This window comes from Neptunicella marina (genome assembly GCF_014270035.1).
GTDB lineage: Bacteria > Pseudomonadota > Gammaproteobacteria > Enterobacterales > Alteromonadaceae > Neptunicella > Neptunicella marina.
In genome coordinates this window covers 57,672-115,342 of the sequence record NZ_JACNEP010000001.1, presented here as the reverse complement: position 1 = coordinate 115,342, position 57,671 = coordinate 57,672, and the positions used below count along the sequence as shown (strand labels likewise).

General features: G+C 43.5%; 52 protein-coding genes (2 of these 52 cut by a window edge). 29 read left to right on the top strand and 23 right to left on the bottom strand.

Annotated features, from left to right (window positions below; genetic code table 11):
* The 6 genes from H8B19_RS00540 to H8B19_RS00515 form a co-directional block, all read right to left on the bottom strand.
* Positions 1–841, bottom strand: partial view of a DUF58 domain-containing protein gene (locus H8B19_RS00540; RefSeq protein WP_186504830.1) — the 5' portion only. It extends 125 nt beyond the left edge of the window; 841 of the gene's 966 nt are visible here — the first part of the coding sequence; the start codon lies at positions 839–841; the stop codon falls past the left edge of the window.
* A gap of 5 nt (positions 842–846) precedes the next feature.
* The gene (locus H8B19_RS00535; RefSeq protein ID WP_186504829.1) at positions 847–1,770 is read right to left on the bottom strand and encodes an AAA family ATPase; all 924 of its coding nucleotides are present in this window, start codon (positions 1,768–1,770) and stop codon (positions 847–849) included.
* A 131-nt stretch (positions 1,771–1,901) separates the two neighbouring features.
* On the bottom strand, positions 1,902–4,355 hold the full coding sequence (locus H8B19_RS00530) for an EAL domain-containing protein (protein ID WP_186504828.1): 2,454 nt from the start codon (positions 4,353–4,355) through the stop codon (positions 1,902–1,904).
* A gap of 195 nt (positions 4,356–4,550) precedes the next feature.
* Positions 4,551–7,118: a sensor histidine kinase gene (locus tag H8B19_RS00525; protein WP_186504827.1), complete on the bottom strand. Its 2,568-nt coding sequence runs from the start codon at positions 7,116–7,118 to the stop codon at positions 4,551–4,553.
* A 120-nt stretch (positions 7,119–7,238) separates the two neighbouring features.
* A complete protein-coding gene (locus H8B19_RS00520) occupies positions 7,239–7,640 on the bottom strand; it encodes an H-NS histone family protein (RefSeq protein WP_186504826.1) in 402 nt (133 codons plus the stop codon).
* Positions 7,641–7,758: 118 nt separating this feature from the next.
* Positions 7,759–9,402, bottom strand: coding sequence for an electron transfer flavoprotein-ubiquinone oxidoreductase (locus H8B19_RS00515; protein WP_186504825.1), 1,644 nt, complete (start codon positions 9,400–9,402; stop codon positions 7,759–7,761).
* A gap of 196 nt (positions 9,403–9,598) precedes the next feature.
* On the opposite strand from H8B19_RS00515, the gene H8B19_RS00510 reads away from it, so the two are divergent.
* Together H8B19_RS00510 and H8B19_RS00505 are read left to right on the top strand one after the other, a co-directional pair.
* The gene (locus tag H8B19_RS00510; RefSeq protein WP_186504824.1) at positions 9,599–10,351 is read left to right on the top strand and encodes an electron transfer flavoprotein subunit beta/FixA family protein; all 753 of its coding nucleotides are present in this window, start codon (positions 9,599–9,601) and stop codon (positions 10,349–10,351) included.
* Positions 10,348–11,277, top strand: coding sequence for an electron transfer flavoprotein subunit alpha/FixB family protein (locus H8B19_RS00505; RefSeq protein WP_186504823.1), 930 nt, complete (start codon positions 10,348–10,350; stop codon positions 11,275–11,277). The genes H8B19_RS00510 and H8B19_RS00505 overlap by 4 nt, the downstream gene beginning before the upstream one ends.
* An 89-nt stretch (positions 11,278–11,366) precedes the next feature.
* Here the strand turns inward: H8B19_RS00505 and H8B19_RS00500 are convergent, their stop codons facing one another.
* The 5 genes from H8B19_RS00500 to H8B19_RS00480 form a co-directional block, all read right to left on the bottom strand.
* Entirely contained in the window at positions 11,367–14,045 is a 2,679-nt protein-coding gene (locus H8B19_RS00500; protein WP_186504822.1) for a trypsin-like peptidase domain-containing protein, read from the bottom strand.
* A gap of 74 nt (positions 14,046–14,119) precedes the next feature.
* Positions 14,120–15,439 carry a DEAD/DEAH box helicase gene (locus tag H8B19_RS00495; RefSeq protein ID WP_186504821.1) on the bottom strand — a complete coding sequence of 440 codons (1,320 nt, stop codon included), beginning with the start codon at positions 15,437–15,439 and terminating at the stop codon, positions 14,120–14,122.
* Between the two features lie 161 nt (positions 15,440–15,600).
* A complete protein-coding gene (gene fldA, locus H8B19_RS00490; RefSeq protein ID WP_186504820.1) occupies positions 15,601–16,125 on the bottom strand; it encodes a flavodoxin FldA in 525 nt (174 codons plus the stop codon).
* Positions 16,126–16,174: 49 nt separating this feature from the next.
* Positions 16,175–16,384 (bottom strand): DUF2788 domain-containing protein, encoded by a 210-nt coding sequence (locus tag H8B19_RS00485; protein ID WP_186504819.1) that lies wholly within the window; start codon positions 16,382–16,384, stop codon positions 16,175–16,177.
* A gap of 68 nt (positions 16,385–16,452) precedes the next feature.
* On the bottom strand, positions 16,453–17,217 hold the full coding sequence (locus H8B19_RS00480) for an alpha/beta fold hydrolase (protein WP_186504818.1): 765 nt from the start codon (positions 17,215–17,217) through the stop codon (positions 16,453–16,455).
* Between the two features lie 168 nt (positions 17,218–17,385).
* Here H8B19_RS00480 and pgm point away from each other — a divergent pair, with 168 nt between their 5' ends.
* From pgm to H8B19_RS00455, 5 genes are all read left to right on the top strand, one after another.
* A complete protein-coding gene (gene pgm / locus H8B19_RS00475) occupies positions 17,386–19,029 on the top strand; it encodes a phosphoglucomutase (alpha-D-glucose-1,6-bisphosphate-dependent) (RefSeq protein WP_186504817.1) in 1,644 nt (547 codons plus the stop codon).
* A 126-nt stretch (positions 19,030–19,155) separates the two neighbouring features.
* Entirely contained in the window at positions 19,156–20,469 is a 1,314-nt protein-coding gene (locus H8B19_RS00470) for a putative bifunctional diguanylate cyclase/phosphodiesterase (RefSeq protein ID WP_186505170.1), read from the top strand.
* Positions 20,470–20,543: 74 nt separating this feature from the next.
* Entirely contained in the window at positions 20,544–21,569 is a 1,026-nt protein-coding gene (gene astE, locus H8B19_RS00465; protein WP_422121139.1) for a succinylglutamate desuccinylase, read from the top strand.
* Positions 21,570–21,574: 5 nt separating this feature from the next.
* The gene (locus tag H8B19_RS00460) at positions 21,575–22,012 is read left to right on the top strand and encodes an HIT domain-containing protein (protein ID WP_186504815.1); all 438 of its coding nucleotides are present in this window, start codon (positions 21,575–21,577) and stop codon (positions 22,010–22,012) included.
* Complete coding sequence (locus H8B19_RS00455; protein WP_186504814.1) at positions 22,009–22,329, top strand: heavy metal-binding domain-containing protein; 321 nt, start codon at positions 22,009–22,011, stop codon at positions 22,327–22,329. Before H8B19_RS00460 ends, H8B19_RS00455 begins: the two co-directional genes overlap by 4 nt.
* A 35-nt stretch (positions 22,330–22,364) precedes the next feature.
* Here H8B19_RS00455 and H8B19_RS18915 read toward each other — a convergent pair whose 3' ends face one another.
* Genes H8B19_RS18915 through H8B19_RS00435 form a run of 4 tightly spaced genes read right to left on the bottom strand, consistent with a single transcriptional unit; the run spans position 22,365 to position 24,519 of the window.
* Complete coding sequence (locus tag H8B19_RS18915; RefSeq protein WP_186504813.1) at positions 22,365–22,532, bottom strand: DUF2897 family protein; 168 nt, start codon at positions 22,530–22,532, stop codon at positions 22,365–22,367.
* 20 nt (positions 22,533–22,552) lie between these two features.
* Positions 22,553–23,686, bottom strand: a complete 1,134-nt coding sequence (gene dapE, locus H8B19_RS00445) for a succinyl-diaminopimelate desuccinylase (RefSeq protein ID WP_186504812.1) — start codon at positions 23,684–23,686, stop codon at positions 22,553–22,555.
* Positions 23,683–24,027: an ArsC family reductase gene (locus H8B19_RS00440; RefSeq protein WP_186504811.1), complete on the bottom strand. Its 345-nt coding sequence runs from the start codon at positions 24,025–24,027 to the stop codon at positions 23,683–23,685. The genes dapE and H8B19_RS00440 overlap by 4 nt, the downstream gene beginning before the upstream one ends.
* Before the next feature lie 27 nt (positions 24,028–24,054).
* The gene (locus tag H8B19_RS00435) at positions 24,055–24,519 is read right to left on the bottom strand and encodes a PTS sugar transporter subunit IIA (protein WP_186504810.1); all 465 of its coding nucleotides are present in this window, start codon (positions 24,517–24,519) and stop codon (positions 24,055–24,057) included.
* A gap of 425 nt (positions 24,520–24,944) precedes the next feature.
* Between H8B19_RS00435 and H8B19_RS00430 the strand changes: the two genes are divergently transcribed.
* The 6 genes from H8B19_RS00430 to H8B19_RS18910 all read left to right on the top strand — a co-directional run bounded on the left by H8B19_RS00430 (position 24,945) and on the right by H8B19_RS18910 (position 30,868).
* Positions 24,945–26,012 (top strand): patatin-like phospholipase family protein, encoded by a 1,068-nt coding sequence (locus H8B19_RS00430; RefSeq protein WP_186504809.1) that lies wholly within the window; start codon positions 24,945–24,947, stop codon positions 26,010–26,012.
* Positions 26,013–26,261: 249 nt separating this feature from the next.
* The gene (locus H8B19_RS00425; protein WP_241737428.1) at positions 26,262–26,852 is read left to right on the top strand and encodes a methylamine utilization protein; all 591 of its coding nucleotides are present in this window, start codon (positions 26,262–26,264) and stop codon (positions 26,850–26,852) included.
* Entirely contained in the window at positions 26,849–29,164 is a 2,316-nt protein-coding gene (locus tag H8B19_RS00420) for a putative bifunctional diguanylate cyclase/phosphodiesterase (RefSeq protein ID WP_186504807.1), read from the top strand. The genes H8B19_RS00425 and H8B19_RS00420 overlap by 4 nt, the downstream gene beginning before the upstream one ends.
* Positions 29,151–29,987: a DUF3034 family protein gene (locus H8B19_RS00415; protein WP_186504806.1), complete on the top strand. Its 837-nt coding sequence runs from the start codon at positions 29,151–29,153 to the stop codon at positions 29,985–29,987. Before H8B19_RS00420 ends, H8B19_RS00415 begins: the two co-directional genes overlap by 14 nt.
* The gene (locus H8B19_RS00410) at positions 29,984–30,412 is read left to right on the top strand and encodes a group I truncated hemoglobin (RefSeq protein ID WP_422121138.1); all 429 of its coding nucleotides are present in this window, start codon (positions 29,984–29,986) and stop codon (positions 30,410–30,412) included. The genes H8B19_RS00415 and H8B19_RS00410 overlap by 4 nt, the downstream gene beginning before the upstream one ends.
* 21 nt (positions 30,413–30,433) lie before the next feature.
* Positions 30,434–30,868, top strand: a complete 435-nt coding sequence (locus tag H8B19_RS18910) for a DUF192 domain-containing protein (protein WP_186504805.1) — start codon at positions 30,434–30,436, stop codon at positions 30,866–30,868.
* 61 nt (positions 30,869–30,929) lie between these two features.
* Here the strand turns inward: H8B19_RS18910 and H8B19_RS00400 are convergent, their stop codons facing one another.
* From H8B19_RS00400 to sppA, 4 genes are all read right to left on the bottom strand, one after another.
* Entirely contained in the window at positions 30,930–32,066 is a 1,137-nt protein-coding gene (locus H8B19_RS00400) for a M14 family metallopeptidase (RefSeq protein WP_186504804.1), read from the bottom strand.
* Between the two features lie 154 nt (positions 32,067–32,220).
* Positions 32,221–33,408, bottom strand: a complete 1,188-nt coding sequence (locus H8B19_RS00395; RefSeq protein WP_338401474.1) for a multidrug effflux MFS transporter — start codon at positions 33,406–33,408, stop codon at positions 32,221–32,223.
* A gap of 113 nt (positions 33,409–33,521) precedes the next feature.
* Entirely contained in the window at positions 33,522–34,529 is a 1,008-nt protein-coding gene (gene ansA / locus H8B19_RS00390; protein WP_186504802.1) for an asparaginase, read from the bottom strand.
* A gap of 131 nt (positions 34,530–34,660) precedes the next feature.
* Complete coding sequence (gene sppA / locus H8B19_RS00385) at positions 34,661–36,514, bottom strand: signal peptide peptidase SppA (RefSeq protein ID WP_186504801.1); 1,854 nt, start codon at positions 36,512–36,514, stop codon at positions 34,661–34,663.
* A 152-nt stretch (positions 36,515–36,666) separates the two neighbouring features.
* Here sppA and H8B19_RS00380 point away from each other — a divergent pair, with 152 nt between their 5' ends.
* The 5 genes from H8B19_RS00380 to H8B19_RS00360 all read left to right on the top strand — a co-directional run bounded on the left by H8B19_RS00380 (position 36,667) and on the right by H8B19_RS00360 (position 44,883).
* Positions 36,667–38,733 (top strand): NADPH-dependent 2,4-dienoyl-CoA reductase, encoded by a 2,067-nt coding sequence (locus H8B19_RS00380; protein WP_186504800.1) that lies wholly within the window; start codon positions 36,667–36,669, stop codon positions 38,731–38,733.
* 207 nt (positions 38,734–38,940) lie between these two features.
* A complete protein-coding gene (locus H8B19_RS00375; protein ID WP_186504799.1) occupies positions 38,941–40,161 on the top strand; it encodes a GGDEF domain-containing protein in 1,221 nt (406 codons plus the stop codon).
* A gap of 21 nt (positions 40,162–40,182) precedes the next feature.
* The gene (locus tag H8B19_RS00370; protein ID WP_186504798.1) at positions 40,183–40,551 is read left to right on the top strand and encodes a hypothetical protein; all 369 of its coding nucleotides are present in this window, start codon (positions 40,183–40,185) and stop codon (positions 40,549–40,551) included.
* Between the two features lie 102 nt (positions 40,552–40,653).
* Positions 40,654–41,760, top strand: coding sequence for an efflux RND transporter periplasmic adaptor subunit (locus H8B19_RS00365; protein ID WP_186504797.1), 1,107 nt, complete (start codon positions 40,654–40,656; stop codon positions 41,758–41,760).
* Between the two features lie 9 nt (positions 41,761–41,769).
* Positions 41,770–44,883, top strand: a complete 3,114-nt coding sequence (locus H8B19_RS00360; protein WP_186504796.1) for an efflux RND transporter permease subunit — start codon at positions 41,770–41,772, stop codon at positions 44,881–44,883.
* On the opposite strand, the gene H8B19_RS00355 is transcribed toward H8B19_RS00360, so the two are convergent.
* The gene (locus H8B19_RS00355; RefSeq protein ID WP_186504795.1) at positions 44,870–45,079 is read right to left on the bottom strand and encodes a hypothetical protein; all 210 of its coding nucleotides are present in this window, start codon (positions 45,077–45,079) and stop codon (positions 44,870–44,872) included. The genes H8B19_RS00360 and H8B19_RS00355 overlap by 14 nt on opposite strands.
* 99 nt (positions 45,080–45,178) lie before the next feature.
* On the opposite strand from H8B19_RS00355, the gene H8B19_RS00350 reads away from it, so the two are divergent.
* Positions 45,179–45,811, top strand: coding sequence for an HvfX family Cu-binding RiPP maturation protein (locus H8B19_RS00350; protein WP_186504794.1), 633 nt, complete (start codon positions 45,179–45,181; stop codon positions 45,809–45,811).
* Positions 45,812–46,218: 407 nt separating this feature from the next.
* Positions 46,219–46,770, top strand: coding sequence for an NAD(P)H nitroreductase (locus H8B19_RS00345; protein ID WP_186504793.1), 552 nt, complete (start codon positions 46,219–46,221; stop codon positions 46,768–46,770).
* Positions 46,771–46,852: 82 nt separating this feature from the next.
* Here the strand turns inward: H8B19_RS00345 and asnS are convergent, their stop codons facing one another.
* On the bottom strand, positions 46,853–48,250 hold the full coding sequence (gene asnS, locus H8B19_RS00340) for an asparagine--tRNA ligase (protein WP_186504792.1): 1,398 nt from the start codon (positions 48,248–48,250) through the stop codon (positions 46,853–46,855).
* Between the two features lie 136 nt (positions 48,251–48,386).
* Between asnS and H8B19_RS00335 the strand changes: the two genes are divergently transcribed.
* Entirely contained in the window at positions 48,387–48,803 is a 417-nt protein-coding gene (locus tag H8B19_RS00335; RefSeq protein ID WP_186504791.1) for a hypothetical protein, read from the top strand.
* Here the strand turns inward: H8B19_RS00335 and bioA are convergent.
* Positions 48,800–50,062, bottom strand: a complete 1,263-nt coding sequence (bioA, locus tag H8B19_RS00330; protein WP_422121137.1) for an adenosylmethionine--8-amino-7-oxononanoate transaminase — start codon at positions 50,060–50,062, stop codon at positions 48,800–48,802. The genes H8B19_RS00335 and bioA overlap by 4 nt on opposite strands.
* Positions 50,063–50,187: 125 nt before the next feature.
* Here bioA and bioB point away from each other — a divergent pair, with 125 nt between their 5' ends.
* From bioB to bioD, 4 genes are read left to right on the top strand one after another with little or no spacing between them, the layout of a single operon-like run.
* On the top strand, positions 50,188–51,237 hold the full coding sequence (gene bioB, locus H8B19_RS00325) for a biotin synthase BioB (RefSeq protein ID WP_186504789.1): 1,050 nt from the start codon (positions 50,188–50,190) through the stop codon (positions 51,235–51,237).
* Between the two features lie 5 nt (positions 51,238–51,242).
* Positions 51,243–52,370, top strand: coding sequence for an aminotransferase class I/II-fold pyridoxal phosphate-dependent enzyme (locus H8B19_RS00320; RefSeq protein ID WP_186504788.1), 1,128 nt, complete (start codon positions 51,243–51,245; stop codon positions 52,368–52,370).
* On the top strand, positions 52,370–53,158 hold the full coding sequence (locus tag H8B19_RS00315; protein WP_186504787.1) for a methyltransferase domain-containing protein: 789 nt from the start codon (positions 52,370–52,372) through the stop codon (positions 53,156–53,158). The genes H8B19_RS00320 and H8B19_RS00315 overlap by 1 nt, the downstream gene beginning before the upstream one ends.
* Positions 53,159–53,196: 38 nt before the next feature.
* Positions 53,197–53,868, top strand: a complete 672-nt coding sequence (bioD, locus tag H8B19_RS00310; protein ID WP_186504786.1) for a dethiobiotin synthase — start codon at positions 53,197–53,199, stop codon at positions 53,866–53,868.
* Between the two features lie 29 nt (positions 53,869–53,897).
* Here the strand turns inward: bioD and pepE are convergent, their stop codons facing one another.
* Positions 53,898–54,593, bottom strand: a complete 696-nt coding sequence (gene pepE, locus H8B19_RS00305) for a dipeptidase PepE (protein WP_186504785.1) — start codon at positions 54,591–54,593, stop codon at positions 53,898–53,900.
* Between the two features lie 165 nt (positions 54,594–54,758).
* Here pepE and htpX point away from each other — a divergent pair, with 165 nt between their 5' ends.
* The 4 genes from htpX to H8B19_RS00285 form a co-directional block, all read left to right on the top strand.
* Complete coding sequence (htpX, locus tag H8B19_RS00300) at positions 54,759–55,631, top strand: protease HtpX (RefSeq protein ID WP_186504784.1); 873 nt, start codon at positions 54,759–54,761, stop codon at positions 55,629–55,631.
* A gap of 105 nt (positions 55,632–55,736) precedes the next feature.
* A complete protein-coding gene (locus H8B19_RS00295; RefSeq protein WP_186504783.1) occupies positions 55,737–56,216 on the top strand; it encodes a low molecular weight protein-tyrosine-phosphatase in 480 nt (159 codons plus the stop codon).
* A 7-nt stretch (positions 56,217–56,223) separates the two neighbouring features.
* On the top strand, positions 56,224–57,186 hold the full coding sequence (locus tag H8B19_RS00290; protein ID WP_186504782.1) for a FecCD family ABC transporter permease: 963 nt from the start codon (positions 56,224–56,226) through the stop codon (positions 57,184–57,186).
* Positions 57,183–57,671 carry the 5' portion of an ATP-binding cassette domain-containing protein gene (locus tag H8B19_RS00285; protein WP_186504781.1) on the top strand. 267 nt of this gene lie beyond the right edge of the window, so only the first 489 of its 756 coding nucleotides appear in the window; the start codon lies at positions 57,183–57,185; its stop codon lies beyond the right edge, outside the window. Before H8B19_RS00290 ends, H8B19_RS00285 begins: the two co-directional genes overlap by 4 nt.

Sequence of the window (57,671 nt, the reverse complement as noted above, 5' to 3'; positions counted from 1 at the left end):
TTAATATTAAAATGATGAAGGTTAATTCACTTAAATGTTTTTCCAGCGCTAAGCCTGTTAATTCATTGGGTACTATGAGCCGGATATTCTGACTGCTATAGCCGGAAAATTGTTTGGTAAGCGTGCCACGTCCCATAGCCATCTGTTTCCAGGCAATATGATGCAAAGGTTCTCCTGTTTGATGTGGGCGCAGTTGGTAATACTCCTCTTTGTCCTGTGTGGGTGCTGACTGGGTTTCGCCCTGCTTGAGTGTGGTCACATCTGCAGCAGGTATGGGGCACTTAACAGGTGCTGGATACACCAACAATGGTTGATCTGAGGCAATCATACTCCAGCAGTGAAAAAGCCCCAGCGGGTAAAAACTTTCGATTTTTATTCTGGGACACTGCGTTTGCCCGCGATATGTAGCCAACATTTTTGCTGCTGTGGTTATATTTGAATTACCAGCATTAACAAAAACAGCTGTTTGGTTGTTTATACTCATTTTGATTTGTCCCAGCGTTGATTCCGCCTTTATCAGCAATGGGATGGTGACAGTTTCTCCCACAAAAACAGGGGAGGCAGATTGTATGCGTAGTGTTAAACCAACAAAGTTCTGATAGCAGCGGAATAAACTAAGAAGAAAAATACCTACCAGAAAATAGCAAAGTAAAAGCATCAGGTTATTTTGAAAGTTGGTTGCCATCACAAACAATAAAATACACAACCCAACGTAGCTGGCGCCAAAGCGACTAGGCAGAATAAATATATGGCGGTGAGATAAGGTGATTTCGTCCTGTCTGGGAATTCGTTTATTTAGCCAGTGGTTGCTAAAAAAACGCCCATTTTTGAATATTTTCAATGCGATTAATCCGAGACAGGATCGACACGTTCAAGCAATAACTGGCTATAAGGAGTGGTTTGCTGACTTAGTAGCTGATTGTGGCGTAAACGGTGTTCAGCGACAGCACCTAATACAGCCTGAACATCTTCCGGGATGACATGGTCACGGCCAGCGATATAAGCCCAGCTTTTACTGCATTTTAAAATAGCTTTAGACGCTCTGGGAGACAAAGGGTGAGGAAAATCAGCAGACTGACGACTTTGTTGCACCAACTTTAATACATAACTGATAATCGCGTCGCTGGCATGTAAATTAGCGGTAGCCTGTTGTGCCTGATTCAATTTTTCAGGTGTAATAATACAATCGAGTGCTGGCTTTTCTCCGTTTATTTGTTCCTTCAGCATTGCTCTTTCAGAAGCCTCGTCCGGATATCCCAGTTCTATTTTCATTAAAAACCGGTCAAGTTGTGATTCGGGCAGCGGATAGGTGCCTGATTGATTTACCGGATTTTGGGTGGCAATTACAAAAAAGGGCGAGGGGAGTTGATGCGTTGTTCCATCAACACTAACCTGGTGCTCTTCCATAGCCTCCAGCAACGCACTTTGGGTTTTGGGGCTGGCTCGATTTATTTCGTCAGCAAGTACCAGATTGTTAAACAGTGGCCCCTGATGAAATTGAAAACGTTGTTTTTGGGGCTCAAATATATTTACCCCAAGTAAGTCAGCCGGAAGTAAATCTGAGGTAAACTGAACCCTGGAAAATTTAAGACCCAGTACTTCAGCCAGCGCATGGGATAAGGTGGTTTTTCCCATGCCAGGTAAGTCTTCTATCAATAAGTGTCCACCGGCCAGCAAACAGGTTAACGCCAGTTTTATTTGATGTCGTTTGCCAATAATTAATGAATCGATATTTTCCAGTGATTGATCTATAAGTGCAGAAAAAGACACAATTTCTCCGGTAACAAGATTCCTTTATTTACGATAACCCGACTCTACCTTGCACAACCTCAAGCTTAAACGTTGGCAGATAATCATAGGTATTAATTTGACTATCTAAACCCAAACCATTGTCCTTGACACTAATAATGTATGCCGCGTTTAAGTAAATTTTTAATAGTAGTCTCATCAACGGGTTTGCTAAAGAAAAATCCCTGAACATGGCTACAACCGAGTTTTTGTAAGCTGTTCAGTTGTTGTTGGGTCTCCACGCCTTCTGCAACCGTTTGTAGCCCCATTTTTTGAGCCAGCGACACACTGGCTTCAACAATCGCTTCATCACGGCTGTCGCTGGTGATGTCGCGAATAAATGCCCTGTCTATTTTAAGCGTATCTACCGGAAATAATTTAAGGTAAGACATAGATGAATAACCCGTGCCAAAATCATCTATGGCAGAACGTACCCCCATGGCGCGCAATGCGTTTAAGATGGTAGTGGTCTTTTTGGGGTTTTTCATCATCAGGTTCTCTGTTATTTCCAGCTCGAGCATATGCGCTGGCATTTGCAACTCCTGTAACGCACGTTGAACCCGGACCAGAAAGTCTTTTTCAGCAAATTGCACGGTTGAAACATTGACTGACATACGAACATGGTCGTATCCCATGCTACGAAATTGCTGATGAAGCGTACAGGCCTGACGCACCACCCATTCGCCCACGGGTACAATTAATCCGGACGATTCAAGTAGTTCAACAAAGTCTGCGGGTGATACCAGACCAAAGTGTGGATGTTGCCAGCGGATTAACGCTTCCACGCCAACGATTTGTTGGCTATGTAAATCTATTTGGGGTTGGTAATAAAGTAAAAATTCATCGTTATCCAATGCGCGTTGCAAGTCTGCTTCAAGTTTTAATATTTCATGGCTACGCGCATTCATATTGGTTTCATAAAAACAATAATGGCCTACACCGAGCGATTTTGTTTGATGTAGCGCGGTATCTGCACAGACAAGTAAATCTTCTATGTCTTTGCTGTCATTGGGATAAATGGCTATTCCAACCCGGAAAGTGATAAAAAATTCATGTTCAAGTGTGTTTAATGGTTGTTTGAATGCATCTTTTAAGCGTTTAACGACCTTGTGTGCTTCTTCTGGTTTGTTCAGATCACTCAGTAAAATGGTAAATTCGTCACCACTCTGGCGTGAAATAAGGTCACTGGGTTTAAGTTGAGCAGACAGTCTGTTGGCAATCTGAATCAGTAAATGATCCCCTTCAGCGTGGCCTAAACTGTCGTTAATGCGCCTGAAGTTGTCAATATTAAGGGAAAATACCGCGCCATATTTATTAAAGTGATTATTTTTATCCAGCATCATTTTAGCGTTACTTAATAAAAAGAAACGATTAGGTAAGCCGGTCAAAGCGTCGTGAGTACTGTGATGCTGAAGTTCATTTTCAAAATATTTACGTTCGCTTATATCTCGAGCGATTAACGAATAATACTGAATCTCGCCATTATTATTGGTATGAGACAACATTACAGCCGAAACGGGCAGGCTTTCTTTATTTGCGGTGATAATCTGGGTTTCACCTGTCCAGACACCAAACTCTTCCACAACCGATTGCATGCTGGCGACCATTGAATGGGCATTTGTCGGAGAAAATAAATCAACCAGATGATTAAGCCTGATTCCTTCATCGTCGGTTAGAATATGTTTGGCAGCTGCATTTATGTAATCAAATTCACATTGTGGAGACATGGTAACAACAATATCGGGTGAGGCCTCTAAAATAGAGGATAACCGCCTGGTCGACTCTTCCGACCGCAAGCGCGCGGTTATATCGCGGCTGGTACAAACAAAATGGTCTGGCTGGCCTTTACTGTTTTTCAATGGGGAAATCACCAGCTCTTCTGTGCTTTGACTTCCATCTTGGTCGGTGCGTTTTAGGTAGCCTTGATAGGTATATCCTTGCTGCAGCAATTTTTTTACATCACTGATATTGTCTTCGCTGTGTTTTTCATACCAGTTAAAAAAACACTGACCAATTAAGTTTGAATTGTGACTTTTGTTGTGGGCTTCAAATGCGTGGTTTACATATTCCACTACAAAATCTGCATCTGTGATAATGACACTATCAGTGGTTTGTTCGATGGCAGCAGTTAACTTTTGAACCATTTCTTCAGATAAACGGTGCTTTTGAGTCCGTTCGCGTTCCTGCAGTTCACGTTCTAACGAAGGCAGTAACCGTCTAAACTGGCCTTTAATAATAAAATCCTGAGCCCCATTCCTGATTGCGTCAACGGCGTGATCTTCACCCATGGAACCCGACACAAATATAAAAGGAATTTCGCGGGTACACTGGCGCACAATTTTTAACGCATCCAGACCCGAAAATGCGGGCATGGTGAAATCTGAGAAAATAATATCCCAGTCTTCATGTAATTTGGTTTTGAGTTGTTCCGGGGTGTCTACGCGCACCCAGTTCAGCGAATAGTCAAAGCGTTCAAGATAGTCGATTAAAATAATCGCATCATCTTCCATATCTTCAATAATCAGTGCTTTGATATGTTTATCGACTTTTTCCTGGCCGGACTTCATTCGTTTAACTCCTTGCAAAACGCGTATCAATCAGATGTTGCTCGCTTACCATCTTGGTAATCAGTGCTTCTGATAACATTGAATTCATGGCTTTTTAAGTTAGACACCTACCAACTAGTGTTACAATTTCAACAGTATAGGAAGCATTTGCGTGCTTTTCTTGTTTACTGGCATTTTTTTGATTGCATCCAGTTGTTATTTGTCAGACGACATATGATTATTCTGTGAAAGTGTAAAATAAAATGTGCTTCCCTGATTAATCTGGCTTTGTGCCCATATTTTCCCCCCATGTTTGCGAATTATACGGTGAACTGTCGCCAGCCCAATTCCGGTTCCGGGGTAGTCTTTGACGGTATGTAAACGCTGAAATGGCTGAAATAAACGCTCTGCGTAATCCATATCAAAACCGACACCATTGTCCCTGACAAAATAAACAGCAGTGTTATCTATGTAGTGGGATAGACCAAAAGCAATAACGGGTTGAGGCTGTTTGGCCGAAAACTTCCAGGCGTTTCCTAACAGATTATTTAGAACTATTCTGATAAGTGCCGGATCTGTCTGACATATCAGGTTTTCTTGCACCGACACCTGTTGTTTGCCTGGAAACTGCATTCGTAACTCATTAACAACGTCTGTCGCAGTCGACGATATGTTCACCTTTTGTCGATTTATAGTGGCACGTGATACTTTGGCCAAATCGATCAAAGACTCAACAAGCTCGGCCATGCGGCCGGCAGCTGAACGGATGCGTTTGAGTCTGTCTATCCCTTTATCATCCAGCCGGGACTGATATTGTTCGAGTAACGTCTGACTAAAACCATCCATAGCCCTTAGTGGTGCGCGTAAATCGTGTGATACTGAGTAACTAAAGGCCTCCAGCTCATTATTTGCAGCTTCAAGTTCTTGTGTATAGCTATGTAGTCGCTTATTTAGCTCTTTAATTTTTTGGTCTTTTTGTTTACGTATACTGATATTTTCGATAGTGCCATCGATGAATTTGATACCTTCACTATCTGTTTTAACCGCAGCACTGATACTGGCTGCAAAATATTGGTTATCCAAACCACATAATTCTACTTCCATGGCTGTTATTTTGTGTTCGTCGTGCAGAGCTTGTTCCAGACGGCGCCAGTCTGATGATGATTTAAACCGGTTAGCAAAGGGCTGTCCGAGTAATTGGGTATTATTGCCGGCAGCAAGGATCTGAATCACTGAGGGGTTAACTTCAGTAAAACTTGAATCAAAAAAACGACAGCGGAACACCCCAATGGGTAAGTTGTCCACCAACGAGTGAAAGCGTTTTTCCGCATCCAGCTTTTGTCTTTCGATTTTTTTTCGGTTGGTTACATCACGTAAAATACTAATGGTCAGTAACTCCTGTTCAACCTGAATCGGACTCAAGCTGATTTCAACAGGAATTTCTCTGCCATTTTTATGTACAGCAAATAACTCCAGTTGGCCGCCCATTTCTCTGACAACAGGTCGGGATGTGTAGCTTTTACGATGTTTGATATGCTGTTTACGTAATCGCAGTGGTAATAGATGTTCAACAGGCAGGTTGTTTAACTCTTCTTTGGAATACCCCAGCGTTTTTTGTGCATGGGAGCTACTTAAAATAATCCGGCCTTTTTGATTTACTATAATTATGGCGTCTGGTGCTGCGTCAAGTAATCCTCTGAACTTGGCTTCACTTCGACGTAAATTTAATTGAATACGACGGTTAGCCATATTTTTACTGGCAATAATAAGTGCAATTAAACTTAAAATAAGTGCGTATAAAATAAAACTAAACAAATTATTGTTAAGTTTTTCTGCAGTTAATCGTGACCAGGTTTTTTGAGGAAGAGCCGAAATTAGAATCCAGGTTTCGGCATGTTTGCCTAAGGGGGAAGATTCACCGTCAATTCTTTGGTAGGTGAAAGTATAGGCAGGTCCCTGAATTTGTCCGGTTGGCGGGCCAAATAACATCTTTTGCCAAACGGTAGGGTAGATAGTAGCGAAATTACTTACTGTGGTCTGGTTGTGTAAAAATCCCCACTCCATTAATTGATCGTCACTTAATAACCAATATCCATCATGATTAAGTAACCAGAATTCACTTTGACCGTTTACTGTCAGCTTACGTAACTTATCGAGTAAGGTGTGTGCCTGATAATTTAAAATTAATAAGCCCTGTAACTGGTTATTGTTGTTAAATATTGGTGTGGAAACTCTTATTACCGGTGAGTAGGGAATTTCAATTTCTTGCTGCTCAATATTTAATGTTAAATCAGAAACGTATATATCGTCATTATTCAACACCAATGTATCGGATACATAATGGCGATGACCTTTGTATTGTAATTGTTCATCCGCAACCACCACGGCAATATTATTATCATTATTGACTCTTATTGCTTCATTACCGTCTTTGTCTATAAAACGAATTTGATCATATATTTTTCTATGTGTACTAAATGTTAGCCAGTCCTGTTGCAGACTTTTTCGATTGGAGTGTGGATTATTAATATACTGGCGGAATAAAGGCTGGTTTTTTAAATATTGTAAATCACTAAGGACACCACTTAACTCGAGGTTAATACTTTTAGTTGCCAGTTTGACTGTGTGAGATTCATCAATAGAAATGATTTGTTTTAATGATTCAACTTCATTGCGATAAAAAATACTAATAGCTAACGCAAGGACAACCAGTGAGGGCAGGACTAACTGAACAAAACTACGCACAAACCCGCGTTGTATGCCCTGTACTCCCGATATACTCATGAAATTCAACTTCCTTTATTGAACAGCGTGCTGTTAAGTATAGGAAGGATTTTGCTGCTGTATAAAAAATTAAGCCATTAATTGTTAAAAAAATTAATGGCTTAGCTATGCAGTAAGGCGTTAAATACTGAAATCTTCCAGAGATTTACCTGCTTTTAAGGCTTTGGTAAATACAACAGGCATTCTTCCTATACCGGTCCATTCTGTTATTTGGCCATCATCACCTTTAATGCGATATTTTACCGGACGCTTTTTCTGAGGTTTTGCTGGTTTGCTGGTTTTACCATTTAATGCTTCAAAGTCTGATAAATCGAGACCCGCATCTTCAATTTGTTGACGTAACTCTTCGATTTTTTGTTTTTTCTGTTGCTGCAATTGTTGTAATTCAGCTTCTTTCTGTTGTCTTTTTTCTATAATGTTTTGTAGCTTTTCTGCTACCAGTTTTAACTCATCCAGAGGTAGTTCCTTCACTGCTCCTTGTAATTTTCTTCCGTGGGTTAATGTTGCTAAAAATTCACTCATTAATCGTAGTCCTGTAAAAGAAAGTTTTAAGCAGGACTCAATAATAGTTTATTTAAATTAAAAAAGAAAAATGTAATTAAAAATAAAAAGTTTATCCTTAAACTTTTTACTGTTCTTTTTACATGTTGGGATAATTGGGGCCACCTGCACCCTCAGGAACTATCCAGTTAATATTTTGTGACGGGTCTTTAATATCGCAGGTTTTACAATGAATACAGTTTTGTGCATTAATCTGTAATTGAGGTTGATTATTTTCTTCCACTATCTCATATACCCCGGCAGGACAATAACGCTGAGCTGGCTCATCGTATAAAGGTAAATTTTGAGACACTGGAATTAAATTGTCTTTTAAACGCAAATGACAGGGCTGATCTTCCTCGTGATTAGTATTGGAAATAAACACGGACGATAATTTATCGAAGCTTAGTTTGCCATCTGGCTTTGGATAATTAATTTTATTGCACTCACTGGCTTTTTTCAGCTGTTTATAATCCACTGAGTTGTCCGTTAAATGGAAAGGACTTTTACCACCAAACCAGTTTTGCTCAATGGTATTAAATGCTCCACCTAAAATACTTCCCCATTTATGCATGGCCGCACCAAAATTACGTGCCCGATACAAATCATCATATAACCAGCTCTGTTTGAAGGTGTCTTCGAACTCGGTTAAATCAGCAGACACTTTTTCATCTTTAATTGCATTGAAAATAGTTTCTGCCGCCAACATGCCGGATTTCATCGCGGTATGATTACCTTTAATCTTGGCAAAATTAAGTGTACCTGCATTGCAGCCAACTAACATTGCCCCTGGCATTGTGGTTTTAACCAGCGAGTTTAAACCGCCTTTAGCAATGGCTCTTGCGCCGTAACTTACACGCGTGCCGCCTTCAAGATACTGAGAAAATACGGGGTGGTGTTTTAATTGTTGAAATTCATCAAACGGACTTAAGTGTGGGTTGGCATAATTTAAATCAACAATTAATCCAACCAGTACCTGATTATTTTCCGCATGATATAAATAGCCACCACCATTGGCGTCAGTTAACGGCCAGCCACCAGTATGAATAACTAAACCGGGTTGATGTTTTTCTGCCGGAATGTCCCAGATTTCTTTAAAGCCGATACCATAGTGCTGAGGTTCGGCGTTTTTATCTAATTGGTATTTTTCGATTAACTGTTTACCTAAATGGCCACGGCAACCTTCTGCAAATATGGTGTATTTAGCTTTTAATTCCATGCCAGGCATAAAACTGTCTTTGGGCTGCCCGTTAGCATCAACGCCCATATCACCGGTTATTATTCCACCAACACTGCCATCTTCATTATATAAAACCTCGGCAGCCGCAAACCCCGGAAATATTTCAACCCCAAGTTGTTCAGCTTGCTCTGCTAACCAGCGACAAACGTTACCCATACTGACGATATAGTTACCTTTGTTATGCATTGACTTAGGTGTCGCGAAGTTTGGTAAGCGGGTTGCTGTGTGCTGATTTTTTAACAGATAAATTTGATCTTGCTGAACTTCTACGTTCAGAGGAGCTTGTTTTTTCTGCCAGTCAGGGAATAGTTCATTTAGGGCGCGGGGTTCAAATACGGCTCCGGATAAAATATGCGCGCCTACTTCAGAACCTTTTTCAACCACACATACCATTAGTTCCTGTTGCGCTTCCTGTGCTTGTTGCATCAGGCGACATGCAGCAGATAACCCGGCTGGACCAGCACCAACGATTACTACATCAAATTCCATTGATTCTCTTTCCATCGGGGTCTCCTCATTGTTTTTGTCAGATAAAGTGTAAAGATTTATTCCCTGAATAGTTAATTTCAGGTTAATTAATTCATTTGTGGATAGGGTAGTGTTGGTTGACGTTTACGTCAACAGGAAGTACATTGCTCCCAACATAAGCAACTGTCATACACTATAACTTAGTCATGACAATTTGATCGTTGAGGAATGTATGAAAATTCTGGTGCCGATTAAGCGTGTAATCGATTATAACGTGAAGGTTAGAGTTAAATCTGACAATACCGATGTGGATTTAACCAATACAAAAATGGCAATGAATCCCTTCTGTGAAATTGCGGTCGAAGAGGCCATTCGCTTGAAAGAGCAGGGAACCGCCACTGAGGTCGTGGTGGTGTCTATCGGTGATAAAGCGTGTCAGGAGCAATTAAGAACCGCTTTAGCATTAGGCGCTGATCGTGCTATTCAGGTTGAGACCGATGCAAAACTGGGTTCACTTCAGGTGGCGAAATTGTTGCAGCAGGTGATGCAAAAAGAGCAACCGGATTTGGTGATTTTAGGCAAACAATCCATTGATTCGGATAATAACCAAACGGGTCAAATGCTTGCCGCATTAAGCAAGTTACCACAGGGAACTTTTGCTTCTAAAGTGGACGTCGCTGATGGAAGCGTTGCCGTTACTCGTGAAATTGATGGTGGTTTGCAGACGGTTAAGCTGTCACTTCCTGCGATTGTGACCACAGATTTGCGTTTAAATGAACCTCGCTACGCTACCTTACCCAATATTATGAAAGCCAAGCGCAAACCGCTCGATATTATTGCTGCGGCCGACCTGGGCATCGCTCTGGAATCGAATGTGAAAACGCTTAAAGTAACGCCTCCTGCACAACGTAGTGCCGGTATCAAAGTTGCCGATGTAGCCGAACTGATCGATAAACTGAAAAACGAAGCAAAGGTGATTGCATGAGCGTACTGATTATTGCAGAGCATGATAACCAGCAACTAAAACCAGAAACCTTAAAGCTGGTTAACGCTGCGAATAAACTTGCTGAAAATATTCAGCTATTGGTTGTGGGACATGATTGCCAGGCTGTTGCAGAGCAAGCTGCCAAAATAAGCGGTGTACACAAGGTTATACTGGTTTCTGATGAAGTATATGCACACCAGTTACCTGAGAATACTGCTGATTTGATAGTTGATATGGTGACCGGAGATATTACTCATATTTTAGCTGCGGCAACGACAACAGGTAAAAATGTGTTGCCTCGTGTTGCAGCTTTGCTGGATGTTGAGCAAATTTCCGACATTATTGACGTTGTTGCAGAAGATACCTTTGTGCGTCCCATTTATGCCGGTAACGCGATTGCCACGGTGCAAACGACAGACAAAGTTAAAGTATTAACGGTACGAACGTCAGCTTTTGATGCTGCAGAAACCGACGGCGCTGCGAACATTGAGACGCTATCCAATGTAAAAGCGAATAATATCAGCGCGTTTGTCAGCGCTGAACTGACAGAATCTGAACGTCCTGAGTTAACCGCCGCGAATGTGGTTATTTCCGGTGGCCGAGGCATGCAAAACGGTGACAATTTTGCATTACTTGAAGGCATTGCTGATAAATTAGGTGCGGCGATTGGTGCATCTCGCGCAGCGGTTGATGCGGGGTTTGTGGCAAATGATATGCAAGTAGGTCAAACAGGTAAAATTGTGGCGCCAGACTTGTACATTGCTGTGGGGATTTCCGGTGCCATCCAGCATTTAGCCGGCATGAAAGACTCTAAAGTGATTGTTGCCATAAATAAAGATGAAGAAGCGCCGATTTTTCAGGTGGCTGATTATGGGCTGGTTGGGGATTTATTTGAGATCTTACCTCAGTTAGAACAGGCACTTTAAAACATAAACTCGCGTCCTTTAGAACAAAAAAACCACCTTTCAAGGTGGTTTTTTTATCGTTGTTAACCGGTTATATAAGTTTACTGGTTTTAGTTACTTTCGCGTTGCCAGCCATTATCTTCAAGTGACCAGTGTTTTATTGGCCAGTAATAAGGGTCCTCGCGTAAACGAAACTCCGCAATTCTGAAGTTGTTATTCATTTCAATAGTCTGTACACGAGTGTAATCACCCGCCTCTTTGTCCTGGGTAATATTCACAATGTCATCAATAGTTTGTACTTTTTTACCGTCTATCGCGTAAATGCAGCTACCGTTGGTAATGCCAGAGCTATGTACCGGACTACCAAAATAAAATACGCTAATTCGCAGGCAGCCTTCCACCGGACCTTCTGGCAGGTTGACTTTATCATCTACTTTATGAATAACAGCCCCTCCCCAGAACACCACATCATGAAAAGCGTTAAAATCTTTAAAACGTGCTTTTGCAGCAACCGTTTGTACCTTGCCATTACGTAAAATACTCAACGTGGCCTCAGGGTGATGTATGGCGTTATATATCTGGTTAATTGCGGAAACACTTTTATCATTCACTTTTAAAATAATATCACCCGGTAACAGGTTGCTGCCGCCTAACGATTCCACACTATAAACGCTGACCACACGGCTGGTATTGTTAACTTTTACCTGCTCAATTCCCAGCTCCAGCGCATCGGCGTAACTGGTGTAACTAAAGTTACTTTCGAGTATATACATACCATCTTTTTGTCGTTTGACTGCATGAACAAAGTCCATTACCAGTGAGGCAGGGATGATGTCATTCATGCTGGAATCGTCGTATTCAAAATGGGTATTTACAGCGACAACCTTTTGTTTTTCAGTCAGATACAAGCCAAAACTATCTGAAAGAGGTGAGTATTCAAAGCTATCGTGGTAGGCCTCGTTATAAATCACAATGGGCCAAAGTGCCGCTGCGTTTATTTGAAAATCCAGCATCGATGATTTACCGATAAAGTGATAGGGCTGGCCAGGCTGAGCCTGTGTATCATCCAGCACCGGCAGAATGTTCTCTTTAAATGTAACACCGGATAAGTCGGTTTTTATCATCGCCAGGTTTAAAAAGGGATGCACTGCAACAACCGTTGCTGGCAAACTAACCCCATTGTTAAAGGTGATATTGACCATTGCCAGCGAACTGTCAATTACGCTTTTATCGGTCAGAATCAACCCTGCTTTTCTATCTACTATGGCACCTTGTCCGCGGCGATTAACATCATTTTGGCTGTTAACCAGTACCGGGCGGAAAACATTGATGTCCACAATCGGAGAAGTAACCACCTTGTCGGAGTCAAAATGGTATTTACCATCGGCATTGGCTTTTTTATGCAGTGTTTTACATTGCCAGTGACGTTCACCGTTTATATTTTTACAACGCTGATTATCAAACCAGTCCGTGTAATCGGTTAATTGTTTATATTGTTGAACGGCAACATCAAATGGATAACGGTATCTAACGCTAAATTTGGCCCCAACAGCAATATTACTAAGCAGTTGTTCCACATCATCCAGATCATTCACTGCCTGATTATTAATTTCTTCAATCAGCGCAAAACGTTTGATGTTCTGGCTACCAAACAGAGGCCCCGCGTCGGCCAGAGTTACGCCTTTTACGGGAATATTAAACAGACGCGCTAAGTTGATGCCAACAGGAATGATACTGGCATTTCCATATTCGATAAACTCACTGGGCGTCAGAGCAAACAGGTCATTAACTTTAATTTCGCGTTGCATTTTATCGCCGTTACGATAAAAACTGACACTGATTGTTTTGTTAACATGACCATTTAACAGGGTTTCAAGTTCGAAAAAAGTTGAAACCGGCACCAAATTAATACTGAGTAAAATATCACCCGGCTCAAACACACCATCGGCAGGCCCCTGAGGCAACACATGCGATACAACTAACTTGCCGGTAGAACCTGGGGCGCGTTTCATTTGCTGGTTTACGGTATCTTCGTCCATTCCCAGCGTACGCAGACGATTAAACGGGGTATGCGAAAATTCAGTTTGCAATGTGCCGCGCGTTACCTTTCGCTGGTGTCTTAGTTTTTCTACAGTGGGAATAATCATCTGCATCGGCAGAAAAAAAGCCGTGTCGGCATCCCGACGGGCACCGGCATTAATTGCGATTGCCTGATTTTCACTGTTTAAAATGGGCGAACCAGATGAGCCACCGCTACTTCCCAGTGCCGCCTGATAATAAAAGGTATTAAAGTCGGTATTGGTATTGCGGTAATCCGGGGCGGGGCGGTCAATTCGTGATAATACCCCTTCAATAATGGATAAATCTTCCCCCCCGTCATTGCCATATAAACGAATAGGTGAACCCACGCTTGCTTCGCTGTTTAATTCAATAGCACTGATGATCAGCCCATCAAGTTCATCGGGATCGTATTTGAATACACCAAAATCATGTACCGGGTCGCGGTAGATTGGAATAAGTTCAATTTGTTTTTTATTGGAAAATTCGGCATATGCGACAACGGGACCGGTTTCGACAATATGTTTATTGCTTAAAATGAGTCCCTGCTCTGCATCAATAACAAAACCCGTCCCCAGGGTGGCGTTATTGTAGCTATCGTCCCAGGCCCGGACCTGATTAACGTGAATATTCACAACGGCATCTATTACTTTTGCTTCATTCGGCTGCGCAATACAAACGACTGAAAACATCGTTAAAGCAAACAGCTGTAATAATTTTGTGATAGGCATAGTGCGCAGGTTTTCCTTAAATATTGTTATTGGTGTAACGGAAATATCAGTGACATACGTTTGATACAGACCGATTAATCATCCATGTTATTTTTAATTTTTTTACGAAGTAGTGGTGCATCGCCGATATCTTTACCGGCTGTGGTATCAATACGTTTTTTGGGGCGAATAACCTGTTTGATTTTATGTTTTGCTGCATTTTTGCTGTTTGTGCTACTTGATGGACGTTTTTTAACCTGTTTAAAACCGCTAAATGTGGCCTCCAGTCCCTGTAGTTCGCTAAACGCAATTTGTTGATCCAAAAAAGAACGAATGGCAACAAAACTTTTCCAGTCTTTTGGTCCCACCAATGATACCGCAGCGCCTTTATTACCAGCACGACCCGTTCTGCCAATACGATGCACATATTCATCGGCCAGCTTAGGTAAATCAAAATTAATTACTAACGAGACATTCAGTAAATCGAGACCGCGTGATGCGACGTCGGTTGTGACCAGAATCTGATGCTGACCACGGGAAAAGGCATTCATAATATTATTACGCTGCGACTGAGTTAAATCACCGCTTAAAGCGATACTATCAAACTGCAACTCTTTCAGTAACGCCGATAACCGTTCACTGTCTTCCCGTGTTGCAGTGAAAATAATTGCCTGATTAAAATCCTGTTTATCTAACAGGGCTTTTAATAATTGTTCCTTGTGGGTGAGGTGATCAGCAAAATAAAACTGCTGAACGATATCTTTGTGTTCTTCGCCCGCGCTGCCAATACTAATGCGTTGTGGGGCTTTTAACATGGTTTTGGTCAGATAGTGTAACTCGGTATTGTCCATGGTGGCGGAAAACATCAGTGTTTGACGTTTACGATGATCTGCCATGGCATTAATAAATTTAAGTTGTTCAGCAAAACCCATATCAAGCATACGATCAGCTTCATCCAGAATCAGCAATTCCAGACCATTTAAAAACAGGGATTTATCCTGCAAATGGTCGGCAACACGACCAGCCGTGCCCACCACAAACTGAGGATTACGGCGCAGCGCCTTGACCTGATCATTAAAATTTTCACCGCCTAAAATCAGCACGGCATTGGTTGACATACCATCTAATAATGCCCTTAGCTGCAAAAATACTTGTTTAGCCAATTCGCGGGTTGGAGCCAAAATTAATACACGGGGATCTTTTTTGCTTAAAGAGCGGGTTTTAAGTACGCGTTGCAAAGCGGGGATTAGGTAAGCCAGTGTTTTACCAGAACCTGTTTTAGATGACGCAATTAAATCTTTGCCCAGCAAAGCATGTGGAATTGCCTGACTTTGAATATCGGTCGCGTTTTGAAATTGTTTGCGAGACAGAAAATGTAAGATGCGATGATCTAGCGGTAAATCGGTAAAAAGCAACGAATAACCCTCAGGATAAATTTTCGCGAGTATAGCAAATGCGGCGCAGAAATAAGCACTTTATTCGTTGTTGCCTGTGACTATTTTGTATCAGAAAATATAACCGGAATTACTCAATAAAAAAGGAAGCAACGGCTTCCTTTTTTACATCGTGGTTTATTTTAGCCCAATTCGGCTAAACACATTTCTTCATGGATTTGCTTACACCACTGTTTCACACGTGACTCTGTCAGTTCTGGCTGGCGATCTTCGTCAATACCTAACCCCACAAAATGGTTTGGGTCAGCTAAACCTTTGGACGCTTCAAAGTCGTAACTTTCGGTGGGCCAGTTTCCAACGATTATCGCACCACGGGCTTCAACGATGTCTCGGATCATGCCCATCGCATCGAGGAAGTATTCGGCGTAATCTTCCTGATCCCCACAACCAAAAATGGCAACCAATTTATCAGTGAAATCAATTTCTTCCAGTTCCGGAAAAAAATCATCCCAGTCGCACTGCGCTTCACCGTAATACCAGGTTGGAATGCCAAATAATAACAGATCAAACTCTGCAATCTGCTCTTTGGTACTTTTGGCGATATCTTTTACATCAATCAGGTTTTTGCCCAGTTCTTTCTGGATCATTTTGGCAACATGCTCTGTGTTACCTGTGTCACTACCAAAAAATAGTCCAACACTTGCCATATGCGTTTTAACCTTTCAACTAGTTTTTACGTTACAATTTTTTGTTGCTTTAGTTTGCCAGTACCAGCTTAATGATCCCTTTAACTAAAAAGCCGAATGCGCCAAACATCAGTACGCCAAAGGTAATGTAGCGGCCTATTTTTGGCACATCGTTCTTTTTCAGAACATCATGAATAGCCATACCCATTAAAGCAAACAATACTACTAAACACAGATCGAGAGAAATGGCATCAATCTGTTCATAATACTGACTTAACACGTTACAGACGCTCTTTGGACGATTAAAAATCGGCGCGGACTATAGCATAAAGCGTGGTCTAATGCACTTTATGACTGGATAAATTTGTCCACGATACGACTGAATTGTTGCGGTTTTTCGGCATGTAGCCAATGCCCGCAATCCTGCATTATTTGCGCTCGTGCATTTGGAAATAGTTTTTCAATCGCACTGCGATATTCTGCGCGAATATAATCAGAGTTTGCGCCTTTAATAAAGAGTACGTCACCGGTAAAAGGCTGATCTGCATCAATCTCAGCGCTAATTCTATCGTAGTCTCGCTGTAATAATGGCAGGTTAAAGCGCCAGGCAAATGTCCCATTGTCCGTATACAAACTTTTTAACAGAAACTGACGAACGCCTAATTCTTTGATATGCGTTTGCATCATCTGGTCAGCCTCGTTGCGGTTGTTAATGTGTTGAAGATTAACCGCATTTAATCCGGCAAATACCTTGGTATGGTGCGAACCGTATTTTACTGGGGCAATATCCGCAATAATTAACTTTTCTATTAAATCTGGCTGGGTAAGGGCAATATTCATTGCGACTTTGCCGCCCATTGAGTGTCCAAGAATTGTCGTACGTTGAATGCCAATGTGATCAAGCGTTTGCATTACTGCACTGGCATAGGTGTCATAACTAAAGTTTTCGGTACGAAAAGACTGACCATGATCCGGTAAATCTATTGAAATTATCTGATATTTATCCTGCAATTCACGGGCGATCATGCCGAGATTTTCAAGACTACCAAATAAGCCATGTATCAATACCAGTGACTGGCCGCTTCCTGTGATTTTATAGTTAAGGAAATTCAATTTTTATCCGTTATTTACAGAGTGCTTGACTTCATTGTGCATATTGGTAATGGTAATCAAATCAGCAAGTTGAATTATATAAACGCAGTTTACACCAATCTGTATGCAGGATCTCATATCCTGGATCAGATAAGAGAATAAAATGACACATCACCCGGAGAGGATAACTTGAGTATTCACCCTTTGGCCGGAAAGCCAGCCCCGCAGCAGCAATTAGTTAATGTACCTGCGTTAATTAGTCGGTATTACACTTTCAGGCCAGATGTGTCAGACGTGTCACAACAGGTGGCGTTTGGGACGTCCGGGCATCGGGGGAGTTCTTTAAACAGCAGTTTTACCGATACACATATCGCGGCTATATGTCAGGCACTGGTTGAATACCGTGAACAGCAAAACATTACCGGTCCTTTGTTTATCGGCAAAGATACTCACGCCTTGTCAGAAGCTGCTTTTAGTACCGCTGTGGAAGTATTAAGTGCCAATGACATTAAACTGGTTGTACAAACGGATAACGGTTATACCCCAACGCCGGTTATTTCACATCGCATTCTTCAACACAATGCCACTCAAAGTGATAAAGCCGATGGTATAGTGATTACGCCATCACATAATCCACCTGAAGACGGTGGTTTTAAATATAATGCGGTGCACGGTGGGCCAGCTGAAACCGACATTACCAGTGTTATTCAGCAGCGTGCTAATCAGATTATTGCCAATGGTAATAAGGAGGTAAAACGTCAGCCTTTTGCCGACGCATTGCAACAGGTCACACAAGAAGATTTTTCAGAGGCTTATATTGCAGACCTTGCTAATGTGGTCGATATGCAGGCAATCGCCAATGCTAAGCTGAAACTGGCTACCGATCCTCTCGGTGGTGCAGGTATGGCTTATTGGGCCAAAATCGCCGAAAAATACGGGTTAAATATTGAGGTGGTGAATGAAAAAGTCGATCCCACGTTTTCCTTTATGCGCCTGGATAAAGACGGAAAAATCCGCATGGATTGCTCATCTCCCTACGCGATGGCAGGTTTAATCGATTTAAAGGATGGCTATGATTTGGCCTTTGGCAATGATCCGGACTTTGATCGCCATGGTATTGTCGATCCGCACCTTGGTTTAATGAACCCCAATCATTATTTAGCGGTGGCGATTGATTATTTATACCGCCATCGCCCTAATTGGTCCGACAAACTGAAGATAGGCAAAACGCTGGTTTCCAGCAGCTTAATTGATCGGGTTGCTAACGGATTAAACCGTGAACTGGCCGAAATGCCTGTTGGGTTCAAATGGTTTGTGGATGGTATGTTAAACGGTACCATTGGCTTTGCTGGTGAAGAAAGTGCAGGGGGGATTTATTTGCGCCGTGACGGTAATTGCTGGGCCACAGATAAAGACGGCATCATTTTATGCCTGCTAGCTGCTGAAATTACTGCAGTAACAGGCATGACACCGGGGCAATATTACTTAAAACTGGTCGAACAATATGCCAAGCCAAGTTACAAACGTATCGATGTGGCGGCCAGCCTCGAGCAAAAACAGATCCTATCTCAGTTGAACAAACAAGACGTCAAAGCCACCGAACTTGCGGGTGAAAAGATTGAAGCGGTTATGACGCATGCACCGGGGAATAACGCTGCAATTGGAGGCGTGAAAGTGTGCGCACAAAATGGCTGGTTTGCTGCCAGACCGTCAGGTACCGAAAATGTTTACAAAATTTATGCAGAGAGTTTTCTGGGAGAAGATCATCTAAATCAATTGGTTAGTGAAGCGGAGCAACTCGTCAGTCAGGTGTTTGAGCACGCCGGAGTGTAAAAAAATCATTGCACTTTCTTTCAATAACGGGGCGGCATATGTCGTGAACGGGCAAGTAAATGCTTTTATTTGTAGAAAAAATCAGTAAAATCCCGGCCCTGAGAGAGTGAGGTCATGAAGTACTCGATGAATCTGGTTTATCAATCATTAGCTACAATCCCAAATCGCTACGCTTTTTTAGACCGCATAGAGAAATCCGTCAGCCAAAATCCTGACGTGTCTTTGCTGTTGATCGACGTTGTACGATTTTCAGATGTGAGTTCCAGCCTTGGTTACAGGGCAGGGGACTTTATCCTGTCTGAAATTGCCTCACGTATTCAGTTATTGCTTGGCGAAAATGTCATTCTGGGACGTGTTAGCGGTGATATTTTTGGCGCAGTGTTACCGGGACGATTTTCAGTTCAGCAGTTACAGGAACAGTATTACTATCTGGTACACCATTTTAAAACCCCAATTGCGTTCGATGACCATTCTTTTATTGCAGATTTCAATGTGGGGGCTGTAGCCAATAGTCCGGGCAACCACAACATTCACGAACTATTTTCGCGAGCAGAAGCTGCATTAAAGCAAGCCAAACAAAATAAATACGATAACTTCCATGCTATTGAATTGCAGGAACGGCTGGAAACCAGTCGTCGGTTAACCTTAAAGGCTGATTTAAAACGCGCTTTTGAGCAGAACGAGTTGGAGCTGTATTTTCAGCCGAAAATTGATTTACGTAATTTGCAAATTACCGGTGCTGAGTGTTTATTGCGCTGGCATCATCCGTTAGACGGTGTGATCTTTCCGGGTCCATTACTCGAAGCGGCAGAATCGTATAATATGATGAACGAAATGGGTTACTGGGTACTGGAAAATGCAGTGAAAAGCCTGCTGGAATTTCAGCAACGAGGTATCAATATTCGTTTATCAGTCAATATGTCACCTACTCAGTTATACGATTCGAAATTTGTCGAAAATCTTAACTTATTACTCGCGACTTATCAGGTGGATGCCAGCAATATCGAGCTCGAACTAACCGAAGATATTGCTTTATCAAATTCGCTAATGGTTCATAAGCAGCTTACCGAGCTGCGAAGTTTAGGGTTTCACATTGCTATTGATGATTTTGGTAAAGGATACTCCAATCTTGCCTATATGCGCGATTTAGAAATCGATACCATTAAAATCGATAAAACCTTTGTGATGAATCTGGATGATAACCCGGTCAATAAGGCCATTATTCAGGCAACCCGTTTAATTGCAGAATCCATGAACGCAGATATTGTGGCGGAAGGTATCGAAAGTCTGTCGCATTTGCATGAATTACGGGATATGGGCATTAAAACCGGACAAGGGTTTCTGTTTTCCAAAGCGGTATGTCTGGAAGATTTTGTTCAGCTGACCTACAGCGATATTATGGTCGGCGACTCTTTGTCTTTTCAACATCGAAGAGCCTAAAGCTTTAACAGTTTTTCATTTCTAAATTGGGTACAATAGACACATCTTTTTATTGTTATTAGTGTGTTATGCCCATCCAGCAATTAATAGAACAAGGCGCGTTTTTAAACTTAAGCCGGACTTCACCTGAATATTTTGAACAAGCTTCTCTTTTTTGGATTTCTGATCATACCGAAGTGACGATTTGGGCACCGGGTATTATTCAGTTTGAGCCCAAGTCTCCAACTAAAAGCATTGTATATTCCTGTGGCATTCACGGCAATGAAACTGCGCCGATTGAGATTTGTGATGCGATGGTCAGAGATATTCTGACAAGCAAACTTCGTGTGCAACATCGCGTCCTGTTTTTATTTGGCAACCTGCCTGCAATGGATATTGCGGAACGATTTGTTGAGGAAAATATGAATCGTTTGTTTAGCGGTGCACACGCGCAAGGTGGGGTAGATAATGCTGAGCGACAACGGGCAAAGTTGTTGGAAGAGCTGGTCGAACAGTTTTTTACTAAAAATAATTTACCGCGCTTTCATTACGATTTACATACCGCCATTCGCGCATCTAAAAATGAAAAATTTGCGGTTTATCCTTATTTGCATGGCAAAAAATGGAACCGATCACAAATCGAATTTTTACAGGCATGTGGCGTAAATACCTTTTTATTATCCGGCTCGCCTACAACTACGTTTAGTTATTTTTCATCACATCAGTTTGGCGCGCATGCCTTTACCGTTGAACTGGGTAAAGTTAAACCCTTTGGCCAAAATGACATGAGCCGCTTTGCGGCTGCCGATCGTTGTTTGCGTCGTTTGATATGTGAAATTACCCCAAATTTCGCCAGTGACGTTGATGAGACAGCTCTTTTATACAAAATCAATCAGGTGATAAATAAAACCCATCCGGACTTTAAATTGCACTTTTCGGATGATATTCCTAACTTTACCGACTTTGCTAAAGGAACCGTGCTGGCCAGTGAATCCGGCAATGAATATTGCACTGAACAAGATGGTGAGGCGATTGTCTTTCCCAACGCCGATGTTGCGTTGGGTCAACGCGCGTTATTAACCGTGATTCCGGTCGACCCGGTTCAACTGGACATGGAATAGTGGTCATGGAATTTAGATTACACCCGCAACTGGAACGAGACAGTTTACCGATTACAACCCTGCCACTTAGCGAGGTTCGTTTAATTAATGACAGCCAGTACCCCTGGGTTATTCTGGTACCGCGAGTGCCGGATATTAGCGAGTGCATCGATTTATCCGCAGAGCTGCAACAGATGCTATTTTGGGAATCCTCTTACATTTGTCAGATGTTGCGAACTGTGTTTAAACCTGACAAGTTGAATGTGGCGGCGATTGGCAACATGGTACCGCAATTACATCTTCATCATATTGCACGATATAAACAGGATGCAGGCTGGCCTAAACCCGTATGGGGGCAATTGCCAATGCAGGCTTATTCCTCAGATGAAGCCAGACAGTGCATTTATAAAATAGAGCAGTACTTTCAACATAATAACTTTGACCAGTACAAGGAAAACAGATGATTATTGCAACAACCAATACGCTTCAGGGAAAAAACATTGTTGAATATAAAGGCGTTGTCGTCGGAGAGGCGGTGATGGGCGCTAATATGTTCCGCGACATTTTTGCCTCTATCAGTGACATTGTTGGTGGCCGTTCTGGTGCCTATGAAAATGTGTTCACCCGCGCGCGTAAAATTGCGTTTCAGGAACTGGAAAATGAAGCCATGAGTATAGGTGCAAATGCGGTGATTGGTGTGGATATAGATTATGAAGTAGTAGGTAAGCATGGCAGTATGTTAATGGTGAGCATTAATGGTACTGCCGTACGCTATGAATAATTCATAAATGGGTGATATTTCTGGTAACACCGCTGTTACCAGTCATCATCTTTTCTATCTTCCTCGTCCCACTTTTTGTTGTTGGATTCATAATCCTTAAGGCTTGGCATTTTAGTTTTTGCGGTACTTTTTAACCACAATAAGTTACCGACGATAACGCCAAATATTAAAACAACAACAAGAATGATAACGGTTGTGCTCACAAGTTTATCCTCTTTTCTGGTTAAGATGCGAGAAGCTCAACCAATACCTGATAATAAATATCGGCTAACTGATATAACTCTTTTATTGCAACTTGTTCGTTAATTTTGTGAATAGTGGCATTTTGCGGACCCAGTTCCACTACCTGAGCCCCGGTTGGTGCAATAAAGCGTCCGTCCGACGTGCCGCCAGCGGTGGATAATTCGGTATCCAGTCCGGTTACATATTTAATGGCATGGCAGGTTGCATCAACCAGACTGCCTTTATCGGTTAAAAATGGCAGGCCATTGAAGGTCCACTTAATGTCGTAATCAAGCTGATGATGATCCAGAACCTTTGTCACACGCTCAATGAGTTGTTCCGCAGTGGTTTCCGTGGAGTAACGGAAGTTAAAGCACACATCCATATGACCGGGGATAACGTTTCCTGCACCCGTACCAGCATGAATATTAGATATTTGAAAGCTGGTTGGCGGGAAATAATCGTTACCCTTGTCCCATTCTGTTGAAGCCAGCTCATCTAATGCTTTTGCTGCAATATGAACCGGATTTCTGGCGAGGTGGGGATAAGCAACGTGGCCCTGTATGCCCTTAACCACTAAATCACCTGTTAACGAACCGCGTCGCCCGTTTTTAATCACGTCACCCAGCTGATGCGTGCTGGAAGGTTCGCCCACTATACACATATCAATCTTTTCATTGCGTGCTTCCAGTGTATCGATAACCCGTGTTGTACCGTTAATAAAGGGACCTTCTTCGTCGCTGGTAATTAAAAATGCGATAGATCCTTTATGGTCAGGATAATCCAGTACAAATTGTTCAGTGGCAACTAACATGGCCGCCAGGCTGCCTTTCATATCGGCAGCACCGCGTCCATATAAAATGCCATTTTTTTCGGTGGCTTCAAAAGGGGGCGTATCCCACTTTTCTGCAGGACCAGATGGCACAACATCAGTATGTCCCGCAAAACAGAAAACCGGTTTTTGCTGACCTCTGCGTGCCCACATATTGGTGGTGTCATTAAACACCATTGTTTCGATATTAAATCCAGCCGCTGTCAGAATATTGGCCATCATTGGTTGGCATCCCGCATCTTCCGGAGTGACCGAAGGACGGTTAATCAGATCTTTGGTGATTTGCAGTACATCTGTTTTCATGCAAACAAATCCTGATATTGTTCGGGTTTAAAACCTAACTGGTAAGTGCCTTTGCTGAGCAAAAGCGGGCGTTTTATCATGGCGGGATACTCAAGCATAAGTTCAATAGCTTTAGACTGGTTCATATCCGATTTTTGTTGGTCTGATAACTGGCGGTATGTGGTTCCACGTGTGTTCAGCAAGGCTTGCCAGTCAACGTTGTTACATACATCCTGTAGCCAGCTTTTATCAATACCATCTGCGCGATAATCATGAAATGTATATTCGATATTTTGTTGTTCCAGCCATTTACGTGCTTTTTTTATGGTGTCGCAGTTTTTGATTCCGTACATTGTTGTCATGATACATCTCGTTGTTATAGGTAAAAATTATACAGTCACAGTAAACAGGGGATCCTGGCCGGCCATCACTGTGTGGTAGTGCGGCAAAATATCAGTCAATTTATGGCTGTTCAATATGGTTATGGCACATATTATATCTGAGCTGTGTTGTTTTAACTGATGCAGATTAAACTCAAATAACCGCTCACCGCGCTTGATGTTAGTTTGTTTTTTTAATTGAGTGTTAAGACCTTCACCGTGCTGGAAAGGTTGATTAATCCCAATCTGGATCTGCATCATCAGGCCATTTGTTGCACGTATCTGCACACAACGTTGCACTAAGGACAGATTGCTTAATTCGCCATTAAAAGGTGCGATCAGAACCGAGCCACTAAGTTTTAGTCCGACGCCAAAGCCAAGAAATTGCATGCCATACAAAGGGTGATCCAGTTGCTCAATATTGAACACAGTGCCGCTTAAGGGACTGAGTACAATGGATTTGTTGTTAGCCAATACACAACCAGTAAAATAAGTCAGTTATTATGGCTGGCATGTTATCTCAGATTAATATTAACGTGAAATACGCAGCTGTGATTAATTTGTCGTTTATCCACTAAAGCTGTGGATAAAGTTGTTGAGTACTCATGTATTGTTTTATAAGGCGTTGAAAAATATAAATATAATGGCTTGTTTTTATTTTGTTCAGCACAAAAATCGAGCTGATTGAAGTCTGATCAAAATGCATAAAAAGCCTTCAGTGTGGGTTAAATATCAACATTGTGGTTAAGAAGTGTGCTGGTTAAAGTTTAACTGTTAATAACTTTGGGTAAAATGACGTTTTAATGGTACTTATGCACAATGTATAGTGTGATTCTGTCGCAGAATGAGTTGATTACTGGGCCATTTAAACGGGTGACAACGGATTTGAGGAAGATAATTTGTCTGTTTTAGATATATATGCAGGTCCTGCTGCATTAAAACGTATCAGGGAAGAAGGTTTCCACCCGGATTTGTTTGATTTTATGCTAGGGGCGTCAGGTGGTCCCAAATGGTTTGTTTTAAGTGGTATAGATCGCATTATGGTGAGCGACTTTTTTGCAGGTCGTTCGACACCTCTGGATGTTGTGGGTTCATCTGCCGGCTCTTTCCGTTTTTCCTGTTATACCCAACAGAATCCTCAGCAGGCAATCGATAACCTGGCTTACCATTATTCACATACGGTATATTCTGATAAACCTACCACTCATGAAATTAGTCAAAAAGCCTGGCAGTTACTTGAGGAGGTGTTGGGGGACGATGGCGCAAGGCAAATTGCGCATAATAAGTTGATTCGTGCACATTTTATCGTAGCCAGATGTTTAGGTTTAACCGAAAGTGAAAACAAGGCTAAACAATTAACCGGATTACTGGCCAGTGCGGCAGCCAATAAGTTAAGTCGTAAATTACTTAAGCACTTTTACCACAGAGTGATTTTTTCTGCATCCGGACACGCTTTAGAATTTAAAGACCCTTATAAAATACCAACTGAACAGCAGTGGATAACAGAGCAAAACTGTCAGCAGGCATTGGTGGCATCGGGCGCGATCCCGCTTATCCTTAAAGGCGTTCAAGACATTACCGGCGCTAATCCCGGCATGTACCGTGACGGAGGCATTATTGATTACCACTTTGACTTACAGCTTATTTCTAATCAAAACGGGTTAGTGTTGTATCCGCATTTTTTTAAGTATCCCGCACCGGGTTGGTTTGATAAAAGCAGTAAACGAAAAGTACATGCATCCAGTTACGACAATGTTGTGATGCTGGTGCCTTCGGATAACTTTATTCAGCAATTGCCTTATAACAAAATCCCTGACCGTAAGGATTTTGAAACCATGACCGCGGACATTCGCATTCCCTACTGGCAGGAGGTGATAAAACGTTCGGAACAGTTGGGAGAGGCGTTGTGCCAAATGAAATTGCAGCGTGATATTAGTGCCATGGTAAAACCGATTGGCTTTTGCTGAATTCGGTTGACAAACAAATTACAGACAGTAGCTTGTAACCTACAGAAAAATAATAATTTTATTTGGTTACGGTGCAGTCATAATTAGTCTGTCTATTCAGACCCAAAGCCGGTCTGACAGTGGATAAAATTATCCTGATACCGCACAATGTCAGTAATCGAGGCGAGATAATGATGGGATACACATTTGACGCGCGTTAATACCTATTCGCATCCTTGCGTAATGTTAGTTATGTTGATGCTTGTTTGCATGCCATTGAATGCAGCATCGTTTCACGTTCAGGATCAACATGGCAATAGCTTAGCCCATGCTGTTATTGAGTTGGCTGGTTCCAAACAGGATACAACGAAGTCTCAGCTGCCCATTGCCGTTATGGATCAAGTAGATAAACAATTTGCTCCCCAGGTATTATTAATTCAACAGGGGCAGTCTGTTCAGTTTCCAAATAGTGATGATATTCGTCACCATGTTTATTCTTTTTCGCGAGCTAAACCTTTCGAGCTGAAATTATATGCGGGAAAACCCAAAGCGCCGATCCCGTTTGAACATGCAGGTGTGGCTGTACTGGGCTGTAATATTCATGATTCTATGGTCGGGTACATATATATTGCTCAGTCAGAACATGCCGTTATGACTGACTTAAATGGTGATGCTCAATTGGATGCCGATCCAGACCAAAGTGTTTATGTGTGGCATAGTTTAAGTGTAAATGGCGCAGAGAGTCGTAAGAAAGTAACCTTGTCTACACTCAATTCAAAAGAGGGCGCGTACATCTTAATCTTAAACACTGCCGAGCCCAAAGTCCGTGATACGTTTGGTGATAAGTTCCAGTTGCAATGACATTTCAAACCAGTCTTAAGAATCAGATTATTTTATTCAGCGCCATTGTGGTGCTAATTACTTCTGTTACCAGTCTTGCCAGCTTTTGGTGGTCGACCAGCGAATATAATGAAAAACGCATTGAAATGGATATTGATAACGCTGAAAACGTGTATGAACAATATCTGGCAGCTAAAGAGAACTTACTGATCACTGCGGCAAGAGTATTAACCGCTGATTTTGGTTTTAAAACAGCGGTGGCTACCAACGATGCCGAAACCATTGCCAGTGTGTTAACTAATCATGGTCAAAGGATTCAGGCCGATTTGATGCTATTGACGGATTTGCAGGGCAGGTTGGTGTCTTCCAGTTCGCAGGAATTTATCGCCGGTACGGATATGGCAAATGTGGTGAAAACTTTATTAGCCAGCGATTTCCACGCACGTTTTATCCAGTTTGATAATGTGCTTTATCAGGTGATTATTTTGCCCGTTAAAGCTCCCAGAGCGATAGCATTCAACTTAATTGGTTTTCGTATCAATCAGCAGGTAACTGACGATCTAAAACAAGTCACGGGTCTGGAAGTCAGTTTTATTGGTCCTCAAAAACATGTATTTAGCAGTTCACTGGAGCGCTCGGTTGATGGAAATTTGGTTGACTATTTTACCGAACACAAAGTCAGAGGTTTGCTGGGGCAGCGCGTCGCATATGTTAACCGAACCATTGCACTTAACAGTTTACCTGAGGAGCCGGTTAGCATTTTATTAAGTGCCAGTTTGCAGCAAAATTATGATGAATTTGATCGGTTGTTACTGACCTTCGTTGCACTGGCTGCTGTAGCAATGGTGTTATGTTTATTAATTAGCAGTCTGCTCGCCAGAAACTTAACGGTTCCTTTGTCCAGATTGGTGGTGACTGCACGCCGCTTTGCTCGGGGGGATTATGCCAGCGAGCAGGAAGATAATCGCAACAGCAGTGAAATTCGTGAGTTATTTGCTGCGTTTTCCGATATGGGGAATGAAATTCAGCAGCGTGAGCAACAAATTTTATATCAGTCACAACACGACAGCTTAACCGGACTGTTTAATCGCCACGTTATTCAGCTTCATATTGAGAAGCTGGTTGATGCTGCCGAGCCGTTTTGGGTGTTGGTGTTGGACATTAAAGGCTTGAAACAGATCAACGACAAACTGGGACCTCAAATAGGCGATGATTGTATTCAGGTATTAGCTAAACGACTGGTTAATTTCTGTGATGGTAACGAGGAACATAATGCCAGAATCGGTGGTGACGAGTTTCTGATGGTACTGCCGGTCGCGTCTTTGCATAATCCCGATATTCAGGTAGATAATTTATTAGACAAGCTGGCACAACCTTATCGTGTGCGCGATTTATCCCTTTCTTTGCAAATTAGTTGTGGGGTGGTTAAGTATCCACAGGATGCTGCAGATGCTAAATCTATCTTAAGACGTGCCACTATAGCCTGTGATGCCGCGTCCAATGCCAATCTGCCTTTGCGTTTCTATCAGGCCGGTGAGGATGAAGCGCATCTGGAACGTATCGCCATCGTTGAAGACCTGAAAAATGCCATTGAAATGGATGATGGCCAGTTATTTATGGCGTATCAGCCAAAAGTACGTGCGACAAATGGTAAGGTGGAAAAGGTTGAAGCGCTTATTCGTTGGATAAACAAGGATGGGAAATTTATCCCGCCAGATGTGTTTATTGAATTGGCAGAACAGGCAGGTCTAATTATTCAGTTAACCCAATGGGTGATTAATACGGTTGTCGCGCAGATCAAAAGCTGGCAACAGCAGGATGTGTTTATTAATGCCTCAATTAATGTCTCTGCACAGGACCTTACCCATGCAGATTTTCTCGAATATCTGCAAAGTTGTATTGAGTTCCATCAGCTTGATGCAGGTTTTATTACGATTGAACTAACCGAGCGCGATATGATGGAGGACGAACAAAAAGCTCTGGCAGTGGTCGAGCAATTAAAGTCGCATGGGTTTACATTGTCGGTAGACGATTATGGGGTTGGGCAATCATCACTATCCAAATTAAAGCAGTTGCCACTGGATGAATTAAAGATCGATAAAAGTTTTATTTTAACGCTTGATCAAAGTCCGGGAGACCAGATTATTGTCAAATCAACTATTTTGCTCGGCCATGAACTTGGTTTTACTATGGTCGCTGAAGGGGTTGAAAATCTCGCTTCATACAATTTGCTGAAAGAATTTGGTTGTGACCAACTGCAAGGTTATTTTATTAGTCGTCCGCTCAGTGCGGCCGATTTTATACAATGGTTAGCGAATTATGAAAATCACTAACACAATTTGCATCATTCTGGGCATATTGGGCTATTGTGTGTCGGCGATGGCTGGGCAGGGAAAGATTTTGGCCACGCCCGGTGTATCACAAGCAGAAGGAGCTGGTGGTGGAGGTATTGTACCCTGGGCGCAATTAGCCGGGTACGCCTCGCGTGATGAAATCGCGGTAAATGGCTTTTGTAGCCGTGCGGGATTAGATGACTATCAACTTGACGTATGCGGCGCTCAGCTTAATTTGTATGACAGGGTAGAATTGTCGGTCGCTAAACAAACCTTTGATGTGCCTGCACTTAATATGCAGATTAAACAGGATATTGCAGGGGTTAAAGTCAGGTTATATGGGGATATCCTGTATTCGGCACTCCCTCAGATTAGTGTTGGATGGCAACATAAATCACTTAAAGATGGCACGATTGCAAACTTATTAGGCGCAAAAGATACCCGTGGTGATGATTTCTATGTAGCCGCCAGCAAATTGCACCTCGGTGCATTGGCGGGTTATAACTTTTTTTGGAACGTCACTGCTCGTTATACCGACGCCAACCAGTTAGGTCTGTTAGGTTTTGGCGCTGAGGGACAACATCGGAGTATCCAGCTTGAGGGAGCTGCTGCGGTTTTTCTAAATCCGAATTGGGCGGTGGGAACGGAATATCGTCAGAAGCCCGATAATATGGCCATTAAAGAAGATGACTGGCAGGATGTTTTTATTGCCTGGTTCCCCAATAAGCACTTTACTGTGACGGCTGCATGGTTAAATTTGGGTGATATCGCAGGTGCTGAAAAACAAACTGGCTGGTACCTTTCGATATCGGGAGCCTTATGAGCATGTGGCGTAAATGTGTAATTGGGTTGTTTGCAACTATTATGCTTGGTGGCTGTCAGAATACTCCGGAGCAAACGTTGTATCAAAGATTGGGAGGACAGCAGGGGGTTGAAAAACTGGTTGATAATTTTATTAATCAGATTGGTCACGATAAACAAATTTTTCATTTCTTTGCTGATTCTAAAATTAGCCATTTTCGTCAGGGATTTATACAGCATTTGTGTGCAGTGTCTGATGGCCCATGCCGTTACACCGGTGACAGTATGGTGGATATTCACACTGGCATGATGGTTAAAGAAGGTGATTTTAATCACGTGGTTGAATTGTTGATTAATGCAATGGACGACAGTGGAATTGAAACACCTGTGCAAAATGCCTTGTTAGCCAGATTGGCACCGTTGCGCTCCGGGATTATTTATCGTTAGTACCCGCATTACGAGGTTGAAGTGAACAAATACAGTTTTAAATGGTTGGTTACGGGAATGTGCTCGGTATGGTTGGGTCTGATGACTCAGGTCAGTGCTGAGCCGCTGGAATTGGTCAAAATCAGAGTGAATCAGCAACATCTTGAAGTAGAACTGGCTGATACTCCGCAGGAACGGGCTAAAGGCCTGATGGAGCGTAAAGATGCCAAGCCGGGCATGTTGTTTGTTTATCCTTATCCCAGACAAACGGCTTTCTGGATGGCAAATACTTTGATCCCACTGGATTTGGCTTATATTGACGAAAATGGCGTGATCACTTCAATTATTCAGATGAAAGCTCTGGACGAAACCACACATCCATCGCCGGGCAAAGTGATTGCTGCACTGGAAATGGAGTTAGGTTGGTTTGCCAAAAATAATGTCAAAGTTGGCGATAAGATCGAGTTCGATAATTAAAAATTTATGATGAAGTTAAGGCGCCGACCGGCGCCTTTTTTGTGTGGTTGAAACGATGATGTTAGAAGGTTTTATTCAGTAATTCCGCCAGACTTTTTGCTGCCTCCCGGGCAATATAATCAATGCGTGCTGGTGGATTATTGTCTGCCACTTCATAGGTTACCGCATGCACACCATAGGTATCGGCAATATATTGTTTGAATACACCACTGTTCTTTTTGTAGCCTGCCTTTCGTTGTAACTTAAGTGTCCAACGTGTGCGCTTTTGCACATCATCTAACCACTTATCGGTAAAGCCACTGGGCGATAAGTTAATTTTGTCGTCAGGCATGGTGTAAAACACATCTTCATAAGTAGAGTGGAAATCCAGTGCAAAGACGATTTTGCCGCCAGTGGTAGTGATTTGCTGAAGTTTATCTCTAATGGCTTTAGTTTCAGGCTGACTGAACCGATACCAATCCCGGTTTAAATCAATACCATTGACATTACTGCGCCAGTTGCCTTCGTTTACCCCATCGGGATTAACCAGAGGAACCAGTAGAATATTAAATTTTGTGGCGACGTTATTTTGATTTAGTAATGTTTGGGTAAATGCCTGTAATGCAATAGCACCGGTGGTTTCCGGCGGATGTTGTCTTCCTATCATCACTAGCCAATTATTGGAATCCGGCGTGGTAGAAATTAGTGCAGTGATATCCCGCCCTTTTACCGATTTGCCCAGTGAATCCTTTTTTAAATAGGGATGTTGTTTTACTAAGTCTTTCTCAAATTTCAGGTAATCCTGTTCAACCACGGGCGGCTGAGCTGTAACCCAAATATCTGATTGCTCGTCATTAATGGTGAATGTCATTTTGTTTTTTTCGACATCGAATTTAACGGTGTGCCAGTTATAGCCGTTATCGTTACTTATTTTAGGTAAATAACGCGCCCGGTATTTGCCAAAATCGAGGGTTAAAGTAAGTGCTGTCTGGCTTGGTTTGTGCAGCTTAAAACTAAACCAGGGGCTGGGATTTACATCTGTTTTTTCAGGCAAAATGCTGAGTAAGTAATGTTTATCCGTTAATTTTTCGCAGTCAGATAATCTTGCTGCACTGAAATCACGATTGAATTGAATGTTATCAAACTGACATGCGCTAAAAGCACTGGAAGAAAAAACATAATTAGCTAACAGCAAAGTAAAAAACAACACTACCCGCATCAGGGATCCTTATTTCTAAGCCGGTTATATATGGCTATGAGTCAATAGCATTGATACTAGCATTGAAATAAAAGGATTTTTATCAAAGATACGACGACAGCGATGACAGTGTTTAACTTTTGAACAAAGTGTGCGGCTGTCATCGCAAGTGATGTTACATACTCGTACGTTGTTTAGATGCTAGGGTGACCAAAATGTAGGCCAGCAGACTCATTCCAACAAACCCCATCGCGATAGCGGTTACACCTGTTTCAACAAACTGGCCAATAAAAATCGCCACAGGCACGGATAACAAGCTGCTAAGTGAACCAATAATCGCAGCACCTAATCCTGCCATATCACCCAAGGGCTGCATCGCCAGCGAATTTAAATTTCCAAACAGGATCCCCACACAAAAATACATGGGGAATAATAAGCAGAGTAATTGCCACAATGGTGGTTTGCCAGCTGTATTAACACACAGCACCAGTAAAATAATACTGCCTACAAATAAACCAACCATAGCGAGCTTACTGAGTTTTAACATACCGTGACGCATGACCAGCATGCCATTGGCAAAAGAGGCAAAACCGACCGAAAACGCCAGTAATGCAAAGTATGCAGGGAATAAGTCACCGGTTTGATAAATCGACTGGAAGATAGTTTGTGATGTACTGATGTAGGCTAAAAAGGCTCCAAAAATAATCCCCATTGCCACCGTAAAGCCCATTACTTCAAAATGAGTAAGAATATATTTGCTTGATTTGGCTAAATCAGACCAACTAAATATCCGCCGTCTTTCTGGTGGTAGTGTTTCTGGTTGACGCACAAAGAACCAAAATCCCAGTGTGACCGTTATGAGTAAAAACAGAGTGAAGATATGTCGCCAGTGGAAAAACTCCAGTACGGCCTGTCCCACAACCGGTGCGATCATAGGCACTAAAATAAACACCATCATAATAAATGACATCACGCGTGCCATAGCTTCACCCTGATACTGATCGCGGATTAACGCTAAGGTGGCAACACGAGGGCCTGATACTCCAAACGCCTGCACAACACGGCCAAACAGTAACCAGTTTAAATCCTGCGACATTAAACAAATAACTGTGCCCAACAGATAAATAAATAAACCGGATAACACTGCGCGACGACGCCCTTTAGTATCAGAATACGGGCCGTAATACAGTTGGCCTAACGCCATGCCAAAAAAGAACAACGAGACAATCAGATGGGTCTGTTGTGGCTCTGGTGAATTAAGTGCCTGCCCGATTAAATCGAGGGCGGGCAGCATTGCGTCGATACTGAGCGCCACCAACGACGTCATAAAGGCCATTAACGCAATAAATTCCGGCAGGGACATCTTATTTTCCTGCGGTGTCAGTGAAGACTGAATGGGGGGCATGTTACCTCAAAAATTAAAATTGGCTGATTGCGACAGGTTCAGCCGGAAACACCTGTAAAACTAACAATGTATTAGCTGGCGCGTTCGCCACGTAAGTTCTGGCCAATCAGAGATTTTACCTGCTCAACCGGTAAGTTTTGTGACAGCAAATAATGTAACTTGGTCAGGCAGGCTTCCATTGTCATATCACCGGCCGATATCACGCCAAGCTGTGCAAGTGCGTTACCTGTGGCATAACCGGCCATATTGACTTTGCCTTTTAAACACTGAGTGCAATTAACCACCACTATGCCTTGCTCATCTGCATGTTTAAGTTGTGCTAATAAGGCTTCATTTTGTGGCGCATTGCCGACACCGTAACTTAATAAAATAAGAGCATTAACTGGCTGCTGGATGACATTACGCAGCACATCGGCACTGATTCCCGGATAGAGAGTCACTACACCGATAGGTTGCGGTGTAACTGGTGTGACCTTCAGAGGTTGGTCAATTGCTGCTTTTACTTCCCCTTTGATGACTTCAATGTTTATGCCCGCTTCCAGTAATGGTGGAAAGTTAGGTGAATCAAATGCACCAAAACCATCGGCGTGAATTTTTTTGCTTCGATTGCCGCGCAGCAATTTATTGTTAAAAAATAAACTCACTTCCGGAATAGGGTAGTTAGCTGCCAAATAGAGCGAATTAAGCAAATTGACCTGACCATCTGAGCGCAATTCTGCCAGCGGGATTTGTGAGCCGGTAACGATTACCGGTTTACTTAAGTTTTCCAGCATAAACGACAGGGCAGATGCGGTGTATGCCATAGTATCTGTACCATGCAGGATAATAAAACCATCATACTCATGGTAATTTTGCTGAACATCATCAGCGATAAGTTGCCAGTCTGCTGGCGACATATCTGATGAATCAATCAAACAAGGGTATTCATGGATAGTAAAGTCCGGCATCTCCTTGCGGTGAAATTCCGGCATATTTGCCAGCGTCTGGCTTAAAAATCCCGCTGCGGGCACATAACCTTTGCTGGAAGGTCTCATACCGATTGTGCCACCAGTGTAAGCGATATAAATGTGTTTTTTCATCGAATATTTTTTATCTGTTATTTGGCGCAGGTTAGCCCGCTATAATACCTTGTTCGCTTTGCTGTGTCTGTGAAACAAATCAGGCCCACCGAAGTGAGCCTGACTGATTTCTGTTACCTGATATTTACAGGTTAGATTTCACAGGCCAAACACCTTGCATAAATACCGTTTGGATCATTTAGCTCGGTTACCGGCTTAATATCTCCCAATACACTGTTTAGTAACTTGACCAGTGCATTTGGCTCGCTGGAAATATCGGACTTAACTATGGCTGAAGCTTTGCCAAATAACTTTTGCATAAATTTTTGCTGAGGCGACAACTCTTTTTCGATGGTTTTAGTATCGTATTTTTCCAGACCAGCCAGCTTGGCGGCGGAAGCAATCGCATCGTTGATATAACCAAGATGATCAACCAGTCCCAAATCTTTTGCTGCTTCACCAATCCACACACGACCTTGTGCGATTTGATCAACCTGTTCTTTGGTCATATGGCGGTTTTCAGCCACCATGGATATAAATTTATCGTAACCATTTTCAATTGAACGCTGGAAAATAGCACCCACTTTAGGATCGAGGGCCCGGTATTGTGAAATACCAGCCAGCTCAGTGGTGGCAATGCCATCGGTGTGGATACCAATATGTTCAAGTGAGTTTTCAAAGGTCAGGAACATGCCAAATATACCAATTGAGCCAGTAATGGTTGAGGGAGCTGCCCATATTTCATCGGCACTGGCTGAAATCCAGTAACCGCCAGAGGCTGCGACGCTGCTCATTTGTGCAACGACGGGTTTGCCTGCCGCTTTTAAGCTTTCAATTTCCTGACGGATAACTTCTGACGCAAATGCGCTGCCACCGGGTGAATCTACATAAAGCACTACCGCTTTTACGCTGTCATCCAAACGAGCTTTACGCAATAAACGGGCAGTACTATCACCACCAATGGTACCCGGTTGCTTGCTGCCATCTAAAATTTCGCCTTTGGCTACCACGATCGCAACGTTATCTGTCTTACTTTTTGATGGAAAAGGCGAGCGAATAACATCTAAATAGTCATCTAAATCGATATTAGTGTAACCACGCTTACTATCGGATTTTCCCACGATGTCGCTAATATCATTTACGACTTGCTGACGCGTTTTTAATGCGTCAACCCACTGATTATTGAGAGCATACTGGGCGAAATCACCGTTGGCTTCTTCAAGCTTGGCTAGCAAAACATCGGCCTTTTCATCGAAGTTGCTGATGTCGACATTACGCGCATTCGCAACCGATTCTTTATACTGCTGCCACATGGCAGATAACCAGGCGTTGTTGGCCTCTTTGGCGGCATCTGACATATCATCACGAATGAATGGCTCAACCGCAGATTTAAAGGTTCCGACCCGGAAAATATGGGCATTGGCTTTTAATTTTTCCAATGCGCTTTTGAAATACATGCCATAACGACCAAATCCTTCAAATAACACTGTGCCCATCGGATTCAAATAAAGGTGATCGGCATGGGCCGCCAGGTAATACTGGCCTTGAGAATAGTTGTCGGCGATGGCAAATACCGGTTTGCCACTTTGTTTAAAGTCATCGATCGCGGCAGCAATCTGCTCAAGTTTGTCCAGACCGGCGCCACGCATGTTTTCCAAATCCAGTACCAGCGTTTTAATACGCTGATCTTCCTTGGCATTATTGATTGCAAAGATAATATCGTCTAATAATTCTTCGTTTGGTGTGTCTTTATGACCGGTGGCGTCTTCGACAAAGGTTTGAAGCGGATCAACTGCCTCTTTTTGAATAACAACATTACCTTTAATGTTTAAAACCAGCGCCGATTTCACTGGCACGGTAATCTTATCATCACCGGAGAAGGCGGCGCTGATGATAAATATAACGATAACGATGAAAATAATGTTAAAAAATGCACTTCGAATGAAGTTGAGAACGTTCCATATTCCGACGAAAAGGGCTTTAGTCCAGCTATTACCTGATGCCATTTAGTACCACCTATATTTTTGCAATCCTTCATTCTAACCATATGATTAGTGATTACGAAATCCTAAATGTAATTAAATATGATCTTGCGCTTTTTATTCTGGCTATTTAGAGTAGACTGCGTCAACAGGTAAGACCAGTCAGGGTGATAACAATGTCAAACAAGGCCACAGCCATCCCGCAACCAACGTCAGTAAACAGCCATGCACTTTATCCTCATTTATTCAGACCTTTGGATTTGGGGTTTACTCAGTTAAAAAACCGTGTATTGATGGGCTCAATGCACGTAGGACTGGAAGAAGAAAAAGACGGTTTTAAGAAACTGGCTGCATTTTATGCTGAACGTGCTAAAGGTGGGGTCGGTTTGATTGTCACAGGTGGCGTGAGTCCCAATCGTCGGGGCTGGATTTTCCCTTTTGCATCAAGAATGGCAAATAAACGCCACGCCAAAGAGCACCGTCAGGTGACGGATGCAGTGCATCAGGCTGGCGGTAAAATCTGTATGCAGATATTGCATACAGGTCGTTATGCTTACCATCCCTTTAATGTGGCACCTTCTGCTATCAAGGCCCCAATCAATCCGTTTAAGCCCAAAGCACTGTCTGTACGTGAAATTAAAAGTACCATTAAAGATTACGCTAACAGCGCCAAAATGGCGCAACTGGCAGACTATGATGGTGTTGAGATCATGGGTTCTGAAGGTTATCTGATTAATCAGTTTTTATGCCCGCGCACAAATTTACGTGACGATGAGTGGGGCGGAAGTTTTGAAAACCGCGCACGGTTAGCGATTGAAACCGTCAAAGCGGTAAGAGCGGCAGTGGGTGAACAGTTTATTATTATCTACCGTCTGTCTATGTTGGATTTGGTTGAAGGCGGACATGAATGGGCAGAAGTGGTTGAACTGGCTAAATTAATAGAACAGGCAGGGGCAACCATTATTAATACCGGCATTGGCTGGCATGAAGCCAAAGTGCCAACCATCAGTACCTCTGTGCCGCGCGCAGCTTTTACCTGGATCACTCAGCGTATGATGGGGCAGGTTAATATTCCGCTCATCACCTCAAATCGCATTAATGATCCTGCCGTTGCTGAACAGGTTTTAGCTGAGGGCCATGCCGATATGGTGTCAATGGCACGTCCTATGCTGGCGGATGCGGATTTTGTGAATAAAGCCTACGCCGGCAAAGCGGACACTATCAATACCTGCATTGCCTGTAATCAGGCCTGTTTAGACCATGTGTTTGAGAAAAAACGGGCAAGCTGTCTGGTTAATCCCAGAGCGGGCTATGAAACCGAATTAAATTTTGAACCTGCAGCACAAGTTAAAAAAATAGCCGTCGTGGGGGCAGGCCCGGCAGGGCTGGCATTTAGTTGTTACGCGGCAGAGCGTGGTCATGAGGTTCACTTATTTGATAAGGCATCGGAAATAGGTGGGCAGTTTAATTACGCCAAACAAATTCCGGGTAAAGAAGAATTCCACCAAACCTTGCGTTATTTTGCCAATCGTTTATTGGCATCAGGGGTGAAGCTACATCTGCAATCAGAGCAGAGTGCAGAATCTCTGCAACGGCAAAACTTTGATGAAGTGGTAATAGCAACAGGTATTACGCCGCGTCAGTTGGACATCCCGGGCATTGAGCATCCCAGCGTATTAACCTACCTTGATGTGTTGAAATCACACAAAAAAGTGGGTGATAAAGTCGCGATAATCGGCGCAGGTGGTATTGGTTTTGATGTGGCGGAATATCTGGTTGAATCGGATTCGCTTACGCTGGATAAACAGCGCTGGCTAAAAAGTTGGGGCATTGATCAAAGCTACTCACAGCGTGGCGCATTAACGCAGCCTGATGTAGCCCCCGCCGAACGCGAAATTTATTTGCTGCAACGTAAAACCAGTCGGGTGGGTAAGGGCCTGGGTAAGACGACCGGCTGGACTCACAGAGCCACATTAAAGGCTAAAAATGTGCAAATGATTCCGGGCGTCAGTTACGACAAAATCGATGATAAAGGTCTGCATATTACTGTTAATCAGCAATCGCGTTGTTTAGAGGTGGATAATGTGATTATTTGTGCTGGCCAGCAACCTAACAGGCAATTAGCACAACAGCTTGAAGAACTGGGTATCGTAAGTCACTTAATTGGTGGAGCGGATGTCGCATCTGAACTGGATGCCAAACGTGCAATTCGCCAGGGCGCTGAACTAGCGTCCGTCATTTAATTAATACTCTTTCAAGAACAGACTGAAGCCGGACATTGTGTCCGGCTTTTTGTTCCCTCAATTACAAATTGTTCAGGTATTAAAAGCCCGGCTTGGGTATAAATAAAATTCACAAGGTTTTTTCAATTTATTCAGTAATCTGGCAACATAATACACTGGCATTAACAGTGTGCACATTAGCAACAATTCGACATTAAAGGGCATCCATTGAATCTGTTAGAAACAGCACGTTTTGCGGTGAAATCGCTTCTTGGACAACTGGTATTTATTGTGTTGCTTATTGTGAGTGTCGATAAGCTTCCCATTTTGCTTGGCCAATATATGCAAAAACTGCAATGGTTGCCGCACTCTTTGTTACTGGTCGCAGCAGTAATGTCGGTGCAATTTGGTTACAGCCGCTTGTTTATTGCTTCGTTACTGTTGTTGGCCAGTTTATATTTGCCAGCTATCCCTGCAGGGTTTATTGACCCTCTTCAAGTTCAGCATTTCCTGCCAATTGTACTGGTGACGTCTATGACCACTCTAATGTGGGATAAGGAAAGGGGTTTCAGCCCAGTGGCATTATTAAGTGCTCTTGTACTGCTGGTGTGCGCTAATGCCGCGGTTATTATTGCCAGTATGTCGTTGCATATGACGTCAGCAGAGTGGTTGAATCAGCTATTACAGCCGCCCAGTATAGCCAAAATGAAATTCAGCGGTGCTGAATTGTTGTTATTAGTGATGATTCAAATCATCGGTATTATTCGTTTTATACTGGCGCCGACCAATCGTCATGCCGCTTTGATGCTGGCGACTCTAAGTGTCTCGGGCATGATGCTGTATTTTGGCATGATTTTGCCTCAGTTAATGTTAAGCATGCTGGCTGCTGCTTTTTGTGTGTTGATCCTGCACGATAGCTACAACATGGCGTTTAAAGATGAGTTAACCGGTATTAAAGGTCGCCGTGCGTTAATGCAATATGCCGCAACACTGGGTAAAAAGTATGTTGTGGTGATGGCAGACGTGGATAAATTTAAGTCTTTTAACGATAAATACGGCCACGATGTGGGAGATCAGGTATTAAAAATGGTCGCCAGTTGCGTAGACAAAGTAGGCGGTGGTGGGCGCGCGTTTCGTTATGGTGGCGAAGAATTTACCATAGTGTTTGCCAATAAATCCGCACAACAAGCTAAAGTGTTTGTTGAGGCTGTGCGTGAAACAATTGGGGCTCGACCCTTTTTATTACGCGATCAGGACAGGCCAAAGTCCAACTCAAAACAACGTAAAAATCCACCCAAGAAAAGCCAGCAGGTATTTGTTACCGCCAGTTTTGGTGTGGCTGAATGTGGTCAGCAGTTAACAGAATTTGATGATGTGATGAAAGCGGCAGACGGCGCCTTATACAAAGCTAAGGCGGCTGGCCGAAACTGTGTTAAGCTGGCCCCGTAGTGTTGAGTAACTGAAAAAACAATGAATAAATGCCTGATTAGTCTTGTTGTCTTTGTCGCACCGGTGGTGCAGTCTTGCATTGCGGTGGCGAATGCATCTTTACCTCATCAGCTGGATAAAACACATTTACAAACGGTTCACTCACATCAACAGGATAGTACCCCGCAATCTGATATAGCTGATGGCTACAATTCACAACACAATATTCAGGATTGTCACCACTGTGGTCATTGTCAGGGTAATCACGCTAACTCTGCCATTTTGGTCAGTGCTACTTTAAATAGCAGTCCGATTAAACAAGGAAAAAGTCCTGGCTTTAGCCAGTTTATTCCGGAATATATCCCCGATAATTTACTCAGACCTCCGATTAAAAATTCCCAATCCGTTTAACCGTTAAAAGGCATCAACTGCTTTGATGTCATCGTTTAAAACTTAAAAATAGCTGGCGTTAAATCACACTTTTGGTGTGCTGCTGGCTATGGGAATTAAAAAATGATAACTGCTTTTTATAAGCCGGTTGCATTGTGTGCAATTGGTTTTATGTTTATTTACGCTGGTGCGTCACGGGCTAATGAATCACATCAGCATCAGCGGGAAAATGTTATTGAACTGTCGGCCAGCCAAATTGAGACCGCGGGCATAAAAATTCAACCCATCAAAAACACCGGCGCTAAATTAGTTTTTAGGGCACCGGCAGAAATAAAAGCCAATGGTTATACCAGCTATGTGGTTTCGCCCAGAGTCGAATCTGTGGTGCTAAAGCGTCATGTTTCACTGGGTGAACATGTGGCGGTGAATCAGCCTTTGATTACCTTGTTCAGTGACAAAGTTGCCGAAGCGCAGGCGCAATACCGTATCGCCTTTGCTGACTGGCAGCGTTTAAAAACGTTAGAAAGCTCAACCGTGAGCGAGAAATCCAGACGTGATGCCCAAACCCGGTACATTGCTGCTAAAGCGCGTTTAATCGCCTATGGACTGGATGACGATAGCATCAAAAAGCTGGTCGAGGATAACAGCACAGCGCTGGGGGAATATACTTTGCCTGCGAGGCTCTCCGGTACTGTATTAAACGATGACTTTCGTCAGGGGCAACGGGTTGAGGCCGGTCAGGCATTAATGGATATTGCTGAAGAATCGGTATTGTGGGTTGAGGCACGCATTGCTCCACAAGCTGAACTGCCACCTTTAAGTTCATTAGCTGTTTCAGTGGATGTGGCGGGCAAGCAATATAACGCTTCACTGAGTCAGCAATCGCACATTATTGATGCACAAACCCGCACCCGTATTATTCGTTTGCAGCTTGAAAATCATGGCCATCAGTTACATCCAGGCATGTTTGCCAAAGCCCTGTTTGCAGAACAGGTGTCGGGTATTTTTGTCCCGCAACATGCCTTGATGCAAAGCGACGACGGTGACTGGATGGTGTTTGTGCAAACAGAGCCCGGACACTTTGCTGCGAAAGAAGTGCAGTTGAAACGTAGCTCAGGCCAGCACGTTGAAATTTCAGGAATAGAAGTTGGTGAGTCGATTGTTAGCCAGGGGGCTTTTTTTATACAGTCTCAAATGGCCAAAAGTGGCTTTGATCCACATAACCACTAAGGAGCGGCCATGTTATTTCACAATATTATTAAATGGTCAGTGGAACGGCGCATGCTGGTGGTGCTGACAAGCTGTATTTTGTTGGTAATTGCGGCATTTCAACTACCTGATTTAAAACTGGATGCCTTCCCCGACGTAACAAATGTGCAGGTTTCGATAAACACCGAAGCGAAAGGATTAGGGGCGGAAGAGGTTGAAAAGCTGATTTCCTTTCCTATCGAATCGGTAATGTATAGTTTGCCCGATGTCGAGCAAGTGCGTTCCATTTCTAAAAATGGATTGTCTGTGGTGACAGTGGTATTCAACGATGTCACCGATATTTATTTTGCAAGGCAGCAGGTATTTGAGCAGTTACAAACTGCGGTGAATCAAATTCCAAAAGAGGCGGGCACACCCACCATGGGACCTAATTCATCCGGTTTAGGGCAGGTGTATCAATACTTATTATTAGCCGATGAGGATAGTGGTTATGATCTGATGCAGTTACGCAGCCTGAATGACTGGGTGGTTAAGCTTTTATTAATGCCGGTTCAGGGGGTGACTGAGGTATTGTCATTTGGTGGAGAAGTTCGCCAGTTTCAGGTCAATCTCAATGCCGATAAATTGCTGGCGTACGGCTTATCACAACAGGATGTGCTGCAGGCCGTTGAAAATAACAATATGAATGCGGGGGGCTGGTATATTTCAAGAGCCGAGCAACAGCTGGTTGTCCGGGGGATCGGCTGGCTGCAAGCCGGTGAATTAGGACTGAAGCAAATAGCCCAAATTCCGGTTAAAACCCTTGATGGTACCGTCGTAACTGTGTCCGACCTGGCGCAGGTGGAATGGGGGGCTGAAATTCGCCAGGGCGCTGTCACCATGACACAGCGGGATAAACATGGACAAGTGCAGGCTTTGGGGGAAGTGGTGTCCGGCATAGTGCTCAAAAGAACCGGCGCCAATACCAAAGCGACAATAGACGATATTAAACAGCGCGTAACTCTGATCCAGCAGGCGTTGCCACAGGGTGTGAGCTTCAGACCTTTTTATGACCAGTCTAATTTGGTAGAGCAGGCGGTCAATACCGTGGTTAAGGCTTTATTGATTGCCTTTGTCTTTATTCTACTGGTGTTGTTACTGTTTTTACTCGATCTTAAAGCGACCTTGTTAGTGATCCTGTCTGTCCCAATCTCTATTGCATTAGCGTTATTGGTAATGTCGCTGTTTGGTATGTCAGCCAATTTAATGTCGTTAGGTGGCATTGCGGTTGCCATTGGTATGTTAGTCGATGGTTCGGTGGTGATGGTTGAAAACCTATTAAGCCACGGCAATAACGCCCGGCAAACCGACTTTATCAATGCGGCATCAGCCGTTGCAAAACCGGTTTTTTTTGCCGCACTGATTATACTGGTGGTGTTTTTACCCTTGTTCAGTTTTGAAGGTGTTGAAGCTAAGCTGTTTGAGCCAATGGCCATCAGTATAATGCTGGCGATAGTTGCGGCTGTGGCAGTGGCATTGGTGTTGATCCCCGCATTAGCCAGTTTGACTTTACGCACCAATAAAACCCGGGTAAATCCCATTATGCTGAGATTGGAAAACGGCTATCGGCAACTGCTTTTCCGTTTAACCAGACACCGCAATAAAATCGTCTTATTAACCATGGGGTTGTTTGCACTGTCTCTGGTGTTAGCCAGTAAGCTCGGCAGTGAATTTGTGCCGGAACTGGAAGAAGGCACAATTAATCTAAGGGTCACACTTGCCCCGTCTGCCAGTTTAGATACAGCGTTAACCGTTGCGCCAAAACTGGAAGCTATGCTGATGACATTCCCCGAAGTAACTTATGCCTTAAGCCGGATAGGCAGAGCAGAAATCGGTGGTGATCCTGAGCCGGTGAATAATATCGAAATCTACATTGGATTATTGCCAGTCAGTCAGTGGACCAGCGCCACTAATCGATTTGAACTGCAACATAAAATGCAACAACAGTTGGAACAGCATCCGGGATTGTTGTTTACCTTTTCACAACCCATTGCCACGCGGGTAGACGAGTTATTATCCGGGGTAAAATCTCAACTGGCTATAAAGCTGTTTGGACCAGACCTTGAGGTGTTAGCGCAAAAAGGGCAGCAATTAGAACAGCTAGTGCTGGATGTGACAGGAACTCGTGATGTAGCGCTTGAACAAAACAAAGGTGAAGCGCAACTGATCGTTGAGCCTGACCGGGAGGCCTTATCCCGTTATGGCTTGTCGGTGGCTGACCTTATGCAGTTAGTGAGTCAGGGCATTGGTGGCGTGAGTGCGGGTTCGGTGATAGAAGGCAATGAACGTTATGATATTTATGTGCGTCTGGCTGCTGAATACCGCGATCAGATAGACGCAATAAATGCACTTATTTTACGTTCACCCAGTGGGGCCTGGGTTAGAGTGCAGGATGTTGCTCAAGTTAAAATACAATCCGGATTACCGCAAATTCGTCGGGACGATGTGCAGCGCAGATTGGTCGTTGAAGCGAATGTTCAGGGACGGGATATGGGCAGTGTCGTCGCTGATATCAGGCAAAGGGTGAATAACAAGCTGGATTTACCCGCTGGTTATTCTGTGGTGATTGGCGGGCAGTTTGAATCGCAACAACGGGCAGAAAAACGTTTAATGCTGATGGTGCCGGTGTCACTGGCATTAATAGCACTGTTGCTATTTATTACATTTGCGAGCTGGTCACAGGTGGCGTTAATTTTAATTAATGTGCCACTGGCTATGATAGGCGGCATTGTTAGTTTGTACGTATCCGGATTGTATATTTCTGTGCCTGCTTCAGTTGGCTTTATTACCTTGTTTGGGGTGGCTGTGCTTAACGGTGTGGTGATGGTGGATAGCATCAATGCACGACTTGGCAGTGGAATAGCTTTAAACGAAGCGGTGTTAAGTGGCGCAGCGAGCCGATTACGACCGGTTTTAATGACGGCCATAACCTCTGCCTTGGGTTTAATTCCGGTATTAAGTTCAACTGGGGTAGGTGCTGAAATTCAGCGTCCTTTAGCCACTGTGATTGTGGGAGGCATTGTCAGTGCGACCTTTCTTACACTGATTATTTTGCCTTTATTGTATCCGGTCTTTTCAGGACAAAAGCGGTCTAGCGGATTTTAGGTTTATTGGAGTTCGCCAGCTTTTTAGCTGCGCGAGCTTCATCTTGTTCTAACCACTTTTTTATTAATAAAGCGATGCGTTTATGGTCTTCTTCGGCCATGCTGGTCAGTAATTTACCCACTTTCTTTTTGGCGGCCACTTTAGGTTGCTGGCGCGCGAAAAGATTATGCAATGGGCTTTTTTTATCCTGACTCATTAATCCACACCTCTTTTTACGATATTTCGTGATCATTGAAAGTTTAAGGTCTTTGATACTTTCCTGTACTAAGAATAACTTTTAATCGCAGGAAGCACTATGGCGTTAATTATACGTTTGTCCCAATTTTATCGTTCGACTATTAATAACATTTCAGTTGCTGATGGACTTGCTCCCTTATTACTGCGCTTGTATTTAGCTCCCATTATGATTCAGGCTGGCTGGACTAAATATCTGGCGTTTGACGACACAGCTGCCTGGTTTGGCAACAGTGACTGGGGGCTGGGTTTGCCATTTCCTGTGTTACTGGCAACACTGGCAGTGGCTGCTGAATTAATCGGCGGTGTATTGCTGTTGCTTGGTATTGCAACACGTTTAGTCAGTATTCCACTAATGATAACTATGTTAGTGGCGATCTTTTCAGTGCACTGGCCAAACGGCTGGCTGGCAATTGCCGATGGCACTAGCTGGTTAGCCGATGGCACAATTTTGTACAACGAAAATGTAATGGCCGCTGCCGATAAATTAGCCAGGGCAAAAGAGCTGTTACAGCAATATGGCCACTACGACTGGCTGACCAGTAGCGGTAACTTCGTGATTCTGAATAATGGTATTGAGTTTGCGGCGACCTATTTTGTGATGTTACTGACACTGTTTTTTAGCGGTGGTGGTCGATTTGTCAGTATTGATTACTGGTTAGTCGGTTGGTTAAAAAAACAGGACGTAAATTAGAGCGTGCTGAACTTTGCTGTATGAATTTTGTTCTAACTAAATGCTTTTTAATCGCGACGCTTATTTGCAGACCTAATGGATTAAGTCAAAAATAAGTAACATTATGGCGTAGGGAACGCCATAAAACAGCTTTAGCTGGCCGCGAAGCGGTGAAAGACAGGAGTCTTTCATAAAGAGTGAAAAGTGTTTAGGACGAACCCTTCGGGCAACGTTTGCGCGGTATTTCTAGTGCTTCAGCACTCATTTATGTAGAACAACTACACCACATTTGTGCTTCATTGTTTAAATACCGCGCAATTCGTTGCAAAAATATACCGCAAAGATCAACACGCTCTAAAATAATAGTTGCGAACTTAATGCGCTTTTTCTAAGTTAATCAGGAATTTTAGCAATACATAAGGCCAATTATGCAAGCTCTTGAGTTGTTACTTCATCGTTCTTCTCAACCCCGATTACATGAGCCGGCGCCATCAGGTGAGGCGCTGGAAAATATAATGCAGGCGGCGCTGCGCGCGCCCGACCATGCTGCATTAACACCCTGGCAGTTTATCGTTTGCACCGGTGCGGGTTTACGCAAACTGGGGGATATTTATGAAACGGCGGCGATTGCCAACGATATGTCAGAAAAAGACATACAACGCGCCAGTGACTTACCGCTGCGTGCACCTATGGTGATTGTAGCCATTGCGAAATATGTCGATCACCCTAAAGTGCCCTGGGTAGAGCAGGTGGCATCAGCGTCATGTTCGGTGCATGCCATGCAAATGGCAGCGCTGGCACAAGGTTTTAATGGTATTTGGCGCACCGGTGCTTATGCACAAATGGATGAAGTGAAACAGGCACTTAATTTAGCGGAGCAGGATGAAATTGTGGGTTATCTGTATTTGGGTACACCCGCAACTGAAGGGCCAACACATCCCGCCAAAGATACCTCTCAGTATTTTACCTTTTGGGACTAACGTACTGCGCTGTTATTTTATGTAAGGTAATAAAAAAGCGTCCTGATGGACGCTTTTATAGTTTTAGCTGTTTTTTTATCAATTAGTAGTTGGCATTGCCCGGTGTACGTGGGAACGGAATCACATCACGTACGTTTTGTACGCCGGTTACATAAGCCACTAAACGTTCAAAACCTAAGCCAAATCCGGCGTGTGGCACTGTGCCATAACGACGCAGGTCGCGATACCAGCCGTAATCTTCTTTATCTAAGCCCATTTCTTCCAGACGCGCATCAAATACATCCAGACGCTCTTCACGCTGAGAGCCACCGATGATTTCACCAATACCCGGCGCTAATACGTCCATTGCAGCAACGGTTTTACCATCGTCATTTAAACGCATGTAAAAGGCTTTAATATCTTTAGGGTAGTTTTGCATAATGATAGGCGCACCGACATGCTCTTCCGCCAGATAACGTTCGTGCTCAGAGGATAAATCCACACCCCAGTCAACCGGGAACTCAAAGTCTTTACCGCTGTTTTTAAGAATTTCGATGGCATCGGTGTAATCCATGCGTACAAAATCCTGTTCAATCACTTTTTGTAAACGTGTGATGGCTTCTTTATTAACACGCTCAGCAAAAAACGCCATATCATCAGCACGCTCTTCAAGTACCGCTTTGAACACGTATTTGAGCATATCTTCAGATAGCTGCGCGATGTCTTTTAATTCAGCAAAAGCCACTTCCGGCTCAATCATCCAGAATTCAGCTAAGTGACGACTGGTATTGGAGTTTTCTGCACGGAAAGTCGGACCGAAGGTATAAATTTTAGATAAGGCACAGGCGTAAGTTTCACCGTTTAACTGGCCAGATACCGTCAGGTAGGTTTCTTTACCAAAAAAGTCTTCGCTGTAATCCACGTCGCCTTTGTCAGTGCGAGGCAGGTTATTCATATCCAGCGTGGAGACACGGAACATTTCTCCCGCGCCTTCGGTATCACTGGCGGTCAAAATCGGCGTGCTGACCCACACATAACCATTTTCATGGAAAAAGCGATGCAGTGCCTGCGATAAACAGTTACGTACACGCGCTACCGCACCAATAATATTAGTACGGGGACGTAAATGAGCATGTTCACGTAAATACTCGATTGAGTGGCGTTTAGCTGCCATCGGGTAAGTATCTGGATTTTCTACCCAGCCAATAATGGTGACCTCAGTGGCATCAATTTCCCATGCCTGTCCCTGACCTTGTGATGCTTTGATGGTACCTTTTACTTCTACAGAGCAACCGGTAGTCAGCTTTTTAATGTCTTCGTAGTTATTCAGTGAATTTAAGGCGATAACCTGAACAGGGTCAAAACAGCTGCCATCGTGTACAGCCAAAAATGACAAACCAGCTTTTGAATCACGGCGAGTGCGGATCCAGCCTTTAATAACCACGTCGGTACCTTCGGCAAATTTGCCAGACAGCACTTCAGCTACCGGGGAATGCGTCATGTATTTCTCCAATCGAGCGCAATGCGAATTAATCATTGTAATGTTTAAGAGTTGAGCCAGTTTTTGCTAATTAGGGATGAAATGTGTGCTTTTCAATGCCAAGATAGAGCTCAATTAACCAAACCAGTAATGTTACTTGGCTGGGCAACAGACTCAAGTAAAAATGATGCAGAATAACAATAAAAATCACAATTTTACCGACAGGCGCTCAGGAAGAGACTTTTTATACCGCGCGATGGTGGGTATTAACATCTTTGCATGGCTGATCTTTGTCATTGTGATGTGCATGTTTCACTTTGCCAGACCTGAACTGGAAACCGGTTTTGGACGGTTTTTAAATGTCTATTCCCGTACCAGCTGGAACAGTTATCTGGTGAACTGGATGTTTTTACTGCTGTGCGGCTGCGTCTTGTTGTCTACTTTGGTAATCTTAATTCGTAAACGACGGGCCCGGCGCCGAACCGACGGCGTTTGGGCCAATGTGTTTTTTCTGGTCATTACCTCAGTGATATCACTGATATATTTGTGGATAAACGCCGACGTAGACCTTTAGCGCAGCGCCTGATAAATCGCTGAGGTTAATTGAGACAGTTGCTCAGGCTGGATGATGTAAGGTGGCATAATGTACACCAGCTTGCCAAACGGGCGGATCCACACCCCGCTTTTTACAAAGGCTTTTTGAATCATCGCTATATCCACCGGCTGGCGGGTTTCTACCACGCCGATTGCACCTAATACTCTGACATCTTTCACCGCTGACAAGGTTTTGCATGGCATCAGTTCTTGTTTTAGCTGCTGCTCAATATCGGCAACCTGCTGTTGCCATTGACCTGTGGCCAGAATGTCTAAGCTGGCACTGGCAACCGCACAGGCCAGTGGATTGCCCATAAAAGTGGGGCCATGCATAAACACCCCAGGTGCACCTTCACACACGCCTGCTGCTACATCTTCGGTGCATAAAGTCGCGGCTAGTGTCATATAACCACCGGTCATACCTTTGCCTAAACATAAAATATCCGGACTAATATCAGCATGCTCACAAGCAAAATACTTCCCGGTGCGACCAAAGCCAGTAGCAATTTCATCGCAAACGAGCAGTAAGTTGTAGTCATCACATAACTGACGGCAACGTTTTAAATACTCTGGGTGATAAAAACGCATGCCACCAGCGCCCTGAACGATCGGCTCTAAAATAAGGGCGGCAAGTTGATTATGATGGCGTTCTACCAGTTCCTGCATCGGCAAAAAGTCATCTTCATTCCATGACTGGTCAAATCGGGTTTGTGGTGCAGGGGCAAAAATCTGTTTCGCCAACACATTTGAAAACAAACTGTGCATGCCATTAACCGGGTCACACACCGACATAGCGGCAAAGGTATCGCCATGATAACCATTACGTACCGTAATAAACTGATGTTTATGGCTATTGCCCTGGCAAGCCCAGTATTGCAGCGCCATTTTCATCGCGACTTCCACCGATACGGAACCGGAATCCGCCAGAAATACCCGGTTTAAACCTTGCGGTGCAACCTCTAACAGCTTTTTAGATATATCAATAGCAGGCTGATGGGTTAATCCACCAAACATCACATGTGACATTTTATCCAGCTGGTTTTTGGCTGCTTCATTCAGGGCAGGGTGGTTGTAACCGTGAATGGTTGACCACCAGGACGACATACCATCGACCAAGCGCTGGCCATTTTCCAACTGAATATATACGCCATCGGCAGATTCAACCGGGTAACAGGGCAGCGGATTTAATGCTGACGTATAAGGGTGCCAGATATGTTGTTGGTCAAACTGAAGGTCCATAACCATCCTGCTTTTATTGTTTGTTGAAAATCTGACCGCCTGTAAACCTTTTTAATACAATTAGGTTGACAGGGGCGAGGGGCGCAATAGACTAAGCCAGCATTTTCAAATTGTAAAGGTACAGTATGGCAGGTACAGCACAGATCCGTAACGACTGGACGGTCGCCGAAGTTAACGCTCTTTTCGCGTTGCCTTTTAATGATTTACTTTTTCAGGCGCAAAGCATTCACCGCCAGCATTTTGATCCCAATGAAGTACAGGTGAGTACCTTATTATCGATTAAAACCGGCGCTTGCCCGGAAGACTGCAAATATTGCCCGCAAAGCGCGCACTACACCACAGATGTGGAAAAAGAGCGTTTAATGGAAGTTCAAAAAGTACTCGACGAAGCCAAAAAAGCCAAAGAACTTGGTTCAACGCGTTTCTGTATGGGCGCTGCTTGGCGAAACCCGAAAGATCGCGATATGCCTTACATCGTTGAAATGGTTAAAGGTGTTAAAGCCTTAGGTCTGGAATCCTGCATGACGCTGGGCATGTTATCCCGTGAACAAGCGGCAATGTTAAAAGAAGCAGGCCTTGACTACTACAATCACAACCTGGATACCTCACCGGAATTTTACGGTGAAATTATCACAACACGTACCTATGCTGATCGTTTAAATACGCTGCAAAATGTGCGTGATTCCGGCATGAAGATCTGCTCTGGCGGTATTGTGGGATTGGGCGAAAGTGCAAACGACCGCTCGGCATTATTGGTGCAGTTAGCCAATTTGCCACAACAACCTGAAAGTGTGCCAATTAACATGTTGGTGAAAGTCGAAGGCACACCTTTACAGGACGAAAACGATCTCGATCCTTTTGAGTTTATCCGCACCATTGCGGTGGCTCGTATTATGATGCCGCAGTCGCATGTGCGTTTGTCGGCAGGTCGTGAAGAAATGAACGAGCAAATGCAGGCGCTGTGTTTCTTCGCGGGAGCTAACTCAATATTTTATGGTTGTAAGCTGCTGACCACAGCCAATCCTGAAGCCGACAGCGATCAGATGTTGTTTAAAAAATTAGGCATTCGTCCGGAAGCGCGTGAAGGCTTCTCTGATGCAGTGCATGAAACGGTGATAAATGACGCAATCGCCGAACAATCCGAGCCAGCTCTGTTTTACGACGCTGCTAAATAAGCGTTATGCCGTTTGATTTTATCCCGCAGCAGTTACAAAGCCGACATGATCAATTTTTATTAAGAGAGCGTCGGCTAAAGCGACATTGTGTGGATTTTGCCGGAAATGACTATTTAGGACTGGCAGCACAATCATTAAAACAGCCTGAGCTTCTTAATGAAATAAAACATTATGCTGTTGGCAGTGCTGCCTCGCCCTTAGTGTGTGGATATAAGGATATTCATGCCGGGCTCGAAAATTATCTGGCTCAAAGACTTAATCGTGAAGCCGTGCTGTTATTTAATTCGGGTTTTGCTGCCAATCAGGCGTTATGCCATGCATTAATGTTGCAAGGCGGTAGCATTGTGGCAGATAAGTTAAGCCATGCATCGCTAATTGATGGCGCAATGGCCAGTAGTGCCGAGTTTAAGCGCTTTAAACATAATGATCTGTCACATCTGCAAACCTTATTAAAAACACCATCGGATAATCGTTTAGTGGTGTGTGAAGGCGTGTATAGCATGGATGGGGATAGGGCGCCGTTGGCAGATATGGCGCATCTAGCTCAGCAACATAACAGTTGGTTAATGGTTGATGATGCGCATGGATTTGGTGTTTTGGGTGAAACAGGTATGGGAAGTATCGAACAAGCCGGGTTAGATACGAAACAAGTGCCCGTGATAATGGCAACATTTGGCAAAGCGGCAGGCTCTGCCGGAGCGTTTGTTGCTGGCTCCAAACAGCTGATTGAATATCTGGTAAATTTCGCACGCCATTACGTCTACAGTACCCATATGTCACCGGTTCAGGCAGCGATCACCTTATATAACCTCAAGCGTATTGAAAACGAACCGCAACTGCGTAATAAACTGTTTAGCAATATTGAATTGTTTAAGTCTGCGTGTGAGATAGCCGGGATTAATTTACTGCCATCCGATACCGCGATTCAGCCTGTCGCACTTAATAATGCTGAGCGCGTGCTTAATGTTTCTCAGTTTTTAACTAAGGCTGGTTTTCAGGTGGGAGCAATACGTTATCCCACTGTGCCTAAGGGGACTGACAGGTTACGCATAACAATTTCAGCCGCGCATTCTGAACAACAGATTCAGGCGCTGGTTACGGCATTGGCAGATGCAATCAAAAGGTGTGCGTAATGATGAATGTTACATCTTCAACAACTGATAATCTGCTTAAACAGCGAATCGCTAATCAGTTTAGTCGTGCCGCTGTGCAGTATGATCAGCATGCACCAATTCAGTGGCAGGTGGCAAATGATGCGCTCAGCCTATTTGATGTCAAATCAGGCATGACGGTGGACCTTGGATGTGGAACCGGCCGTATTACCCGTTTATTGTCGAAGCAAACTGAATCGGTAATCGGCATTGATATTGCTGAAGGTATGTTGCGCTTTGCCCGGGAACAAAGCATCAATGGCATTCAATGGGTAGCTGGAGACGCCGAACAATTGCCACTATTGAATGAGACTGTAAGTGGAGTATTTTCATCCATGGTGCTGCAGTGGTGTTACTCCATTGAAAACTGCCTTGCGGAAATCTACCGGGTATTAAAACCTGGCGGCAAAGCAGTTTTAGCCATTATGGTACAAGATTCATTTTGGCAATTAGCACAAAGCTGGCCGTTAAATGGCTATTCTGCGGTTAATCGTTTTATGGCCCATGAACATATTGTAAAAGCCGCTCAGCAATGTGGATTTGAGGTGAAGGCAGAAAACCGCCAGTACAATAGTGAACATCTTAATGTACGCGAGTTGCTTGGCTCCATTAAAGCGGTGGGAGCGAATGTTGTAACACAGAAAAATCATAACGCTCAGTTAACCCGACAGACTTTGAGTCAATTAAGTGAGAACTATGAATTGCTTAGAAAGCAAAATGGCATGTTGCCGCTAAGTTATCAAATTAGTATGGTACAACTGACAAAATAACAACTGGCACAATTTCAGTGAGATATTAAGAGGTTAGGGTGAAAAAACTATTTATCACAGCTACTGATACCGATGCCGGTAAAACCTTTATGGCACAAGCCATTATGAAAGAACTGGCCGACAGACGACATCAGGTAGTGGGGTTTAAACCTGTATCTGCCGGGTGTGAACAAACAGAAACGGGCCTGCGCAATGAAGATGCGTTAGCCCTGCAACAACAATCCACCATTGAACTGGATTATAAGGAAGTTAATCCTATTGCATTTGCTGATCCTGTCGCACCACATCTGGCTGCACAGAAACAACATTGCGAAATTGAATTATCTGCACTGACGCAGGCTTACGACAATTTGCTGGCCAAAAATGCAGATTATGTCATCACCGAAGGTGCGGGTGGCTGGCGTTTGCCATTAAGTCATTCACTGTTTTTATCTGATTTAGCGATTCAATATCAGATGGGAGTCGTGGTGGTGGTGCCGGTGAGATTAGGGTGCTTAAATCATGCGCGTTTGACCGTTGAGGCGGTACGTCATGATGGTTTATCTATCGTGGGCTGGGTTGCCAATGTGCTGGATAGTGACCTGCCTTATCTAAAAGAAAATATTGCGTCATTACAGCAGTTAATTGATGCACCACTATTAGGCGCTGTGCCACGAGTGGAAGATGCGGCCAGTGCCGCACGTTATCTGGATGTGACACCGCTGTTTTAGGCGGGGTTTTCTGTATAAAGCGTATTCATTTACAGATAAGCAGATAAATCACCACCCGGGATTATTTCGATTTTTTCTCCGGCTTTAAATACAAAACCCGAATGTGGTCCCATTAGCGTCAATTGCTTATCAATTCGTTGCAGTGCACTGCCTTCACAAATAGCTATCACTGGCATAGCTGGATTTAACACCATAAACTCTTCAAGGCGCTGAGCGCGGGTTTCACCGTTATGGCCAGGTGGCTGATATTCGGTGTAATGTGGGTTTAGCTGAAATGGCACCAAATTTAACGCATCAAAAGAAGGCGGCTCGATAATTGGCATATCATTCGTGGTTCTGATGCTGTTGCCCGCAATATTAGAACCTGCACTCCAGCCTATATAAGGTACACCGTTAGTCACGCTCTGGCGGATATCATTCAATAAATTGTGTTTATACAGCTGATACAACAGATTAAAGGTATTGCCGCCACCCACCAATATGGCCTTCGCCTGCTGTACCGCTTGTTTGGCATTTTGATGTTGATGAATACCGCTAATTTTAAGGTCAGGTAATGCTTGTTGCACCATTTGGGTGTAGTCATCCCAACCCACTGTGACTCCAGCGTATGGAATAAACAGTATTTCACTTATGCCATTTAAATGTTGATCAATCATAGACTGGGCGTGGCTGAGATAAGACGTTTGTTTTTCCCGCGAACTGCTTAACAGTAACAACTTGCTCATGACTTGTCCTTTTCAAATACTGCGGCTGTTTGTGCATTATACCATTGTGGCAGACATATTTGCTGACACTTTCATGACGTTGAAAATGGATAAAATTACACCATTTAACGTCATAATATTCAGCCACAGTGTGTGTTGTTAATTAACTTAGTGACAGAGGAATTTATGAAAAGGCTATTGCTGTTAGTGTTAACCAATCTGGCGGTGCTGGTGGTTTTTTCTCTCGTTCTCAATATAGTGTTTGCTGCAACCGGTATGGAGCCAGGTGGTCAAAGTGGACTATTGTTATTTGCTGCCGTGATTGGTTTTGGTGGCGCGTTTGTTTCGCTGTTTTTATCTAAATGGATGGCGCTACGTGCCGTAGGTGGGCAGGTTATAGAACGACCTGGCAATGAAACTGAACGGTTTTTACTCAGTAAAGTTGAACGTTTGGCGCAACAAGCCGGTATTGGCATGCCGCAGGTAGCCATTTACGACTCGGCAGATATGAATGCATTTGCCACCGGATATAACCGAAATAATTCGCTGGTTGCTGTTTCTACCGGTTTACTGGCTAATATGAATGAGCAGGAAGCGGAAGCCGTTCTGGCCCATGAAATTAGTCATATTGCTAACGGTGATATGATCACGCTGACCTTAATTCAGGGGGTGGTAAATACCTTTGTCATCTTTTTAGCCCGTGTTGTCGCCAATGCGGTGAATAATGCCCTGCGTGATGGTGGCAGACAATCAGATGGTTTAGGCTGGTTTACCTATATGGCACTGGTGGCAATATTAGAAATTACGTTTGGCTTACTTGCAAGTATTGTAGTGATGGCGTTTAGTCGTCAGCGTGAGTACCGCGCTGATGCTGGGGCAGCAAAGCTGGTGGGTAAACAGGGCATGATAGCCGCGCTTCAGCGTTTAAAAATGTCACAGGAATCAAATCTTGATGGCACATTAATGGCGTTTGGTATTCGAGGTAAACGCAGCTGGAGTGAGCTGTGGTTGTCTCACCCGCCTCTACAAAAACGCATTGCGGCCTTGATGCAGGAGTAAAACCATCCCCATTTAAATTAGAGCGCTATTTAGCGCTTTAATTGCAAAGCCCAACTGGTATGATTGGCGGCTACAGGGATTTTGGCCAATCAAGTGGGCTTAATTATGCATTCTTCATCTTCAGTTTTATTTGTTTGTTTAGGCAATATTTGCCGTTCACCCAGTGCAGAAGCGGTTTTTAGAAAAAAAGCAGCAGATGCCGGGCTTAAAATTAAAATTGATTCTGCGGGTACTCAGGGCTTTCATAAAAGTGCAAAACCGGATGAGCGTGCTATGGCGGCGGGGGAACATCGTGGCTACCGCTTTGATAATATCTATGCACGCAAAGTAAAAAGTGACGATTTTGAAAAGTTTGATCTTATTCTGGCGATGGATGAAAGCAACTTGCATGATTTATTGGCGCAGTGTCCTGCTGAATATCAGAACAAGGTTAAATTGTTTTTAAGTTTTGCTGAATGTGACGAGCTAGAGGTGCCAGATCCCTATTATGGTGGCAGCAAAGGCTTTGAATATGTGCTGGATTTAATTGAAATGGCAAGTGATGGTTTGCTGGTGAGCCTCAATCAGACAGAGGCCATGAATTAGAGTGCAAATGAGGTTTAATGTCGTATTAAGCGGCTTAGCGATAACCTTAATTCTGTTAAGTATCACAATATTATTACGTGATTTATCTTTGCCATTGTCATCACTGGACAAACAAATATTTGTTCAGTTACGCATCCCAATGGTGCTCACTGCTATAGGTGTGGGCGCTGCGTTGGCAGTAAGCTCTGCCATTTTGCAGGTGTTGCTGCGTAATCCACTGGCCGATCCGGGCATTATTGGTATTAGCAGTGGTGCGAGCCTATTTGCAGCCTTGTATTTAATTGCTGGCCCTGCACTGGGTTTATCGCTGGCATATTATCCTTTGCCTCTTTGGTGTTTTATCGGCGCAATCCTCTCTACCTTGCTGATTTATCTGGTGGCACGTCAATTATCTGAATTTAACGGTAGCGCCGTGATTTTGGCCGGCATTGCGGTGTCTACCGTTGCCGGTGCGATTATTGCGTGGCTGTATTTTATCGCCGATGGTCAGTCGTTACGAAACTTAACCTTCTGGTTAATGGGAAGTCTACTTCAAGCTGATCTAACCCTGATTTTATTATGTTTTCCGGCGATTGTGTTGTTGCTGATTTATGCTGTGGTGCAGGCCAAAAACCTGAACTGGTTGTATCTCGGTCAGCAAAGTGCCGTGTTAAAAGGACTGGATGTAAAAACCTTTAATCGTAAAATGATTCTAATTTGCGCGCTATTGGTTGGTCTGGCGGTATCCCTGGCTGGTTCCATTGCTTTTGTCGGTCTGCTGGTACCGCATTTTCTGCGCCAGCTGTTAGGGCATGATAATCGTAAAATTATTCCTGCAGCAGCGGTGTCTGGTGCATTGTTAATGGTAACTGTGTTGCTAATCTCAGGTTTATTTGGTGGTATTGCTGTACCTGTCAGTATGTTAACCGCCACCCTGGGTGGCCCATTGTTTTTGTATGTTTTACTCAAACATAACAGGTTGTCGCTGTGATTGAGTTACGTTGTCATAACCTCAATTGTGATTCGAGGTTGCAGCAGATTGACCTTGATTTTACTCAGGCGAATTTTGTGCATCTGATTGGGCCTAATGGTGCGGGAAAATCAACCTTGCTTGAGACGTTGGCTGGTATTATCAAACCCTCATCTGGACATGTTATATTACGACAGCAAACACTTGAGTCATATAACCTGCATCAGTTGGCAGCAATGCGTAGCATGTTAAAACAGCAGGACAGCGTGTCGTTTCCGTTAACGGTTGAAGAATTATTGTTGTTTTACTGTAACTGGCAGTACGCCATTCCAAAACAAATCGAACTTGCGCTGGAAGTGGAGCAATACCGTCATCGTCATTTACCTGAATTATCTGGTGGAGAGCAACAACGTGTGCAGCTTGCCCGGGTGTTATTGCAGATATGGTCTGTGATTGAACAAGGTGAAGGTTTATTGCTTTTAGATGAACCACTAAAAGGACTGGAT

Coding starts and splice junctions, on each gene's coding strand:
- H8B19_RS00530 (WP_186504828.1), bottom strand. CDS start 4,355: ATGAAGTCCGGCCAGGAAAAAGTCGATAAACATATCAAAGCACTGATT.
- H8B19_RS00525 (WP_186504827.1), bottom strand. CDS start 7,118: ATGAGTATATCGGGAGTACAGGGCATACAACGCGGGTTTGTGCGTAGT.
- H8B19_RS00520 (WP_186504826.1), bottom strand. CDS start 7,640: ATGAGTGAATTTTTAGCAACATTAACCCACGGAAGAAAATTACAAGGA.
- H8B19_RS00515 (WP_186504825.1), bottom strand. CDS start 9,402: ATGGAAAGAGAATCAATGGAATTTGATGTAGTAATCGTTGGTGCTGGT.
- H8B19_RS00510 (WP_186504824.1), top strand. CDS start 9,599: ATGAAAATTCTGGTGCCGATTAAGCGTGTAATCGATTATAACGTGAAG.
- H8B19_RS00505 (WP_186504823.1), top strand. CDS start 10,348: ATGAGCGTACTGATTATTGCAGAGCATGATAACCAGCAACTAAAACCA.
- H8B19_RS00500 (WP_186504822.1), bottom strand. CDS start 14,045: ATGCCTATCACAAAATTATTACAGCTGTTTGCTTTAACGATGTTTTCA.
- fldA (WP_186504820.1), bottom strand. CDS start 16,125: ATGGCAAGTGTTGGACTATTTTTTGGTAGTGACACAGGTAACACAGAG.
- H8B19_RS00470 (WP_186505170.1), top strand. CDS start 19,156: ATGAATCTGGTTTATCAATCATTAGCTACAATCCCAAATCGCTACGCT.
- H8B19_RS00460 (WP_186504815.1), top strand. CDS start 21,575: ATGGAATTTAGATTACACCCGCAACTGGAACGAGACAGTTTACCGATT.
- H8B19_RS00455 (WP_186504814.1), top strand. CDS start 22,009: ATGATTATTGCAACAACCAATACGCTTCAGGGAAAAAACATTGTTGAA.
- dapE (WP_186504812.1), bottom strand. CDS start 23,686: ATGAAAACAGATGTACTGCAAATCACCAAAGATCTGATTAACCGTCCT.
- H8B19_RS00440 (WP_186504811.1), bottom strand. CDS start 24,027: ATGACAACAATGTACGGAATCAAAAACTGCGACACCATAAAAAAAGCA.
- H8B19_RS00425 (WP_241737428.1), top strand. CDS start 26,262: ATGCCATTGAATGCAGCATCGTTTCACGTTCAGGATCAACATGGCAAT.
- H8B19_RS00420 (WP_186504807.1), top strand. CDS start 26,849: ATGACATTTCAAACCAGTCTTAAGAATCAGATTATTTTATTCAGCGCC.
- H8B19_RS00415 (WP_186504806.1), top strand. CDS start 29,151: ATGAAAATCACTAACACAATTTGCATCATTCTGGGCATATTGGGCTAT.
- H8B19_RS00410 (WP_422121138.1), top strand. CDS start 29,984: ATGAGCATGTGGCGTAAATGTGTAATTGGGTTGTTTGCAACTATTATG.
- H8B19_RS00400 (WP_186504804.1), bottom strand. CDS start 32,066: ATGCGGGTAGTGTTGTTTTTTACTTTGCTGTTAGCTAATTATGTTTTT.
- H8B19_RS00395 (WP_338401474.1), bottom strand. CDS start 33,408: ATGTCCCTGCCGGAATTTATTGCGTTAATGGCCTTTATGACGTCGTTG.
- ansA (WP_186504802.1), bottom strand. CDS start 34,529: ATGAAAAAACACATTTATATCGCTTACACTGGTGGCACAATCGGTATG.
- sppA (WP_186504801.1), bottom strand. CDS start 36,514: ATGGCATCAGGTAATAGCTGGACTAAAGCCCTTTTCGTCGGAATATGG.
- H8B19_RS00380 (WP_186504800.1), top strand. CDS start 36,667: ATGTCAAACAAGGCCACAGCCATCCCGCAACCAACGTCAGTAAACAGC.
- H8B19_RS00370 (WP_186504798.1), top strand. CDS start 40,183: ATGAATAAATGCCTGATTAGTCTTGTTGTCTTTGTCGCACCGGTGGTG.
- H8B19_RS00365 (WP_186504797.1), top strand. CDS start 40,654: ATGATAACTGCTTTTTATAAGCCGGTTGCATTGTGTGCAATTGGTTTT.
- H8B19_RS00360 (WP_186504796.1), top strand. CDS start 41,770: ATGTTATTTCACAATATTATTAAATGGTCAGTGGAACGGCGCATGCTG.
- H8B19_RS00355 (WP_186504795.1), bottom strand. CDS start 45,079: ATGAGTCAGGATAAAAAAAGCCCATTGCATAATCTTTTCGCGCGCCAG.
- H8B19_RS00350 (WP_186504794.1), top strand. CDS start 45,179: ATGGCGTTAATTATACGTTTGTCCCAATTTTATCGTTCGACTATTAAT.
- H8B19_RS00345 (WP_186504793.1), top strand. CDS start 46,219: ATGCAAGCTCTTGAGTTGTTACTTCATCGTTCTTCTCAACCCCGATTA.
- asnS (WP_186504792.1), bottom strand. CDS start 48,250: ATGACGCATTCCCCGGTAGCTGAAGTGCTGTCTGGCAAATTTGCCGAA.
- bioA (WP_422121137.1), bottom strand. CDS start 50,062: ATGGACCTTCAGTTTGACCAACAACATATCTGGCACCCTTATACGTCA.
- bioB (WP_186504789.1), top strand. CDS start 50,188: ATGGCAGGTACAGCACAGATCCGTAACGACTGGACGGTCGCCGAAGTT.
- H8B19_RS00320 (WP_186504788.1), top strand. CDS start 51,243: ATGCCGTTTGATTTTATCCCGCAGCAGTTACAAAGCCGACATGATCAA.
- H8B19_RS00315 (WP_186504787.1), top strand. CDS start 52,370: ATGATGAATGTTACATCTTCAACAACTGATAATCTGCTTAAACAGCGA.
- pepE (WP_186504785.1), bottom strand. CDS start 54,593: ATGAGCAAGTTGTTACTGTTAAGCAGTTCGCGGGAAAAACAAACGTCT.
- htpX (WP_186504784.1), top strand. CDS start 54,759: ATGAAAAGGCTATTGCTGTTAGTGTTAACCAATCTGGCGGTGCTGGTG.
- H8B19_RS00295 (WP_186504783.1), top strand. CDS start 55,737: ATGCATTCTTCATCTTCAGTTTTATTTGTTTGTTTAGGCAATATTTGC.
- H8B19_RS00290 (WP_186504782.1), top strand. CDS start 56,224: ATGAGGTTTAATGTCGTATTAAGCGGCTTAGCGATAACCTTAATTCTG.